The organism is Pseudomonas sp. P4_C1 (assembly GCF_056402155.1).
The window spans coordinates 225,654-283,324 of sequence record NZ_JBFUHY010000004.1 but is presented as its reverse complement, the minus strand read 5'-3'; the positions used below and the strand labels follow the sequence as shown (position 1 = coordinate 283,324).

Sequence of the window (57,671 nt, the reverse complement as noted above, 5' to 3'; positions counted from 1 at the left end):
ATCCCGGATGACTGGCCCAAGGATCTGCCGGCGGAAAAACGCCGCGGCGTGCGTCGCCGTGCGCCGTGGGATTTCGAACGCGATTCGGCGCTCAAAAGCCTGTGCCAGCAATTCTCGACCCAGGATCTCAAAGGCTTTGGCTGCGAAAACCTGACCCTGGCCATCGGTGCCGCCGGTTGCCTGCTGGCCTACGCCAAGGAAACCCAGCGCACCGCCCTGCCCCATTTGCGCAGCCTGCGTCATGAGCGCCTGGACGACACCGTGGTGCTCGATGGCGCCAGCCGTCGCAACCTGGAGCTCGACACCAACCTGGCCGGGGGCCGCGACAACACCCTGCAATCGGTGGTGGACCGTTGCCAGACCGCCATGGGCAGCCGCCTGCTGACCCGCTGGTTGAATCGCCCGTTGCGCGACTTGACGGTGCTGCTGGCGCGTCAGACTTCGATCACTTGCCTGCTCGACGGTTACCGTTTCGAAAGACTGCAACCGCAGCTCAAGGAAATCGGTGACATCGAGCGGATTCTTGCGCGGATCGGCCTGCGCAATGCCCGCCCGCGCGACCTCGCCCGTTTGCGTGACGCCCTCGGCGCACTGCCCGAGCTGCAAGTGGCAATGACGGAACTCGAAGCCCCGCACCTCCAGCAACTCGCCACCATCACCAGCACCTACCCGGAACTGGCAGCACTCCTGGAAAAGGCCATCATCGACAACCCGCCCGCGGTCATTCGTGACGGTGGCGTGCTGAAAACCGGCTACGACAGCGAACTCGACGAACTGCAGTCGCTGAGCGAAAACGCCGGGCAATTCCTGATCGACCTTGAGGCACGGGAGAAGGCCCGCACCGGTCTGTCGCACCTGAAGGTCGGTTACAACCGCATCCACGGTTATTTCATCGAGCTGCCAAGCAAACAGGCGGAATCGGCACCGGCCGACTATATTCGCCGCCAGACGCTCAAAGGCGCCGAGCGCTTCATTACCCCGGAACTCAAGGCGTTCGAAGACAAGGCATTATCGGCCAAGAGCCGTGCCCTGGCGCGCGAGAAGATGCTTTACGAAGCGCTGCTCGAAGACCTGATCGCCCAGCTGCCACCCTTGCAGGACACCGCCGGCGCCCTGGCCGAGCTGGACGTCTTGAGCAACCTGGCCGAGCGTGCGCTGAACCTCGACCTGAACTGCCCGCGATTCGTCAGCGAACCGTGCATGCGCATCAGCCAGGGTCGTCACCCGGTGGTCGAACAAGTGCTGACCACGCCGTTCGTGGCCAACGACCTGAGCCTGGACGACAATACCCGCATGCTGGTGATCACCGGTCCGAACATGGGCGGTAAATCCACCTACATGCGTCAGACCGCCTTGATCGTGCTGCTGGCGCACATCGGCAGCTTCGTGCCGGCAGCCAGTTGCGAATTGTCGCTGGTCGACCGCATCTTCACCCGGATCGGCTCCAGCGATGACCTGGCCGGCGGGCGTTCGACCTTCATGGTGGAAATGAGCGAAACCGCAAACATTCTGCACAACGCCACCGAGCGCAGCCTGGTGCTGATGGACGAAGTCGGGCGCGGCACCAGCACCTTCGACGGCCTGTCCCTGGCATGGGCGGCAGCCGAACGCCTGGCGCATCTGCGTGCCTACACGCTGTTCGCCACCCACTACTTTGAACTGACCGTCCTGCCGGAAGCCCAGCCGCTGGTGGCAAACGTGCACCTCAATGCCACCGAGCACAATGAACGCATCGTGTTCCTGCACCACGTGCTGCCCGGACCTGCCAGCCAGAGTTATGGCCTGGCCGTTGCGCAGCTGGCGGGCGTGCCGAGTGAAGTCATCACCCGCGCCCGTGAGCATTTGAGCCGCCTGGAGGACACCGCCCTGCCCCATGAAACACCTGCACCGGCCAAAGGCAAACCGGCTGCGCCGCAGCAAAGCGACCTGTTTGCCAGCTTGCCGCACCCGGTACTGGATGACCTGGCCAAGCTCGATCTGGACGACATGACACCACGTCGTGCTCTCGAAATGCTCTATACACTAAAGACACGGATCTAACGCAGCGGCTTGCAAGCTGTTAGAATCTCGCGCGGTTTGGGATGCTGCTGGCTAATAGCCTGGCCAGCAGACTATCGCTCCCGAACCTGGCGACCCCTACGAAAAGGGGCGCAGCAAGCCGCGCCTGAGGAGAAAATTAGAAATGACCTTCGTCGTCACCGACAACTGCATCAAGTGCAAGTACACCGACTGCGTAGAAGTCTGTCCGGTGGACTGCTTTTACGAAGGCCCGAATTTCCTGGTGATCCACCCGGATGAGTGCATCGATTGCGCGCTGTGCGAACCTGAATGCCCTGCTGTTGCCATCTTCTCCGAAGATGAAGTTCCGGCCGGCATGGAAAACTTTATTCAGCTGAACGCTGAGTTGGCCGATATCTGGCCTAACATCACTGAACGTAAAGATCCGCTGCCAGATTCCGCTGAATGGGATGGCAAGCCAGGCAAGATCGAACACCTCGAACGCTGATTACCCCCGCGTTCCCGAAAAAGGCCCCACAAGGGCCTTTTTGCTTTTCTGCAGGCAAAAAAAGGGGCGGTTTGACCCGCCCACATTTTTCCCTATTCCCTGTGTTCCTTTTCATCGTCCTGATGAATCGCGTCCTGCGATGTCCATTTCCTTCATCCATGAAGGACGTGTCTGTCCGTCGACACAACCTGAATATTAGAGTTTTCCCCTCGGAGATCAACCGCCCCTTGGCGCGAATTCCAACTGTCACACATCATTAATAATAATAAATATCTATATGAATCAAAAAGATAGAGACAAACAGCGTTCAACATAGACGACTGCCAGAGTGTAAAAATAACGAACACTTACGCAAGAGTAAGCCAAGGCTTACAGCACGAAACCAAAATCCCAGGGGGGATTCGATCCCCAGGCCAGACAATAAAAAACCCCGAGCCGGTCGGGGTTTTTTATGCCATCGCAGTGAGCGCCTTATTGGAACAGCGACTCGCTCGACAGACCATTTTTTTCAAGGATCTCGCGCAGCCGCTTCAAGCCTTCGACCTGAATCTGCCTGACCCGCTCACGGGTCAGGCCGATTTCCAGGCCTACGTCTTCAAGGGTGCTGCTTTCATGACCGCGCAGGCCGAAGCGGCGTACTACCACTTCGCGTTGCTTGTCGGTCAGCTCCGAGAGCCATTGATCGATGCTCTGGGACAGGTCGTCGTCCTGCAACAGTTCGCATGGATCGGTTGGACGGTCGTCAGTCAGGGTATCAAGCAGGGTTTTATCCGAGTCCGGACCCAGCGAGACGTCGACCGAGGAAACCCGCTCGTTCAGGCCGAGCATACGCTTGACCTCTCCTACCGGCTTTTCCAGCAGGTTGGCGATTTCTTCGGGTGAGGGTTCATGGTCGAGTTTTTGCGTCAACTCCCGCGCGGCCCGCAGGTACACATTCAGCTCTTTGACCACATGGATCGGCAACCGGATGGTCCGGGTCTGATTCATGATTGCGCGTTCGATGGTCTGGCGAATCCACCAGGTCGCGTAGGTCGAGAAGCGGAAACCGCGTTCCGGATCGAACTTCTCCACCGCCCGGATCAAGCCGAGGTTGCCCTCTTCGATCAGGTCCAGCAGCGACAACCCACGATTGACGTAGCGTCGGGCGATTTTCACCACCAGCCGCAGGTTACTTTCAATCATGCGTTTGCGCCCGGCCGGATCGCCACTTTGCGACAGGCGCGCAAAATGAACTTCTTCTTCGGGTGACAGCAGGGGAGAGAAACCAATTTCATTGAGATACAGCTGCGTGGCATCTAGTGCCCGCGTGTAGTCAATGTACTTGTGTTGTTTCAACGATGCGGAGTGTTTGGATTTGGCACGAACGGAAGGTGGAGCCGCCCCTTCATCATTCGACATCGAATCCATATCGATGCTGCTCTCCATAAGGAGAACCTCATCGTCGATGTCAAACTCCGGCACTTCTTTACTGAGAGCCATTGTTATAGTCCTTTGGTGAGTTCGACCTCAAGCTCAAGCGGCGCCTTTCTCCCTGGCAACGCTGGAGCCTGTTCCCCTCTACGCGACGGAACAGGCTGGTAAGCGATCAACGACGTGGCAGGAATTGCAGCGGATCTACAGGTTTACCCTGGCGGCGAATCTCAAAATGCAGTTTCACCCGGTCTGTACCCGTTGACCCCATTTCGGCAATTGTCTGTCCGACCTTGACCTGCTGCCCCTCCCGAACCAAAAGCCTGCGGTTATGTCCGTAGGCACTGACGTAGGTTTCACTGTGTTTGATGATCACTAATTCGCCGTAGCCCCTTAAGCCACTCCCGGCATACACCACCGTCCCATCAGACGCAGCTAAAACAGGCTGTCCCAAATCTCCGGCGATATCAATTCCTTTATTCAAACTACCGTTTGAAGAGAATTTCCCGATAAGAATGCCATTAGATGGCCATCCCCAGCCGGTCGGGGCTGGCCCGGGAGGGGGCAATGGAGCCGGTTCAGGCTTGTTCGCGACGGACGGTACAATCGTTGTCGTGCTGGTGGTCGCACCGTTTACCGGACGACGGATGACCGTGGTTTTACTCGACGACGAAGGTGTTGAACTGGACGAACTGACCACCGTCGTCGACGTTGAATCGGTGCGACCATCAAAGCGAATCGTCTGACCCGGATGAATGGTGTAGGGCGCAGGAATGTTATTGCGTGCCGCCAGAGCCTTATAGTCCCAACCGTAACGAAAGGCGATGGAGAACAGGGTGTCCTTGGGCCGAACGACGTATTGTCCGGTGGTCACGACCGGGCGCTGAGGCGCGGCATTGTTGCGTTCCAAGACACGAACATCGCTGGATTTGTTGCTGGAACAACCGACCAGCAAGGTGCTCAAGACAAGGCCAGTCACCAGGCGCTGAAAGCTCGTTTTACTCATTCGCTGCGCAATGACTGTGAGACTCACCCGCCGCTCCCTCTGTGGTGGCTGAAAATGTGAAATGCCGGAGTCCGGCAATGAACTGTCGCAAGTATAACGGGCCGTGCACGCTGTACCTTTAATGTAGCGAATCGGTGTCGCGCACACGTTTGCTGCCTGACGATGAATCCCGTTTAACCGCACGATGCCGCTGTAAGACAAAGGCAATCGCAGAGAATTCAGCGTGCCGAAACAAATGCTCAGGCCAGTGGCCCATTGAGCAATGGCACGAAGCGCACAGCCCCCAGAACATGCCTGGAAAAACCCTGTTCCTCGCGAATGATCAGCATCAATTGCTGAACTTCCCCGGACCCGACAGGGATCACCATTCGGCCTCCCGGTGCCAACTGGTCAAGCAATGCCTGGGGCACATCGGTCGCCACTGCAGTGACGATAATCCCGTTGTACGGCGCCAGTGCCGGCCAGCCCTCCCAGCCATCGCCCCAGCGGAACACCACGTTGCGCAGGTTCAGTTCGACCAGACGTTCCTTCGCACGATCCTGCAAAACCTTGATGCGCTCGACCGAGAACACACGCTCGACGAGTTGCGACAGCACCGCCGTCTGATAACCCGAGCCCGTGCCGATCTCCAGCACCTTGTCGAGGGGACCTGCCTCCAGCAGCAGCTCGCTCATGCGCGCCACCATATACGGCTGGGAGATAGTCTGGTTATTGCCGATCGGCAGCGCTGTGTCTTCATAAGCACGATGCGCCAGCGCTTCGTCGACGAACAGGTGGCGCGGGGTCCGGCGAATGACCTCCAGCACCCTGGCGTTGGAGATGCCTTCTTCGTACAGACGCTGGATCAGCCGCTCCCGGGTTCGCTGGGAAGTCATGCCAATGCCGCGACGCAGCATATCGTCTTGTTCGCGACCCATCAGCGCAGACCCTCCAGCCAGCCGTCCAGACTTCTGAAGGCATCATTGAAGGTGCGATCCAGTTGCAACGGCGTGATCGAAACATAACCCTGCATCACCGCATGGAAATCGGTACCCGGGCCACCGTCCTCGGCATCCCCGGCCGCCGCGATCCAGTAACCGGACTTGCCCCGCGGATCCACCACTTTCATCGGTGCCGCGGCACGGGCGCGATGACCCAGGCGGGTCAGCTGGATACCGCGGATATGGTCCAGCGGCAAATTGGGAATGTTCACGTTCAGTACCGTACGCGGTGGCAGAACCAGGTCAGCATGGGCTTCGACCAGTTTGCGCGCGAAATAGGCAGCTGTGGGAAGGTTCTCTACCTGACGTGAGACCAGAGAAAAAGCAAACGAAGGGTGTTTCAGGAAACGCCCCTCAAGGGCCGCCGCCACCGTACCGGAATACAGGACATCGTCCCCCAGGTTCGCGCCCAGGTTGATACCGGAAACCACCATGTCCGCTTCGCGCTCCAGCAGGCCGTTGAGGCCCAGGTGCACGCAATCGGTGGGTGTGCCGTTGAGGCTGATAAAGCCGTTGGCCAGGGTTTGCGGGTGCAACGGACGGTCCAGCGTCAGCGAACTGCTGGCGCCGCTTTTGTCCTGGTCCGGGGCGATAACCACGCATTCGGTGTAATCCGCCAGCGCAGCATAAAGCGCGGCGAGACCGGGTGCGGTTACCCCATCGTCGTTAGAAATCAGAATACGCATGGGCTGTCCGTCTGCCCCACCGGCACCAGATCAACAAGCTCACGCACCAATACGGTGGCGAAGCATCCGGCCGGCAGGATGAATTCCAGTTGGAGAATGTCCAGCGAGGGATAATGCCACGTCAGCCCGCCAATGGGCAGCCGCAGGATGCGACGTTCGTGGCTCATACCGGCGTTGATCAACCAGTCACGCAAATCCGCTTCGCGTGCGGCGATGGCCTGCTCCAGTTCATGGACAACGCCCGTGGCCGGCGAGTCACCTTCGCCCCACTGCGGACCGGTCGGGTGCAGATCGAGAATCGCCAGGCGCGGGTCGCTGCACTCAGCCTCACCTGCCGGGAAAAAGCTGCGGCTGTCGGTGAACGCCAGCAGATCTCCCACCTGGGCACGCTGCCAGGTGCCATCGGCGACACGTGCGGCCAGCACCTGATTGAACAGAAAACTGCGCGCCGTGGAGAGCAGACGCGAGCGCACGTTGCGCTGCTCCGGCAAGGCCTTGCGCGCGGCCCAGGCGCGAGCATCGACGACGTTACCGCCGTCATGACCGAAACGCTGAGCGCCGAAATAATTGGGGATGCCTTGTTTGGCGATCAGTTGCAGACGCTCTTCAAGCGCAGCCTTGTCGCCGGCGAATTGCGTCAGGCGCAATGTAAAACCGTTGGCCGAGTGGGCGCCGCGTTGCAGTTTGCGCTTGTGGCGGGTGGTCTTGAGGATCTTCAGCGTATCGTTTTCCGCGGCCGACAGATCAGGGTCTGCCTTGCCCGGCAATTGCACGCTGAACCACTGGCGAGTCAACGCCTGACGATCCTTGAGCCCGGCATAGCTGACTGTGCGCAATGGCACACCTGCTGCCTTGGCAATCCGCCGTGCCGCTTCTTCTGTGTTCAGACCGCGCTTTTCCACCCAGATCCACAAGTGTTCGCCTTCGCCACTCAGGGGGATGTCGAGGACTTCGTCGACCTGGAAATCTTCCGCGATCGCTTTCAGGACCGCCGTGCCGAGGGCTTCACCGTAAGCCCGCGGGCCGAGCAATTGCAGTTCGTTCATGCGCGCAGCAACAAGGCAACGGAGTGCACGGCAATGCCTTCTTCGCGACCGACAAAGCCGAGCTTTTCGGTGGTGGTAGCTTTCACGTTCACTTGATCCAACTCTACTTGAAGATCCGCGGCAATCAGCGCGCGCATCGATTCGATATGCGGGGCCATTTTCGGCGCCTGGGCGACGATGGTGTTATCGACGTTGCCGACTTTCCAGCCTTTGGCATGGACCAGTGCGACGACGTGACGCAACAGCGCACGGCTGTCGGCGCCCTTGAATTGCGGGTCGGTATCCGGGAAATGCTTGCCGATGTCGCCCAGCGCCGCGGCGCCGAGCAAGGCATCGCTCAAGGCGTGCAAGAGGACGTCACCGTCAGAGTGAGCGAGCAACCCGAAGCTGTGTGCAATGCGCACGCCGCCCAGAGTGATGAAATCGCCTTCAGCGAAACGGTGCACATCATAGCCGTGGCCAATACGCATAAAAAAACGCCCCGATTTTTGTCAGGGCGTGATTCTACCTGCATTAGGCACCTAGAGCATGCGCGTGATGCCGTAAGTGCTCATCGATGAAACTGGCGATGAAGAAATAGCTGTGGTCATAGCCCGGTTGCAGACGCAACGTCAGCGCATGACCCGCCAGTTTAGTCGCCTGTTGCAAGGCGTCCGGCTTGAGTTGGTTGGCGAGGAAATCGTCGCGATCGCCTTGGTCGACCAGCAGCGGCAGCTTTTCATCGGCCTCGGCAATCAACGCGCAAGCATCCCATTCGCGCCATTTCGAACGGTCTTCTCCCAGATAGCGGGAGAAAGCTTTCTGCCCCCACGGGCAATCCATCGGATTGTTGATGGGCGAGAACGCCGATACCGACAAATAGCGCCCCGGATTGCGCAAGGCACAGACCAGCGCACCGTGGCCACCCATGGAATGGCCGCTGATACCGCGTTTGTCCGACGCCGGGAAATGGGCCTCGACCAATGCCGGCAATTCCTGCACGACATAGTCATGCATCCGATAGTGTCGCGACCACGGTTCCTGGGTGGCATTCAGATAAAACCCGGCGCCGAGGCCGAAGTCCCAGGCGCCATCCGGGTCGCCCGGCACATCAGGACCGCGCGGGCTGGTGTCCGGTGCGACGATGATCAGCCCCAGTTCGGCGGCCATGCGCATGGCGCCGGCCTTTTGCATGAAGTTCTCGTCGGTGCAGGTCAGGCCGGACAACCAGTACAACACCGGCAGCTTGCCACCCTGCTCCGCCTGCGGTGGCAGGTAGACGGCGAACACCATGTCGCAGCCGAGCACTTCCGAGCGATGGCGATAGCGCTTGTGCCAGCCGCCAAAACTTTTCTGGCAGGAGATATTTTCCAGGCTCATGACAGACCTCAGAAATGAATGACGGAGCGGATGCTTTTTCCTTCATGCATCAGGTCAAACGCCTTGTTGATATCTTCCAGGCCCATGGTGTGGGTGATGAAGGTATCCAGCGGAATCTCACCGGTCTCGGCCATTTCCACATAGCTCGGCAACTCGGTACGGCCGCGCACGCCGCCGAACGCCGAACCGCGCCAGACGCGGCCGGTGACCAGCTGGAATGGACGGGTCGAGATTTCCTGCCCGGCACCGGCAACGCCGATGATGACCGACTCGCCCCAGCCCTTGTGGCAGCACTCCAGCGCCGCGCGCATCAGCTGCACATTGCCGATGCACTCGAAGGAAAAATCGACGCCGCCATCGGTCATGTCGACGATGACTTCCTGGATCGGACGATCGAAGTCTTTCGGGTTCACGCAGTCGGTTGCACCCAACTGTTTGGCGATTTCGAATTTCGCCGGGTTGATGTCGATGGCGATGATGCGAGCTGCCTTGGCTTTTACGGCGCCGATGACAGCCGACAGACCGATGCCGCCGAGGCCGAAAATGGCCACGGTATCACCCGGTTTCACCTTGGCAGTGTTGAGCACCGCACCGATGCCGGTGGTGACGCCGCAGCCGAGCAGGCAGACTTTTTCCAGTGGCGCTTCTTTAGGAATCTTGGCGACGGATATTTCTGGCAGCACGGTGTACTCGGAAAAAGTCGAGGTGCCCATGTAATGGAAAATCGTTTCGCCCTTGTAGGAAAAACGCGAAGTGCCATCCGGCATCAGGCCTTTACCCTGGGTCGCGCGAATCGCCTGGCAGAGGTTGGTTTTGCCCGACAGACAGAATTTGCACTTGCCGCATTCCGGGGTGTACAGCGGGATCACATGGTCGCCCACCGCAAGGGAAGTCACTCCCTCGCCAATCGCTTCCACGATCGCACCGCCTTCATGGCCGAGGATCGACGGGAAGATGCCTTCCGGATCAGCGCCAGACAGTGTGTAGGCATCGGTGTGGCAGACACCGGAGGCCACCACGCGCAGCAATACTTCACCGGCCTTGGGCATGGCGACATCGACTTCAACGATTTCGAGGGGCTTCTTGGCCTCGAAGGCAACGGCGGCGCGCGACTTGATCATGGTGACTCTCCAGTGAAGAAAACGAGACAGGGAGTGTAATACAGCGCCTTACAGTGAATAATCCGGACAAAAGCAAAACATTATTGCTGCACAGGGATAATCATCCATGTCCGAAAACCGCTGGGAAGGAATCGACGAATTTGTCGCGGTGGCCGAATGCAGCCAGTTTACCGCTGCCGCGGAACGCCTCGGGGTTTCTTCCTCCCATATCAGTCGACAAATCGTACGCCTCGAAGAGCGCCTGCAAACCCGCTTGCTCTATCGCAGTACCCGCCGGGTCACGCTGACCGAAGCCGGACAAACCTTCCTGCAACATTGCCAACGCTTGCAGGATGGACGTGAAGAGGCGTTGCGCGCAGTCGGCGACTTGACCAGCGAGCCCAAAGGCATGCTGCGCATGACCTGCGCCGTGGCTTACGGTGAGCGCTTCATCGTGCCGCTGGTGACCCGCTTCATGGGGCTATATCCGCAACTGCGTATCGACATCGAACTGACCAATCGCCAGCTTGACTTGGTGCACGAAGGCCTCGATCTGGCGATCCGTCTCGGGCGTTTGCAAGATTCGCGACTGGTCGCCACCCGCCTCGCGCCACGGCGTATGTTTCTCTGCGCATCGCCGTCCTACCTTGAGCGCTACGGTCGCCCGCACAGTCTGTCGGAACTGAGCCGCCACAACTGCCTCATCGGCAGCTCGGACTTATGGCAACTGGAGCAGAACGGGCGGGAATTTTCCCAACGGGTGCAGGGAAACTGGCGCTGCAACAGTGGGCAAGCGGTGCTGGATGCCGCGCTACAAGGCGTAGGGCTGTGTCAGTTGCCGGACTATTACGTGCTGGAGCATTTGAATAGCGGCGCGTTGATTTCGTTGCTGGAGGCACATCAACCACCGAACACGGCGGTTTGGGCGCTGTATCCGCAGCAGCGGCATTTGTCGCCGAAGGTGCGCAAGTTGGTGGATTTTTTGAAGGAGGGGTTGGCTGAAAGGCCGGAGTATCGAAGCTAGGAAGGTGCCGGTGTGTCAGCAGGATGGCGGTTGTCAGTACTACCGTAATCGCGAGCAAGCTCGCTCCCACAGGGTTTGCTGGCGTTCACAAGATTTGTGTTCGTCCCCGCCCAATGTGGGAGGGAGCTTGCTCGCGATTGGGGGCAGCACAAAACCAAAGTCAATCAGTGACGATTGGCCCAACGCTGTCTCAACCATTCAAGGTCTTCAGGACGCGTGACCTTGAGGTTGTCGGACCGCCCTTCGATCAGGCGTGGGGCCGAACCGGCCCACTCCATCGCCGAAGCTTCGTCAGTGATAACGGCATCGGCCACCAGACTGTCCGCCAAAGCCCGATGCAACGCCCCAAGGCGAAACATCTGCGGCGTGTAGGCCTGCCAGATCACACTGCGATCCACGGTTTCGACCACGCGACCGTGCTTGTCGACTCGCTTGAGCGTATCCCGAGCCGGAACCGCCAGCAGTCCGCCGACAGGATCGTCAGCCAGTTCAGCCAGCAGCTTGTCCAGATCGTCACGACTGAGGTTCGGCCGTGCGGCATCGTGAACCAGTACCCAATCCTCGTCATCAGCGCCCTGCGCATGCAGGTGCAGCAGCGCATTGAGCACCGACCCGGAACGCTCGGTGCCACCCTCGACCCGGGCAATACGCGGATCACTGGCACACGCCAGGTTCGGCCAATAAGGATCGTCAACAGCAACACTGACCACCAGACCTTTGAGGCATGGATGATCAAGGAAACAGCCAAGGCTGTGTTCGAGAATAGTGCGCCCGCCCAGTTGCAAGTATTGCTTGGGACGGTCCGCAGCCATACGGGCACCGACGCCCGCGGCAGGAATCACGGCCCAGAAGGCCGGTAACGAATTAATCATTGGGCCAACTGGTAAAGGGTTTCACCGTCCTTGACCATGCCCAATTCATGGCGAGCCCGTTCTTCAACGGTCTCCATGCCCTTTTTCAATTCACTGACTTCGGCGTCCATCACCCGGTTGCGCTCCAGCAATGCCTGGTTCTCAGCTTGCTGATCGGCAATCTGCTGAGTCAACTCGGCCACTTGCGCCAGGCTGCCATTACCCACCCACAAGCGGTACTGCAGGCCAGCCAGCAGCAGGAGCAAGACGAGGAACAACCAATTGGGACTGCGCATCGAATATCAGGTATCCAGTGAAAAAAGACAGCCATGCCAAACGTGAAGCTTCTGATAGCACGAAGCCTGGAAGAACCAGGCTTGTGCATATAAGGCATCAGATTAGTGGCAAAAACGTCGCTGTAGCGATTTTTCCGACACAATCCGGTGTCTTTTTTTATATCAACCGCGGAACTCGCTGCGACCGTTGTACTTGGCTTTGCCGTTCAACTGCTCTTCGATACGCAGCAGTTGGTTGTACTTGGAAACGCGGTCGGAACGGCACAGGGAACCGGTCTTGATCTGGCCAGCCGAGGTGCCCACGGCCAGGTCGGCAATGGTCGAATCTTCGGTTTCGCCGGAGCGGTGCGAGATCACGGCAGTGTAACCGGCGGCCTTCGCCATCTGGATGGCTTCCAGGGTTTCGGTCAGGGTGCCGATCTGGTTGAACTTGATCAGGATCGAGTTGGCGATCTTTTTGTCGATGCCTTCTTTCAGGATCTTGGTGTTGGTGACGAACAGGTCATCGCCTACCAGTTGGGTCTTCTCGCCGATCTTGTCGGTGAGGATCTTCCAGCCGGCCCAGTCGGACTCGTCCAGGCCATCTTCGATGGAGATGATCGGGTAACGCTCGGTCAGACCTTTGAGGTAATCAGCGAAACCTTCGGCGGTGAACACCTGACCTTCGCCGGACAGGTTGTACTTGCCGTCTTCGTAGAATTCGCTGGCGGCGCAGTCCAGAGCCAGGGTCACGTCGGTGCCCAGCTTGTAACCGGCGTTGGCCACGGCTTCGGAGATCACTTTCAGTGCATCTTCGTTGGACGCCAGGTTCGGTGCGAAACCACCTTCGTCACCGACGGCAGTGCTCAGGCCACGGGCCTTCAACACAGCTTTGAGGTGATGGAAAATTTCGGTGCCCATGCGCAGGCCTTCCGAGAAAGACTTGGCGCCAACCGGCTGAACCATGAATTCCTGAATGTCGACGTTGTTATCGGCGTGCTCGCCACCGTTGATGATGTTCATCATCGGAACCGGCATCGAGTAGACACCCGGGGTGCCGTTCAGGTTGGCGATGTGAGCGTACAGCGGCAGGTCCTGGTCCTGTGCTGCTGCCTTGGCCGCAGCCAGGGAAACGGCGAGGATCGCGTTGGCGCCCAGGGAACCTTTGTTTTCAGTACCGTCGAGCTTGATCATTGCCAGATCGAGCGCTTTCTGGTCGCTTGGGTCCATGCCTTTCAACAGGTCGCGGATCGGACCGTTGATGTTGGCTACTGCCTTCAGAACGCCTTTGCCCAGGTAACGGCTCTTGTCGCCATCACGCAGCTCGAGCGCTTCACGCGAGCCAGTGGAAGCACCGGACGGCGCGCAGGCACTGCCGATGATGCCGTTGTCGAGAAGCACGTCCGCTTCCACGGTGGGATTGCCACGGGAGTCGAGAACTTCACGACCTTTGATGTCGACGATTTTAGCCATTGTTGTAAACACTCCAAAGTTGACGAAAACGACGCAGCTGTAGGAAATCTTTGATCGTCGGCAAGCGAGGTGCAGCGGGCAGTCTTGCAGACGACAAGGCTCAGGCCCGAGGGCCTGGGCGTTAAATCGTGCGGTACTTTACCGGAGAATTGAGGATTACGCGGTTTCTACCGTCGGAAAACTCTTCACCAGTTCGTCCAGGGCTTTGAGCTGGGCCAGGAATGGCTCCAGTTTGTCCAGGCGCAAGGCGCAAGGACCATCGCATTTGGCGTTGTCCGGATCCGGGTGGGCTTCCAGGAACAGGCCGGCCAGGGACTGGCTCATGCCGGCTTTTGCCAGATCGAGGACCTGGGCGCGACGACCACCGGCGGAATCGGAACGACCGCCAGGCATTTGCAGCGCATGGGTCACGTCGAAGAACACCGGGTATTCAAACTGCTTCATGATGCCGAAGCCGAGCATGTCGACGACCAGGTTGTTGTAGCCGAAGCTCGAACCACGCTCGCAGAGGATCAACTGATCGTTACCGGCTTCTACGCATTTGTTCAGGATGTGTTTCATCTCCTGAGGCGCGAGGAACTGGGCTTTCTTGATGTTGATCACTGCACCGGTCTTGGCCATCGCGACCACGAGGTCGGTCTGGCGTGACAGGAAAGCTGGCAACTGGATGATGTCGCAGACTTCAGCGACGACCGCGGCCTGGTCAGGCTCGTGGACGTCGGTGATGATCGGCACGCCGAAGGCTTGCTTGATGTCCTGGAAGATGCGCATGCCCTCTTCCAGGCCAGGACCACGATAGGAGGTCACAGAAGACCGATTGGCCTTGTCGAAACTGGCCTTGAACACGTAAGGGATACCGAGCTTTTCGGTGACCTTCACATACTCTTCGCAAACCTGCATGGCCATGTCGCGGCTTTCCAGCACGTTCATGCCGCCGAACAGCACCATGGGTTTGTCGTTGGCGATCTCGATGTCGCCGACGCGGATGATCTTCTGTGCCATCGGGGTTACGCCTTCTTCTGGTGTTGAGTCAACGCTGCCTTGACGAAACCGCTGAACAGCGGGTGACCGTCACGTGGCGTCGAGGTGAACTCCGGGTGGAACTGGCAAGCGACGAACCATGGGTGATCCGGTGCTTCAACCACTTCAACCAGTGCGCCATCACCGGAACGACCGGAGATTTTCAAACCGGCTTCCATGATTTGCGGCAGCAGGTTGTTGTTCACTTCGTAGCGATGACGATGACGCTCGACAATCACGTCCTTGCCGTAGCAGCCGTGGACCAGCGAGCCCGGCTCCAGCAGGCAATCCTGCGCGCCCAGGCGCATGGTGCCGCCCAGATCCGAGGTTTCGGTACGGGTTTCAACAGCGCCGGTGGCATCTTCCCACTCGGTGATCAGACCCACGACCGGGTGACCGCTTGCACGATCGAACTCGGTGGAGTTGGCGTCTTTCCAGCCCATCACGTTACGTGCGAACTCGATGACGGCCACTTGCATGCCCAGGCAGATACCCAGGTACGGAACCTTGTTTTCGCGAGCGTATTGCACGGCGGTGATCTTGCCTTCAACGCCACGCAGACCGAAGCCGCCTGGCACCAGGATGGCGTCGACGCCTTCCAGCAACGCAGTGCCCTGGTTCTCGATGTCTTCGGAATCGATGTAGCGCAGGTTGACCTTGGTACGGTTGCTGATGCCGGCGTGACTCATCGCTTCGATCAGCGACTTGTAGGCGTCCAGCAGCTCCATGTACTTGCCGACCATCGCAATGGTGACTTCGTGCTCAGGATTGAGCTTGGCGTCGACCACGGCTTCCCACTCGGACAGATCGGCACCGCCGCATTGCAGGCCGAAACGCTCGACGACAAAATCGTCCAGGCCCTGGGAGTGCAGGATGCCCGGGATCTTGTAGATGGTGTCGGCGTCTTCCAGGCCGATCACCGCACGCTCTTCAACGTTGGTGAACTGCGCGATCTTGCGACGCGAGGAAATATCGATCGGGTGATCGGAGCGGCAGACCAGCACGTCGGGTTGCAGGCCGATGGAACGCAGCTCCTTCACCGAGTGCTGGGTTGGCTTGGTCTTGGTTTCGCCGGCAGTGGCGATGTACGGCACCAGTGTCAGGTGCATCAGCATCGCGCGCTTGGCGCCGACTTCGAAACGCAGTTGGCGGATCGCCTCGAGGAACGGTTGCGACTCGATGTCACCCACGGTGCCGCCGATCTCGACCATAGCCACGTCAGCGTCGCCCGCACCCTTGATGATGCGGCGCTTGATTTCGTCGGTGATGTGCGGGATCACCTGGATGGTTGCACCCAGGTAGTCACCACGGCGCTCTTTGCGCAGGACGTGTTCGTAGACACGGCCGGTGGTGAAGTTGTTGTTCTGGGTCATGGTCGTGCGGATGAACCGCTCGTAGTGGCCCAGGTCCAGGTCGGTCTCCGCGCCGTCGTGAGTGACGAACACTTCACCGTGCTGGAACGGGCTCATGGTGCCCGGGTCGACGTTGATGTACGGGTCCAGCTTCAGCATGGTGACCTTAAGTCCCCGCGCCTCCAGGATGGCCGCCAATGATGCCGATGCAATGCCTTTCCCCAATGAAGAAACAACACCGCCCGTGACGAATATGTAGCGCGTCATGAAAAACCCTAGAAGTCTGCGTTAAAGCGGTCCGAGCCGCCGGGGAAAGCGAAGGAAGGCCGAAGCCCCCGATCACCTGCATTAATCACAGCGCACCTTTCAAAAAAACCGCCGCGTTGGGACAGACCGGAAAATGAAACACCGGTTCGTTGCTCGCTACACATTTTTTGGAATCGCCCAGCAAAGACTGCTTGGTAATCGGCAACTCCTGCAATTCAGGCGAATCCACAGAAGTTGTATCAAGAAGGGAGCGTAGTCTACCGGAAAGCCCCTTTCAGCTCAAACCTTGATCTTCGTTCAGTGGCTGCCAATGCAAATGCCAGTCGCCGATCGCACCACCATCGAGCCCCTTGAGGTTCGCTACCGCCAGCAGTTGCCCGTCTTTGTAGAGCAGCGGCAATCTGCCGCGTACGAAGGACGGTACACCGCTTTCATTGAGCAAACGTTTCAGGTCCCGATGGCCGCGGCCTGGCAAAGCCATGACCTCTCCCCCTTCACGATAGCGGATCTGTAACGGGCCATCGGGGATTTGGCCGGTGACACTCAGTACACCGTTATCCGGCAATATCAGCGGTGATACTGGACTTTGCCACGTTCCAGCAGAGGGCATAGTGCGCAGCCAGCAACCGGACAGCCACCAGATGCGCCCGCCTGCACGGTGCAGTTCGCCATCAGCCAGCCGCCACACCGGACAGGCATCGCCGTTGGCGTCGCGCAAATTCTCCCAACCCGACCAATGGTCAGTATCCGGCAAGCGAGTCAGCGGATCGAGCCAATGACTCAAGGCATTGCGCTGCCGGGCAACAGACAATTGCGCAAGCGGCGCCAGTTCAAGGGATCGCAAGCCCAGCCAGGCAAACTCACTGGCAGAGCTGGCCTCACGCAAATCCATGTCCGCCAGCTCTTCGAGCAGCCCCTGCGCTTCAGTAAAATGCGCCGCGCTGCGGGCCATGGTCGCCACCGCTTGTGGCCAGCGCTGGATCAGCACGGGCAAGACTTGATGCCTAAGGTAATTGCGCGAGTACTGCCGATCCTGGTTCGAGGGATCTTCGATCCAGCTCAAGCCATGCGCATTGGCATAAGCCTCCAGTTCAGCCCGCGTGACATCAAGCAATGGCCGCAGCAAATACCCCTTGCCCAACGGGCGATGACGCGGCATCCCGGACAATCCGCGCACGCCCGCTCCGCGCAACAGGCGAAACAACAGGGTTTCCGCCTGATCGTCGCGGTGCTGGGCTGTCAGCAGCACTTCGTTGCCCTGAACGGTTTCAGTGAAGGCGTGATACCGCGCCTCCCGAGCTGCACGTTCAAGGCTGGCACCCGGTTGCACCTGCACGTGAACCACTTGCAGCGGCACGCCCAGCGCAGCGCACACAGCACGACAATGTTCCGGCCACGCATCGGCCACAGCTTGAAGGCCGTGATGAACATGGATGGCGCTCAGCGCCGGCAGGGATTCGGTTTTTGCGAGTTGTGCGAGAAGGTGCAGCAGGACGGTGGAGTCCAGGCCGCCGGAGAAGGCGATGTGCCAATGGGCCGCATTGCGCCATGGTTTCAGATTCAGCAAAAGCCTGGAAGGCAAATCAATCGCGGGCCGATCCATATCTTTCCCTTTGCACAAATCAAATGTGGGAGCGAGCTTGCTCGCGATAGCGGCCTAACACTCAACATATTCGTCGACTGTTATACCCTCATCGCGAGCAAGCTCGCTCCCACAGTGTTTTGCATCATTGGCCGAAGCGAGGTCAGATCAGAGACCGTAGCTCATCAGACGCTCATAACGACGGGCCAGCAGCGCGTCGTTATCGAACTTCTTCAGCATCGCCAGTTGCGAGCTCAGCTCGGCGCGGATCGATGCGGCGGCAGCGGCTGGGTCGCGGTGCGCACCACCCAATGGCTCGCCGATCACTTTATCCACGATACCCAAGCCTTTCAGGCGCTCAGCGGTGATGCCCATGGCTTCAGCGGCGTCCGGCGCTTTCTCGGCGGTTTTCCACAGAATCGACGCGCAACCTTCCGGCGAGATCACCGCGTAGGTCGAGTACTGCAGCATGTTCAACTGGTCGCAGACACCGATCGCCAGTGCACCACCGGAACCACCTTCACCGATCACGGTGGCGATGATTGGGGTTTTCAGGCGGGCCATGACACGCAGGTTCCAGGCGATCGCTTCGCTCTGGTTACGCTCTTCGGCGTCGATGCCAGGGTAGGCGCCCGGGGTGTCGATGAAGGTCAGGATCGGCATTTTGAAACGCTCGGCCATTTCCATCAGGCGGCAAGCCTTGCGGTAGCCTTCCGGACGTGGCATGCCGAAGTTGCGGCGAACTTTCTCGCGCACTTCACGGCCCTTCTGGTGACCGATGATCATCACCGGCTGGTCGTCCAGACGGGCAATACCGCCAACGATGGCAGCGTCGTCGGAGAAGTGACGGTCACCGTGCAACTCGTCGAACTCGGTGAAGATGTGTTCAATGTAGTCCAGGGTATACGGACGTTTCGGGTGACGCGCCAGACGTGCGATCTGCCAGCTGGTCAGCTTGCCGAAAATGTCTTCGGTCAGCGTTTTGCTCTTGTCCTGCAGGCGGGAGATCTCATCGCCGATATTCAGCGAATTGTCATTACCGACCAAGCGCAACTCTTCGATCTTGGCTTGCAGGTCGGCGATCGGCTGTTCGAAATCTAGAAAATTCGGGTTCATAGGCGTCCGTCTTGGGTCGAGTCCCAAGGGATCTTGGGCCGGCCGGTTGTCTATTCGCGCCCTACCTTAAGGGACAGGCGCGTTGAGGTCGAGATTAAAAATTCAGGTTGCGGGCAGGCGTTCTGAGATCACCTGCCGGTCAACGGTATTGGAGGAAGACGTTGTCTCGCCCGAACTGGTCACGCAGGGCTTGAATCAACGCATCCGCCGGATCGATCCGCCAGCCTTCGCCAAACTGCAACAAGGCCTTCGCATCAGGGCTGGTGTAATCCATGGTGATCGGGCACGCACCGCGGTGACGCTTCAACAGTTCACCCAGCCAGCGTAGCTGATCGCCCTTGAGGTCCTTGGCATGCAACTTCAGGCGCAGGCTTTCGGCCAGGTTGGTGCGCGCATCTTCCATGCTCATCACCCGCTTGACCCGCAACTTCAGGCCACCGGAGAAGTCGTCATTGCTGACCTCGCCTTCGACCACCACCATCGCGTCGGTCTGCAACAGCGACTGCGCGGAATGGAACGCCTCGGAAAACAGCGAGGCCTCGATCCGCCCTGAGCGGTCGTCGAGGGTGATGAACCCCATCTTGTCACCCTTCTTGTTCTTCATCACCCGCAAGGCGATGATCATCCCGGCGACCGTCTGGGTATCGCGCGCCGGTTTCAGGTCGATGATGCGCTGACGGGCGAAGCGACGGATTTCACCCTCGTATTCGTCAATCGGGTGACCGGTCAGGTACAGGCCGAGGGTATCTTTCTCCCCTTTCAGGCGCTCCTTGAGGGTCAGCTCCTTGGCCTTGCGGTGATTGGCGTAGACGTCGGCGTCCTCTTCGACAAACAGACCGCCAAACAGGTCGGAGTGACCGCTGTCCTGGGTGCGTGCAGTTTGTTCGGCCGCCTTGATCGCTTCCTCCATGGCCGTCAGCAGCACCGCGCGATTGCGGTCGATGTTGGCCTGGTAGGCTTTCTGCTCATCGTGGAAATACGGCCCGAGGCGATCCAGCGCGCCGCTGCGGATCAAGCCGTCGAGGGTGCGCTTGTTGATGCGCTTGAGGTCAACCCGGGCGCAGAAATCGAACAGGTCCTTGAACGGACCGGCCAGACGCGCTTCGGTGATCGCCTCGACCGGGCCCTCACCCACGCCCTTGATGGCACCGAGGCCGTAAATGATCCGGCCTTCGTCGTTCACCGTGAACTTGAACTCGGACGTGTTCACGTCCGGCGCGTCGAGACGCAGCTTCATGGTCCGCACTTCTTCGATCAAGGTCACGACCTTGTCGGTGTTGTGCATATCCGCAGAGAGTACCGCAGCCATGAACGGTGCCGGGTAATGGGCTTTCAGCCACGCGGTCTGATACGACACCAGGCCATAAGCAGCGGAGTGGGATTTGTTGAAGCCGTAACCGGCGAATTTTTCTACCAGGTCGAAAATGTTACCGGCGAGGTCCGCATCGATGTTGTTGGTGGCACAACCTTCAATGAAGCCACCGCGCTGCTTGGCCATTTCCTCGGGTTTTTTCTTACCCATGGCTCGACGCAGCATGTCCGCACCACCGAGGGTGTAACCGGCCATGACCTGGGCAATCTGCATCACCTGTTCCTGATACAGGATGATGCCGTAAGTCGGCGCCAGTACTGGCTTGAGGCCTTCGTACTGGTAGTCCGAGTGCGGATACGCCAGCTCGGCGCGACCATGCTTACGGTTGATGAAGTCATCCACCATGCCTGACTGCAGCGGGCCTGGACGGAACAGCGCCACCAGTGCGATCAAGTCTTCCAGGCAGTCGGGCTTGAGCTTTTTGATCAGCTCCTTCATGCCCCGGGATTCAAGCTGGAACACCGCCGTGGTTTCGGCTTTTTGCAGCAAGGTGTAAGTCTGCTTGTCATCCAGCGGGATGAACGCGATATCCAGCGGCGGTTCGTTGACCTTGGCGCGGTCACGATTGATGGTTTTTAGCGCCCAGTCGATGATCGTCAGGGTCCGCAGACCGAGGAAGTCGAACTTCACCAGGCCGGCCGCCTCGACGTCATCCTTGTCGAACTGGGTTACCAGACCGTCACCGGCCTCGTCGCAATAGATCGGCGAGAAGTCAGTCAGCTTGGTTGGCGCGATAACTACACCACCGGCGTGCTTGCCGACGTTACGCACAACGCCTTCGAGCTTGCGGGCCATCTCCCAGATTTCCGCGGCTTCTTCATCGACCTTGATGAAGTCGCGCAGGATCTCTTCCTGCTCGTAGGCCTTTTCCAGGGTCATGCCGACTTCGAACGGAATCATCTTCGACAGGCGATCCGCCAGGCCGTAGGACTTGCCCTGCACCCGCGCCACGTCGCGGACCACAGCCTTGGCGGCCATGGAACCGAAGGTGATGATCTGGCTTACCGCATTGCGGCCGTACTTCTCGGCCACGTAGTCGATCACCCGGTCACGACCGTCCATGCAGAAGTCGACGTCGAAGTCGGGCATGGAAACCCGTTCCGGGTTAAGGAAACGTTCGAACAGCAGGTCGTATTCCAGCGGGTCGAGGTCGGTGATCTTCTGCACATAGGCCACCAGCGACCCGGCACCCGATCCACGGCCAGGACCCACCGGTACGCCGTTGTTCTTGGCCCACTGGATAAAGTCCATCACGATCAGGAAGTACCCGGGGAACCCCATCTGGATAATGATATCCAGCTCGAAATTCAGCCGGTCGACATAGACCTGGCGTTTGGCCTCGTAGTCTTCGGTGGTGTCCTTGGGCAGCAGAACGCTTAGCCGCTCTTCCAGGCCGTCGAAGGACACCTTGCGGAAGTACTCGTCGATGGTCATGCCATCGGGGATCGGGAAGTTGGGCAGGAAGTGCGTGCCCAGCTTCACTTCGATGTTGCAGCGCTTGGCGATCTCGACGGTGTTTTCCAGCGCCTCGGGAATGTCGCTGAACAGCTCGGCCATTTCATCGGCGCTTTTGAGGTACTGCTGATCGCTGTAATTCTTCGAACGCCGCGGATCGTCGAGGGCGCGGCCTTCACCGATGCAAACGCGGGTTTCGTGGGCGGCGAAGTCTTCCTGCTTGATGAAGCGCACGTCATTGGTCGCCACCAGCGGCGCACCGAGCTTCTCGGCCAGCGCCACCGCGCCGTGCAGCTGTTCTTCATCGTTCGGGCGGTTGGTGCGCTGGATTTCCAGGTAGAAACGATCCGGAAACACGTCCATCCATTCGCGGGCAAGGGTTTCGGCCTCGGCGGGATTGCCGCTGAGCATGGCCTGGCCGATCTCGCCTTCTTTGGCCGCCGACAGCATGATCAAGCCCGCATTGGCTTCAGCGACCCATTCGCGCTCGATGATGATCGCGCCATTGCGCTGACCATCGATAAAGCCGCGGGAAATCAGTTCGGTGAGGTTGCGATAGCCTTCGGCGTTCATCACCAGCAGGCTGATCCGGCTCAGCGGGTTGTCCGGATCCTTGTTCGACAGCCACAGGTCGGCGCCGCAGATCGGCTTGATCCCGGCACCCATGGCGTTTTTATAGAATTTGACCAGGGAACACATGTTGTTCTGGTCAGTGACCGCTACGGCAGGCATGTTCATGCCGACCAGGGTCTTGACCAGCGGCTTGATCCGCACCAGACCGTCGACCAGGGAGTATTCAGTGTGCAGGCGTAGGTGAACGAATGAAGCCGGCATAGTGATCCTGTCTATAAACATGAAGACAACAAGGCCCGGATTGTACCGGGCCTTGGTAAAAAAAATCAGCCTCGCGACTAACTCTCGATGAGACCTTCTCGCGCCTCATAGGCCAGCCGCACCGGGGCAAATGAACGCCGGTGAATCGGGGTCGGGCCGAGACGGGCGAGCGCTTCCAGATGAACGGGCGTCGGGTAGCCTTTATGCCCACCAATGCCGTAACCCGGGTAAATCAATTCGAACGCCGCCATTTCACGATCACGGCTGACCTTGGCCAAAATCGATGCGGCGGCGATGGCTGGAACCTTGCTATCGCCCTTGACCACGGCTTCGGAGCGCATCGGCAGCTTTGGGCAACGATTACCATCGATCATCGCCAGCTTCGGCTGGATGTGCAGCCCGGCAACCGCGCGCTGCATGGCCAGCATGGTGGCGTGCAGGATATTCAGTTCGTCGATTTCTTCGACTTCGGCGCGAGCGATACACCAGCTCAGGGCTTTTTCGCAGATTTCGTCGTAGAGCTTTTCGCGGCGGGCTTCGGTGAGTTTCTTCGAGTCGTTCAGGCCGAGGATCGGGCGGTTCGGATCAAGGATCACCGCCGCCGTAACCACCGCGCCACAGAGCGGGCCGCGACCGACTTCATCGACGCCGGCAACCAACTCTTCGACTTCGGCGACCAAGGTAAAATCCAGCCCCATCTGCATGTTCGTTTTACTCATTTGTCTTGGCCGATCAGGTTCAGCACTGCGTCCGCAGCCTGGTTGGAGGCATCCAGACGCAGGGTCCGGTGAATCTCATCAAAGCCACGGGTCTGCTCTTCCCCGCCCTCGATCAGCGGTGACAAGGTCTGGGCCAGCGCTTCGACCGTTGCATCGTCCTGCAACAACTCGGGCACCAACAGACGCTGAGCCAGCAAGTTCGGCAATGAAATGTAGGGGCTTTTCACCATGCGCTTGAGAATCCAGAACGTCAGCGGTGCCAGACGGTAGGCAACCACCATCGGCCGCTTGTACAGCAATGCTTCAAGTGTTGCGGTTCCGGAGGCAATCAGCACGGCGTCGCAGGCTGCCAGGGCCAGATGGGACTTGCCATCGAGCAAGGTCAGCGGCAGATCACGACCGGCCAGCAACTCCTCCAGCTGAGCCCGACGCTGCGCACTGGCGCAAGGCATGACAAACCGCACGCCCGGGCGCAACGTACGCAAGCGCTGGGCCGTATCGAGGAACAACGCGCCGAGTCGGCCAACTTCACCACCGCGGCTGCCCGGCATCAACGCCACCAGCGGCCCGTCAGGCAAACCAAGTTCGGCCCGCGCTGCGCTGCGATCGGCTTCGAGTGGAATGGCGTCGGCCAGGGTATGGCCGACGAACCGCACCGGTACGCCCTTCTCTTCGTAGAATCTGGCTTCGAACGGGAACAGCGTGAGCATCAGGTCGCAGCCTTCGCGAATCTTCAGCACCCGCTTCTGCCGCCAGGCCCAGACCGACGGGCTGACGTAATGCACGGTCTTGATCCCGGCCTGGCGCAGCTTGAGTTCGATATTGAGGTTGAAGTCTGGCGCGTCGATACCGATGAACACATCAGGTTTCGCTTCGATCAGGTCGGCGACCAGCTTCTTGCGCCGTGCCAGCAACTCGCGTAACCGGCCCAGCACTTCCACCAGGCCCATGACGGACAGACGTTCCATCGGGAAATACGGGGTCAGGCCTTCGGCCTGCATCAGCGGACCACCCACACCGATGAATTCGACAGCCGGGTGACGAGCCTTGAGCGCGCGCATGAGGCCCGCGCCCAGAATGTCGCCGGAAGCCTCGCCCGCTACCAGCGCAATACGCAGATTGGCCATGATTAGCGGGTGATGCCGCGGGTCGAAGACTGGATGGAGTCGCGGAACACCGCTACTTCCGGGAACTGCGCAGAAGGCTCGGACAGTTCGACGAGCGCCTGCTCCACGGTCAGGCCCTGGCGGTAAACTACCTTATAGGCGCGACGCAGGGCGTGAATCGCATCTTCGCTGAAACCGCGACGACGCATGCCTTCAAAGTTCATGCTGCGGGCTTCGGCAGGGTTACCGAACACCGTGACATACGCAGGAACATCCTTGCCGATGGCAGTACCCATGCCTGAAAAGCTGTGGGCGCCAATGTGGCAATACTGGTGAACCAGGGTAAAACCGGAAAGGATCGCCCAGTCTTCCACATGCACATGGCCCGCCAGTGCGGTGTTGTTCACCAGGATGCAGTGGTTGCCGATAACGCTGTCGTGGCCGATGTGGGCATACGCCATGATCAGGTTGTGATCGCCCAGGGTCGTTTCCGAACGGTCCTGGATGGTGCCACGGTGAATCGTCACGCCTTCGCGGATGACGTTGTGATCACCAATCACCAGACGGGTTTCCTCGCCCTTGTACTTCAGGTCAGGTGTGTCTTCGCCCACCGAGGAAAACTGGTAGATGCGATTGTGCTTACCGATTCGCGTCGGGCCCTTGAGGATCACGTGCGGCCCGATGACTGTCCCCTCGCCGATTTCCACACCTGCGCCGACGATCGACCACGGGCCGACCTCGACGCCGTCAGCCAGAACGGCTGTCGGATCGATGATTGCACGAGGGTCAATCAAACTCATAGCTTGCGTTCCGCGCAGATGATTTCAGCGGAGCAGACAGGCTTGCCATCGACCGAAGCCTGGCATTCGAACTTCCAGATCTGACGCTTGCAGCTGATGAACTTGGCTTCAAGGATCAACTGATCGCCTGGCAGAACCGGCTGGCGGAAGCGCAGCTTGTCGGAACCGACGAAGTAATAAAGAGTGCCGTCGGCCGGTTTCACGTCGAGCATTTTGAAACCAAGGATCCCGGCAGCCTGAGCCATTGCTTCGATGATCAATACGCCAGGCATGATTGGATGCGCAGGGAAGTGACCGTTGAAGAACGGTTCGTTGATGCTGACATTCTTGTAGGCGCGAATGCGCTTGCCTTCAACATCCAGCTCCACTACCCGGTCCACCAGCAGGAACGGGTAACGGTGAGGCAGGTATTCGCGAATCTCGTTGATGTCCATCATTTCGGGGGGAAGCCTATGTAAAGATTGGGAGCGCGCGACTGACGCACGTTCCTCTAGCAAATCAAGGAGCCAGTCCACAGACTGTGTGGAAACTACTGCGCTCGACAATACTGCGTTAAAAACAGGCTCGGAATGCTCATTTACAGCCAGTAAAGTCGAGTGCGACTCCAACCGTTCCTCGCCTGTTTTTGCCTTGTCTTGTCTTCGCTCGCTACGTTTCCACGCAGTCTGTTTTGCGGCTGTGCACACTTGATATGGAAATGGTATCAGCCATCTGATGAAGCATTACCGTCAGGGGTCACTTCCCCTACTTGCTTTTCCAGCTGGCGCAGACGCCGCGCAATGTCATCGAGCTGACGAATGCGTGCCGCGCTTTTGCGCCACTCGGCTGCCGGCTGCATGGCCGTACCGGAAGAATAGGAACCCTTTTCGGTAATCGAGTGGGTCACCATGGTCATCCCGGTGATGAAAACGTTGTCGCAAATTTCGATATGCCCTACCAGCCCCACACCACCAGCGAGCATGCAATGCTTGCCAATTTTGGTGCTGCCGGAGATCCCGACACAGGCGGCCATGGCGGTGTGATCACCGACCTGAACGTTGTGAGCGATCTGGATCTGGTTGTCGAGCTTCACACCATTACCGATGATGGTATCGGCCAGCGCACCGCGATCTATAGCCGTGTTCACGCCGATTTCAACGTCATCGCCGATCAACACGCCACCGATCTGGGCGATTTTCTGCCAGATACCTTTTTCATTGGCAAAACCGAAACCTTCGCCGCCGAGCACCGCTCCGGATTGAATGACGACCCGTTTGCCGACGCGAACGTCGTGATAAAGGGTCACACGCGGCGCGAGCCAGCCACCCTCACCCACCACGCTGCGAGCACCGATGAAGCAATGCGCGCCGACAGTCGTACCGGCTGCAATCTGCGCACCGCTTTCGATCACCACAAAAGCACCGATACTCGCCGCAGGATCGACTACCGCATCCGCAGCGATCACCGCCGTGGGATGTATGCCGGCAGCGGACTTGGGCTTGGGATCGAACAGGTGGGAAACACGTGCGTAGGCCGCATACGGATCCGGCACCACCAGCACATCCCCGCAATGACCTTCGGCGTCAGCGGCTTTCAGCAACAAGGCTGCAGCCTGACTACCTGCCAGGTACTTACGGTATTGGGGGTTTGCGAGAAAGCTCAACTGAGCTGGGCCAGCCTCCTGCAAGGTGGCTAGCCCAGTAATTGCTTTCTCGGGATCGCCATGTAGCGTGGCGCCGAGGAACTCGGCCAGCTGGCCGAGCTTAATGGTCACGGTCATGGATTACTTCAGCTGATTCATGCGCTCGATAACCTGGCGAGTGATGTCGTACTGAGGCTTGACATCAATCACTGCGCCACGCTCGAAGACCAGGTCAAAAGCACCTTTCTTGATGACTTCTTCCACAGCGCTGTCCAGTTTCGGCTTGAGCTGCTTCAGCATTTCACGGTCGGCAACGGCCTTGGCTTCGTTCAGCTCCTTGGACTGGAACTGGAAGTCACGGGCCTTTTGCTTGAATTCAAGCTCCAGACGCTCGCGCTCACCCTGCTGCATTTTGTCGCCACCGGCCATCAGGCGGTCCTGAATGCCCTTGGCGCTGCTTTCCAGGGTCTTGAGCTTGGTCAGTTGAGGACCGAACTTCTTCTCGGCATCCACGGCGTATTTCTTGGCCGCATCGGACTCCAGCAAAGCCATCTGATAGTTCAGAACAGCAATTTTCATGTCGGCGAATGCCGGACCAGCGACCAGTACGCTGGCCAGGAGAACCAATTGAGTCAACTTACGCACGATGCACTCCTACAAAATTCATTGTCGTTATCTTGGGTCAGACGCTTAGAACGTCTGGCCGAGGGAAAATTGGAACACTTGAGTCTCAGCGTTATCCGGTTTCTTGACCGGCATGGCCAATGCGAAACTCAGAGGACCCAGTGCGGTGACCCAGGTCACACCCACACCGACAGAACTGGCCAAGTTGCTCAAGCTGATGTCGTTGCACTGCGTGTTGGACTTCGACGCAGGGTTGGTATTTGTCGTCTGCTCGCACTTGGAGTCGAACACATTACCCACATCCCAGAATACCGAGGTACGCAGGGATCGTTGATCCTTGACGAAAGGCATAGGGAACAGTACTTCCACACCGCCCTGGATCAGGACGTTACCACCAAACGGCAGTGGATCATCGTCCGGATCAGCCAGCGTTCCGGTATTACCCGTTACACCCACGCCACGACTCGGCGTACTACGAGGACCCAGAGTGCTGTCCTTGAAGCCACGAACCGAATTAAAACCACCAGCATAGTAGTTTTCATAGAATGGCAAGCCATCGGTCGAGCCGTAACCGTCGCCATAACCCAATTCGGTGTGCAGGCGCATGGTGTAATTTTCGCTCAGTGGCTGGAACAACTGGCCACGGTAATCGAGTTTGTAGAACGACAGGTCGCTACCCGGTATGGTGGCTTCCGCCGTCAAGCTTTGAGAATGACCACGGGTCGCCAATACGCCTTTGTTCAAGGTAGATTCGGACCAGCCGGCCGAAGCCTTGAAGTTCAGGTACTGATCACCTTCACGGTTAACGAAGTCGAAAATCTCGTCGACGGTGAATTCACCGGTCTTGATCTTATCCTGCTGCGCATTCAGGCCAAAGGTCAGACGCGAAGTCTCGCTGATCGGGTAACCGACGCTGACACCTGCACCCAAGCTGTCTACGGCGTAGCTCGCTACGTTGACATCGAGGTCTTTGTAGTCAGTGGTGCGGTAGAAGGCGTTGTAACCCAGGCTCACGCCATCAGCCGTCCAGTAGGGGTCAACAAAACCAAAGTTGTAACGCGTCTGGTATTGGCTTTTGGTCAAGCCGATGCTGACCTTGTTACCGGTACCCAGGAAGTTGTTCTGGGTGATCGAGCCACCAAGGATCAGACCGGCACTCTGGGCGAAACCGACGCTGGCGGTAATCGAACCGGAGGCTTGCTCTTCAACGCTGTAGTTGACGTCCACCTGGTCATCGACACCCGGCACGGCCGGGGTCTCAACGTTGACTTCCTTGAAGAAGCCCAGACGTTCCAGACGGGTCTTGGACTGGTCGATCAGGTAGGTCGAAGCCCAGCCGCCTTCCATCTGGCGCATTTCACGACGCAGCACTTCGTCTTCGGACTTGGTGTTGCCGCGGAAGTTGATGCGGTTCACGTAGGCACGCTTACCCGGATCGACCGCGAACAGGATGTCTACGGTGTGATCTTCTTCGTGCGGCTGAGGCACGCCGTTGACGTTGGCGAAGGTATAACCCTCGTTACCCAGACGGCGGGTGATCAGTTCAGAGGTGGTGGTCATCAGCTTGCGCGAGAACACCTGGCCTTTTTGCACCAGCAGCAGGGACTTGACCTGGTCTTCAGGGACTTTCAGGTCACCGCTGAGCTTGACGTCACGAACGGTGTACTTGTCGCCTTCGTTGACGTTGACCGTGATGTAGACGTGCTTCTTGTCCGGTGTAATGGAGACCTGGGTCGAAGCGATATCCATGTTGATATAGCCACGGTCCAGGTAGTAGGAACGCAGACGCTCCAGGTCACCGGACAGTTTTTCACGGGCGTACTTGTCGTCGTTCTTGAAGAACGACAACCAGTTGGTGGTTTTGAGTTCGAACAGGTCGATCAGGTCTTCATCGGGGAAAACCGTGTTGCCCACCACGTTGATGTGCTGGATAGCGGCAACCGTACCTTCGTTGATGTTGACCTTCAGGCCGACGCGGTTACGCGGTTGCGGCACCACTTCGGTGTCGACGGTAGCCGAGTAGCGACCCTGGGCGACGTACTGGCGCTGCAATTCGTTACGCACACCTTCAAGGGTGGCACGCTGGAAGATCTCGCCTTCGGCCAGACCGGATTGCTTGAGGCCTTTCATCAGGTCTTCAGTAGAGATCGCCTTGTTACCTTCGATCTCGATACTGGCAACAGACGGGCGCTCGACTACCGTGATGACCAGGACGTTGCCATCGCGGCCCAGCTGGATATCTTGAAAGAAACCGGTTTTGAACAACGCACGAGTGGATTCCACCAGGCGACGATCATCCGCCTGTTCACCGACGTTCAACGGCAAAGCACCAAAGACGCTCCCCGCGGAGACCCGCTGGAGGCCATTGACGCGAATATCAGAGATAGTGAAGGACTCGGCGTGAACTTCGGCGATCATCAATACGGTGAGAACCGCAGTTAGCAGCAGACGTTTCATGAAGTCCTTTCTTATTCCAACTGGCAATAAACAAACTGCCGCAAAATGCGGCAGATTCGCAATTCAGCGAAGCGTTACAATCGACCCAGATCATTGACCAGAGCAAGCAACATCACCCCGATCACCAAACTGATACCGATCTGTACCCCCCAACCTTGCACCCGATCCGACAAGGGACGACCACGCGCCCACTCGATCAGATAAAACAACAAATGTCCCCCATCCAGTACCGGAATGGGCAACAAATTCAGAACGCCCAGGCTAATACTCAGATAAGCAAGGAAATTCAGGAAATCAGCAACACCCGACTGGGCCGAAGCGCCCGCCACTTTAGCAATGGTTATCGGTCCACTCAAGTTTTTTACCGAGAGCTCGCCGAACAACATTTTCTTCAGTGAATCAAGGGTCAGCACGCTCATGGTCCAGGTGCGTCGAGCCCCCTCGCCAATCGCTGCCAATGGCCCGTAACTGACCTCGCGGATCATTTCCGGTGGCCAATCGACCGCCTTCACCCCAGCCCCCAGGTAACCGCTGGGTGACTTGCTCTCGCCGCGAGCGGCCAGCGTCACAGGGACGTCGATTTGAGCACCGTCGCGCTCAACCCGCAGCATGATTTTGGTGTCAGGATGCATACGGACGGTATCGACGACCTGCTGCCAGTCATCCAGCGTACGACCATCAAGCGCCAGCAACCGGTCACCCGCCTTCAGGCCGGCAGCCTGAGCTGGCCCCTTTGGATCGAGCTCAGCCAGGACAGGCGGCAATGCCGGGCGCCACGGGCGAATCCCCAACGAGTGGATAGGGTCCGGCTCGTCAGCCCCTTTGAGCCATTTGTTCAGCGCAAGTTCACGAGGGGAATCAGCCGTGGAGCCCTGTTCGCGAACCATTATCTGCAACGAGCCGCTTTCACCCAGGCGACGAACCAATTGCAGATTCACCTCCGCCCAGCCTGAAGTCGCCTCACCATCAATGGCCACGATTTCCTGGCCTGGGCTCAAACCCGCCTTGGCCGCAATACTGCCGGACTCGACAGCCCCGATGACTGGACGCACCTGCTCGCTGCCGAGCATTGCCAAACCCCAGAAGAACACCAATGCCAGCAGGAAATTGGCTATCGGCCCTGCAGCTACGATGGCAATGCGCTGACGAACGGACTTGCGATTGAAGGTCTGGCCGAGCTGATCGAGGGGCACTTCACCCTCGCGCTCGTCGAGCATTTTGACGTAGCCGCCCAACGGAATCGCGGCGATGACGAATTCGGTGCCTTGCTTGTCGTGCCAGCGCAGCAATGGCATGCCGAAGCCTACGGAGAAGCGCAGCACTTTGACCCCACAACGACGCGCGACCCAAAAATGGCCGAACTCGTGGAAGGTAACCAGCACACCCAGAGCGACCAGGGTGCCGACAATCATATAGAGCGCGCTCATCTACTTTCTCCGCAATCCGATCCGCTGCTGCCTGGGTCAACTATCCGCAGCATTTACCGCCCGTGACGACTCAACCATTGTCCGGCCAGCAATCGCGCCTTCGCGTCTGCCGTGAACACTGCCTCGAGATCGCCCACTGCCACTACAGGCTCCAGATTCAATACTTCTTCGATGATACTCGCGATTTCCGGGTAACGAACCCGCTCGTCGAGAAATGCCGCCACCGCCACTTCGTTCGCCGCATTGAGCATCGCCGGCGCGCTGTTACCCGCCTCGGCTGCCTGACGGGCCAGACGCAGACAAGGGAAACGCTCTTCATCGGGCGCCTGGAAGTCCAGCCGTGCAATGGCAAACAGATCCAGCGGTGCCACACCCGAGTCAATCCGCTCCGGCCAGGCCAGGGCATTGGCGATGGGCGTGCGCATGTCCGGATTACCCAACTGCGCCAGGACAGAACCGTCGACATAGTCGACCAGCGAATGAATCACACTTTGCGGGTGAATCACCACTTCGACCTGAGATGGCTTGGCATCGAACAGCCAGCAGGCTTCGATCAACTCAAGCCCCTTGTTCATCATGCTGGCCGAGTCAACGGAGATTTTTCGCCCCATGGACCAGTTCGGGTGCGCACAAGCCTGATCGGGAGAAACATGCGCCAGTTCAGCTATTGGCGTCTGCCGGAACGGACCGCCGGAAGCTGTCAGCAGAATCCGACGCACACCGACCGCCTCAAGGCCACGGGCATAATCCAGCGGCATGCACTGAAAAATCGCGTTGTGCTCGCTATCGATCGGCAGCAACACCGAACCGCTCTTGCGCACCGCCTGCATAAACAGCGCGCCGGACATGACCAGTGCTTCTTTATTGGCCAGGAGGATCTTCTTGCCAGCCTCGACCGCCGCCAGTGTCGGGCGCAATCCCGCTGCACCGACGATGGCCGCCATGACCGTATCGACTTCCGGATCGGAAGCGACCTGACACAAACCTTCCTCACCCACCAGAACTCGAGTCGAAAGACCTGCCGCGCGCAAATCATCCTGCAGGGTGCGGGCAGCCGCGACCTCAGGCACCACAGCATATCGCGGGACATGGCGCACACAGAGCGCCAGCAATTCACTCAAGCGGGTGAAGCCACTCAAGGCAAAGACCTGATAACGGTCAGGATGGCGAGCGATGACGTCGAGCGTACTCAGGCCAATCGAGCCGGTCGCACCCAGCACGGTAATCTGTTGCGAGCGGCTCATGGGGCCGCCATCCACAGCAGCACGGCAAATACCGGAATCGCTGCAGTCAGGCTGTCGATACGATCCAGCACGCCGCCGTGCCCCGGAAGCAGATTGCTGCTGTCCTTGATCCCTGACTGGCGCTTGAACATGCTCTCAGTGAGGTCGCCCACCACCGAAATGAACACGATCAGCGCGGCACCGATCAGCCCTTTGAGCAGCTCGGCCACCGTCCAGTCGCGCACCAGGGCAACCATTGCGGTAATCACCAGGCTCAACGCCAGACCACCGTACACGCCTTCCCAGCTCTTGCCCGGACTGACCTGCGGTGCGAGCTTGCGCTTGCCGAAAGCACGACCAGAGAAGTAGGCGCCAACATCGGCCCCCCAGACCAACACCATCACCGCCATGATCAGCCAGTTACCCAGCGGGTATTGTTTGATCTGCACCAGACCTTGCCAGGCCGGCAGGAGAATCAACAGGCCGATCACCAACCTGGTCGCCGCATTGGACCAATGCTCACTCGAATGCGGATAGGTCAGCACCAGATACGTCGCCACCACCCACCACAACACCGAAGCACCCAATACCCAAGGCGCGAGGCCGGGCAGGATGTACATGAGGAACAGCATCAATGCGACCACAACGGCATAGCCGACGCGGAACACCTGACCGGCAAAACCCGCCAGGCGCGCCCACTCCCAGGCACCAAGGGTTACGACCAGACCGATGAACAGTGCAAAACCGGAACCTTCAAGCAGGAAAAACCCGCACAGGGCAATCGGCAGCAGGATCAGCGCGGTGATGATTCGTTGTTTAAGCATTAAACCCGGGCTCCAGCCTCGACCTGCTCGCTCGTTTTACCGAAGCGGCGCTGGCGGGAAGCGAAATCGGCCAGCGCATTGCGCATGGCATCGTGTTTGAAGTCCGGCCAGAACAGGTCGGAAAAATACAACTCGGCATAGGCCAGTTGCCAGAGCAGGAAGTTGCTGATGCGGTGCTCGCCACCGGTACGGATACACAGGTCCGGCAACGGCAGGTCGCCCGTGACCAGGCAGGTCTGCAGCAGATCAGGCGTGATGTCTTCGGGACGCAAGTGCCCGGCCTGAACTTCTCGCGCCAGTCGCTGCGCAGCTTGCGCGATATCCCACTGACCGCCGTAATTGGCGGCGATCTGCAGGATAAAGCGATTGGCGCCGACCGTCATGGCCTCGGCTTCACGCATGGCAGCCTGCAGCTCCGGATGAAAACGCGAGCGGTCACCAATGATGCGCAGGCTGATGTTGTTGTCGTTGAGGCGCTTGGCCTCACGACGCAGTGCCCTGAAGAACAGATCCATCAAGGCGCTGACCTCATCGGCCGGACGCTGCCAGTTCTCGCTGGAAAAGGCGAACAGGGTCAATACTTCGACCTTGGCCTCGGCACAAACCTCAATGACCGCACGTACCGCATCCACACCCGCTTTATGCCCGGCGACACCCGGCATAAAGCGCTTCTTCGCCCAGCGATTGTTACCATCCATGATAATCGCGACATGGCGCGGCACCGCGGACGGTGCAGTCTGCTTGGTCTTTTCCATGAAAACGCGACCCTTATACGGCCATCAGGTCTTTTTCTTTCTCTGCCAGCTTCGCGTCGATTTCGGCCACGAACTTCTTGGTCAGATCATCGATCTCGCCAGTGGCGCGACGCTCTTCGTCTTCGCTGATTTCTTTTTCCTTGACCAGATCCTTGAGCTGGCTGTTGGCATCACGACGGATGTTGCGCACGGCAACACGGGCATCTTCAGCAACGTCGCGAGCCTGCTTGGTGAAACCACGACGGGTTTCTTCAGTCAGTGCAGGCATGCTGATCAGCAGCAGCTCGCCGAGGTTGGTCGGGTTCAAGTTCAGACCAGCACTGCCGATCGCCTTGTCGACAGCACCCAGCATGTTGCGCTCGAAAGCGACGACTTGCAGGGTACGGGCGTCCTTGACGGTGATGTTGGCCACTTGCTTGATCGGGGTGTCGGCGCCGTAGTACGGCACCATCACGCCTTCCAGGATGCTCGGGTGCGCCTGGCCGGTACGAATACGACCAAAATTGTGCGCCAGCGATTCCACGGACTTCTGCATGCGCTCTTTAGCGTCTTTCTTGATTTCGTTGATCATTGTTGGCCTTCCTCGATCAGGGTTCCTTCAGCGCCACCATGCACGATGTTCAGCAGGGCGCCGGGCTTGTTCATGTTAAATACGCGTAGCGGCATCTTGTGGTCGCGGCACAGGCAAATGGCCGTCAGATCCATCACACCCAGCTTGCGATCCAGCACTTCATCGTAGGTCAGATGATCGAACTTCTCGGCATGCGGGTCTTTGAACGGGTCAGCGGTGTAGACGCCATCGACCTTGGTCGCCTTGAGCACGACATCGGCATCGATTTCGATTGCACGCAGGCAGGCAGCCGAATCCGTCGTAAAGAACGGGTTACCCGTACCGGCCGCGAAAATCACCACTTCCTTGGAATTCAAGTGGCGCATGGCCTTGCGGCGATCGTAGTGATCGGTCACGCCTACCATGGAAATGGCCGACATCACGATGGCCGAGATATTGGCACGTTCCAGCGCGTCGCGCATTGCCAGGGCGTTCATCACAGTGGCCAGCATGCCCATGTGGTCGCCGGTAACCCGATCCATGCCCGCCGCGCTGAGCGCCGCGCCGCGGAACAGGTTGCCACCACCGATGACCAGACCGACCTGAACACCGATGCCGACCAGTTGGCCAACTTCCAATGCCATGCGATCCAGAACTTTCGGGTCGATCCCGAACTCTTCCGAGCCCATCAGGGCCTCGCCGCTAAGCTTGAGTAGAATGCGTTTATAGCGAGCCTGATAACCACTGCCCTGCTGAGCCATTGCGAATCTCTCCTGCGGCGTATTTTAAAAATTCTTTGCGAGCTGTTTACAGCTGGCGTTCAATCTAGCTTGGCGCTGCTTCAGCGCCATCGGAACATGGCTTTGTAAGCCAGTTCCAAAAGGAAACCAAATAAAAATTGGCGCCCCATCTGAAAAGAGGCTGCGCGCGTGAGCGGGCAGCCTCTTCTGGGCGACAGTTAAAAAACCGTCTTATTGCTTGGCGGCAGCCAGCTGGGCAGCAACTTCTTCTGCGAAGTTGTCCACTGGCTTCTCGATGCCTTCGCCTACTTTGAAGTAAGTGAAGGAAACGATTTCAGCGCCGGCTTTCTTGGCCAGGTCGCCGACCTTGATTTCAGGGTTCTTGACGAAAGCCTGCTCAACCAGGCTGGCTTCGGCCAGGAACTTGCTGATACGGCCTTTGACCATGTTTTCAACGATGTTTTCCGGCTTGCCGGCGATCTTGTCAGCGTTCAGCGTCAGGAACACGCCTTTCTCGCGCTCGATCGCTTCAGCGGAAACTTCCGATGGCAGCAGGAATTCAGGATTGGTAGCCGCTACGTGCATAGCGATGTCCTTGGCCAGCTCAACACTGCCGCCTTTCAGGACAACTGCAACACCGATCTTGTTGCCGTGCAGGTAGCCACCGACAACGTCACCTTCAACGCGTGCCAGACGACGGATATTGACGTTTTCGCCAACCTTGCCGACCAGTACCAGGCGAGCAGTTTCTTGAGCTTCGATCAGCGGAGCAACATCAGTCAACTTGTCGGCGAACGCTTTTTCAACGCTTGCTGCAACAAATTCCTTGAAGTCGTCCTGCAGGGCCAGGAAGTCGGTCTGCGAGTTCACTTCCAGCAGAACGGCGGATTTACCGTCTTCCTTCAGAGCGATAGCACCTTCAGCGGCAACGTTGCCGGCTTTCTTGGCAGCCTTGATGGCGCCCGAAGCGCGCATGTCATCAATGGCTTTCTCGATGTCGCCGCCAGCCTTGGTCAAGGCCTTTTTGCAGTCCATCATGCCTTCGCCGGTACGCTCGCGCAGTTCTTTGACCAACGCTGCAGTAATCTCTGCCATTTCAAATTCCTCTTGGATAGGTTTTCAACCATTCCACCCGATCGAACGGGCGATCAATTCTTCCCGAACCACCCTTGTTAGCTGCCGCACGTTACAGATAGAGCAGTGGGCGCCGACAAATGGTTTTCGAGGTGGCAAAAAGGGGGCCAAGCCCCCTTTTTGCTTACTGAGTCAACGCCAGGGCGTCAATTACTCAGCTGCAGCCTGAGTTTCTTCAGCTGCGAACTCAACGGTGCCGCCGGCAACGTTGTTGCGACCGCGGATGACAGCGTCAGCCATCGAACCCATGTACAGCTGGATAGCGCGGATTGCGTCATCGTTGCCTGGGATGATGTAGTCAACGCCTTCCGGGCTGCTGTTGGTATCGACTACGCCGATAACCGGGATGCCCAGCTTGTTGGCTTCGGTGATCGCGATGCGCTCGTGATCAACGTCGATAACGAACAGAGCGTCTGGCAGACCGCCCATGTCCTTGATACCACCCAGGGAACGATCCAGCTTTTCCAGGTCACGGGAGCGCATCAGCGCTTCTTTCTTGGTCAGCTTGGCGAAAGTACCGTCTTCGGCTTGAACTTCAAGGTCACGCAGACGCTTGATGGAAGCACGGATGGTTTTGAAGTTGGTTAGCATGCCGCCCAACCAGCGGTGATCGACGTACGGCGAACCGCAACGTGCTGCTTCTTCAGCAACGATCTTGCCAGCGGAACGCTTGGTGCCGACGAACAGAATCTTGTTTTTGCCCTGGGCCAGACGCTCTACGAAAGTCAGAGCTTCGTTGAACATTGGCAGGGTTTTTTCAAGGTTGATGATGTGGATCTTGTTACGCGCGCCGAAAATGTACTTGCCCATTTTCGGGTTCCAGTAACGGGTCTGGTGACCGAAGTGCACACCGGCCTTCAGCATATCGCGCATGTTGACTTGGGACATGATAGTTCCTTAATAAGTCGGGTTTGGCCTCCACGTATCCCAATGACCAACCAGCAGCATCAGCTGAAGGCACCCAGGTCATCGTGTCGACACGTGTGTGGATTTAGGCTTTTCGGGACATCCCCGGAAAGCGGCGCATTTTATATCACAAGGCAGGGCAAAACGGAACCCGGATTCTGAAATCCTGGCGGGCGCTTTGCTCCGTCCCTTGGAATCCGCCAAGAATGCACCATTCTATAGAGAGAAGCGATGCACACAGGCGCAGATTTGCGCTGATCGTCTGGTAGAATCGCATTTTTCAGGGCTGCGAAGATCGATCGCGCAATGCCCTTTCCGTTTAGAAAGCGCCGGCTGGCGCAGAGAGAGCCTGTATGACCGTCACCCTCAAAACCCCCGAGGACATTGCCAAAATGCGTATCGCCGGCAAACTGGCCGCCGATGTGCTGGAAATGATTGCCGAATATGTCAAGCCGGGCGTTACCACCGACCAACTGAACCAGATCTGCCACGACTACATCGTCAATGAGCAGAAAGCCATCCCTGCCCCGCTCAACTACAAGGGCTATCCGAAGTCGATCTGCACGTCGATCAACCACGTAGTCTGCCACGGCATCCCGAACGACAAGCCGCTCAAGGATGGCGACACCCTGAACATCGACGTCACCGTCATCAAGGACGGCTACCACGGCGACACCAGCCGCATGTTCCACGTCGGCACCGTGCCGGTCTGGGCCGAGCGCCTGTCCCAGGTGACCCAGGAATGCATGTACAAAGCGATTGAAATCGTCAAACCCGGCTGCCGCCTGGGCGACATCGGCGAAATCATCCAGAAGCACGCTGAAAAGAACGGATTCTCGGTGGTTCGCGAATTCTGCGGCCACGGTATCGGCAAGGTGTTCCACGAAGAGCCGCAGATTCTGCACTACGGCCGCGCTGGCACCGGCATGGAACTCAAGGCCGGCATGACCTTCACCATCGAGCCGATGATCAACCAGGGCCGTGCCGACACCAAGGTACTGGGCGACGGCTGGACCGCGATCACCAAGGACCGCAAGCTCTCGGCACAGTGGGAGCACACCCTGCTGGTGACCGAAACCGGTTACGAGATCTTCACCCTGCGCAGCGATGACACCATCCCTCGCGTTTCGCCCTGATCCCGTTACCGTACATCGCCTATAGAAAGGAAAGCCAATCGATGCCGCAGGTGGATCCCGAACTCTTCGACCGTGGCCAGTTCCAGGCTGAACTGGCCCTGAAGGCAAGCCCGATCGCGGCCTTCAAGAAGGCGATCCGCCAGGCCCGCGAGGTGCTTGACGCGCGCTTTCGCAGCGGCCGCGACATTCGCCGGCTGATCGAGGATCGCGCCTGGTTCGTCGACAACATCCTGCAAAAGGCCTGGGAGCAGTTCAGCTGGAGCGAGGACGCCGACATCGCGCTGGTCGCGGTCGGCGGTTACGGCCGTGGTGAACTGCATCCTTACTCCGATATCGATTTGCTGATCCTGCTGGACAGCGCCGACCACGAAGTTTTCCGCGATTCCATCGAGCGTTTTCTGACGCTGTTGTGGGACATCGGCCTGGAGGTTGGTCAGAGCGTTCGCTCTATCGAGGAGTGCGCCGTCGAGGCCCGCGCCGATCTGACGGTCGTCACCAACCTGATGGAAAGCCGCACCATCGCCGGCCCCGAGCATTTGCGCCTGCGCATGCTGGACGTCACCAGCACCGCGCACATGTGGCCGAGCAAGGACTTCTTCCTGGCCAAGCGCGCCGAACAAAAGGCCCGCCACCACAAGTACAACGACACCGAATACAACCTGGAACCCAACGTCAAAGGCTCGCCCGGCGGCCTGCGGGATATCCAGACGATCCTGTGGGTGGCCCGTCGCGAGTACGGCACCCTGAACCTGCGGGCACTGGCTGGCGAAGGCTTTCTGGTCGAAAGCGAAAACGCCCTGCTCGCCTCTTCCCAGGAGTTCCTGTGGAAGGTTCGCTATGCCCTGCACATGCTCGCCGGCCGCTCCGAAGACCGCCTGCTGTTCGATCACCAGCGCACCATTGCCGGGCTGCTGGGCTTCAAAGGCGACGACGCCAAGCAAGCCATCGAAAACTTCATGCAGCAGTATTACCGGGTGGTGATGAGCATCGCCCAGCTCAGCGACCTGATCATCCAGCACTTCGAGGAAGTCATCCTCGCACCGCAAGACCAAGCGCCACCGCAGCCGATCAACTCGCGCTTCCAGCTGCATGACGGCTACATCGAAGCACGCAACGACAACGTCTTTCGCCGCACGCCGTTCGCCATGCTCGAAATCTTCGTGCTGATGGCCCAGCAGCCGGAAATCAAGGGCGTGCGCGCCGACACCATTCGCCTGCTGCGGGAGAACCGTCACCTGATCGACGACGACTTCCGCAACGATATTCGCAACACCAGCCTGTTTATCGAATTGTTCAAATGCAAGATCGGTATCCACCGCAACCTGCGGCGAATGAACCGTTACGGCATCCTTGGGCGTTATCTACCCGAATTCGGTTTTATCGTCGGGCAGATGCAGCATGACCTCTTCCACATCTATACGGTCGACGCGCACACCCTGAACCTGATCAAACACCTGCGTAAGTTGCAGTACACCCAGGTGTCGGAAAAATTCCCGCTGGCCAGCAAGCTCATGGGCAAGCTGCCCAAACCCGAGCTGATCTACATGGCCGGCCTGTACCACGACATCGGCAAAGGCCGGCATGGCGATCACTCGGACATCGGCGCCGTGGATGCCGAGGCCTTTTGCCAGCGCCACCATCTGCCAGTGTGGGACAGCCGCCTGATCGTGTGGCTGGTGCAAAACCACCTGGTGATGTCGACCACAGCCCAGCGCAAGGACCTGTCCGACCCACAGGTGATCCACGACTTCGCGCAGATCGTCGGCGACGAAACCCGCCTCAACTATCTGTATGTGCTGACCGTCGCCGACATCAACGCCACCAACCCGACCCTGTGGAACTCCTGGCGCGCCAGCCTGCTGCGTCAGCTCTATACCGAGACCAAGCGCGCCCTGCGTCGTGGCCTGGAGAACCCGGTGGACCGCGAAGAACAGATCCGCCAGACCCAGAGCGCCGCCCTGGATATCCTGGTGCGCGGCGGCACCGACCCGGACGATGTCGAACAACTGTGGGCGCAGTTGGGTGATGACTATTTCCTGCGCCACACCGCCGGCGACGTGGCCTGGCACAGCGACGCGATCCTCCAGCAACCAGCTGACGGAGGGCCACTGGTTCTCATCAAGGAAACCACCCAGCGCGAATTTGAAGGTGGCACGCAAATCTTCATCTATGCCCCCGACCAGCACGACTTCTTTGCCGTGACCGTGGCGGCGATGGACCAGCTCAACCTGAACATTCACGACGCCCGGATCATCACCTCCAGCAGCCAGTTCACCCTCGACACCTACATCGTGCTCGACGCCGACGGCGACTCGATCGGCGATAACCCGGCGCGGATCAAGCAAATCCGCGACGGCCTGACCGAAGCCCTGCGCAACCCGGACGACTACCCGACCATCATCCAGCGCCGGGTTCCCCGTCAGCTCAAGCATTTCGCCTTTGCGCCACAGGTGACGATCCACAACGACGCCCAGCGCCAGGTGACGGTACTGGAGCTCACGGCGCCCGACCGCCCGGGCCTGCTGGCGCGGATTGGCACGATTTTCCTGGAGTTCGATCTGTCGCTGCAAAACGCCAAGATCGCCACCCTCGGCGAGCGCGTGGAAGACGTGTTCTTCATCACCGACGCCAACAACCAGCCGCTGTCCGACCCACTGCTGTGCAGCCGCCTGCAGGATGCGATCGTCGAACAACTGAGCGTCAACCAGGAACCCGATATCAAACTGTCGCGCATCAGCATCTGAACCAACAACGCGAGCCAGCTCCTACAGGAAACAGGGCTTGCCCGTTCCCACACCGAACGAGATACATCGATGAACAACGCTCTGTCCCAGCTCCAGCCCTACCCGTTCGAGAAACTCCGCGCCCTGCTTGGCAGCGTGACGCCGAACCCGGACAAACGTCCGATCGCGCTGTCCATCGGCGAGCCGAAACACCGTTCGCCAAGCTTTGTCGCCGAGGCCCTGGCCAGCAACCTGGATCAGATGGCGGTGTACCCGACCACCCTCGGTATTCCGGCCCTGCGCGAAGCCATCGCGGCATGGTGCGAACGTCGCTTCGACGTCCCCAAAGGCTGGATCGACCCGGCGCGCAACGTACTGCCGGTCAACGGCACCCGCGAAGCGCTGTTCGCCTTCACCCAGACCGTGGTCAACCGTGGCGATGACGCGCTGGTGGTCAGCCCGAACCCGTTCTACCAGATCTACGAAGGCGCGGCGTTCCTCGCCGGGGCCAAGCCGCATTACCTGCCGTGCCTGGACGAGAACGGCTTCAACCCGGATTTCGACGCCGTGTCGCCGGATATCTGGCAACGCTGCCAGATCCTGTTCCTGTGCTCGCCAGGCAACCCGACTGGCGCACTGATCCCGGTCGAGACCCTGAAAAAACTGATTGCCCTGGCTGACGAACATGACTTCGTTATCGCAGCGGACGAGTGCTACAGCGAACTGTACTTCGACGAGCAAACCCCGCCACCCGGCCTGCTCAGTGCCTGCGCGGAACTGGGTCGCAAGGACTTCAAGCGTTGCGTGGTGTTCCACAGCCTGTCCAAGCGTTCGAACCTGCCGGGACTGCGTTCGGGCTTTGTCGCCGGTGACGCCGACATCCTCAAGGGCTTCCTGCTCTATCGCACCTACCACGGCTGCGCGATGCCGGTTCAAACACAACTGGCCAGTGTTGCCGCGTGGAATGACGAGGTGCATGTGCGCGCCAACCGTGCGCTGTATCGCGAAAAATATGACGCTGTGCTGGACATCCTCGGCCCGGTGATGGACGTGGAGCGCCCGGATGGCGGCTTCTATCTGTGGCCGAATGTGGAAGGCGATGATGAGGCATTCTGCCGTGATCTGTTTATCGAGGAACACGTGACCGTGGTGCCGGGTTCTTATCTGTCCCGTGAGGTGGATAGCGTCAACCCGGGCGCAGGCCGTGTGCGGATGGCGCTGGTCGCGCCGCTGGCGGAGTGCGTCGAAGCAGCGGAACGGATTCGCGCTTTCATTACCGCAAAACGATAAACAACCAAGTCCCGCCCTGTGCAATGCGGCGGCGGGACATCAATTCATTATCCAGTTACAACAACGCTGACCCTGAAACATTCAAGTGCATTATCTTAATATCCACAACCTATTGCTCTGAGGGATCAATATAACGTTACAAACAACATGGAAGTTACTTATGCACACTCCTCACTTTGTCCGAATGAAAAAGCCGCTAAATGAGCAAGACTCTCGCGCCGCGGCTGTCAAGGAAAACGCCAGGAACGTCGCCAGCACCTTGCCCGGACGGCACCAAAAACGCTCGGTTGGTTACCACAGCACGTTCTGGGAAAATGGAAAAAACATTACTATTTCGTTCATGCCAGGATTGCGCGACGAGATGAAGTATGACGCTGAACGAATCATTCGCGAGTGGGAACCTTATGTCGGCCTGGCTTTCGAAGTCGTTGAATCTGGCGGTGAAATACGGATTGACATGAAGGGCGAAGACAGCTGGTCCACACTCGGGACAGATGCATTGCTGCAGCCACCAGACGAACCCACGCTCCTCATTGGGATAGATGCCCCATACATGGTCTTTCGCCGTACAGTACTTCACGAGTTCGGCCACGCATTAGGTTTGCATCACGCCCACTTGCATCCCCAGGCAAATATCCCCTGGAACCGGGAAAAAGTATATGAGTACTACACCAACGTTATTGGGTGGAGCAGAGAAGTCATTGATCACAATATATTTGATTTAGAAACCGGTGCCGACACCTTCCTGGGAAACTATGACAAATATTCCATCATGCACTACAGCGTAGAAAATTCCCTCACCGATGGAGACTGGCACGTTGGCCGCTATACAGAGTTAAGTGAGCAAGACAAGATCAACATAAACAACATCTATCCACTGCTGTAAGCCCGGCCTATATCGCTTATTTCAGGTTTCCCGGCGTGGCCTCATTTGAACTTCAGATTTCCCGAAATTTTCCGAACACGTCATCTCCTATTAGGTGATGACGTGCTGCGAGAGGTGTTGGGGAACTGGATCCAAGTGAAGCCAAGCTGGGAGCAATGAAGTAATGATGCACACTCTTTTGATCGTTTTCATTGCTGTGTTGCAGCGAGTATCGAAGAGTCATCGATATGGCTAGAGCTAAAAATCGTGCTTTAAAAACATTTAGTTGTTAATGAGTTCTGCCAAAAAGTGGTGATTTCAGTTTGTCGTATAGCTCAGAGAGTGTGTCGAGTATAGTTTTGTGAGGGTAGATTTTGCGAATCATCTCCATGTCGCTTTCACTTAGCTTGGAATTTTCAGGGTGTGACCAGTTGTTCAGGGTAAGGTTGCTATCGATGTCGTAATGCATGACTGACAAGGGGTCGTAATCGCCATAGATGTAATATGTGGAGCGAGGTAACGGCAGGACCTGTGAATCAACTCGATCACGCTCCCAGTCGAAATTTTCTTTATACCACGCGTAGACTTTTTCCAGATCCCAAGGGATATCTGCATCGGGATGTTGATGTTCATGATGGAGGCCGAGTGCGTGACCAAATTCATGTAATACAGTGGTTTCGAAATCATCATTCTCTAAAGCTGTTCCTATTTTCATAGTGGGTTTGTCTGGGGGGCAGGTCAGTGCATCTGTACCTAAAAGGGAGTAAGAGCCAATGGTTTGGTTTGGCTCGATTTTTATGCGAATGTCACCCACTGCTCCGGCAATAAATTCGAATTTTAAATTGACATGCGCCAACCATTTGTTTGCAATGTTTTTTACTGTATCTATGGTTTTCTGGTTCTCGTCGTACATGGCTATTTTCAGGGTGCGCCCAGGCTTCCAGAAAGTAGTATGCACGGCGACGCTTCTCTTGGTGCGTCCGGAAGTATTGGATTTGACATTATCACTTCGTTCATTGATCGCGGCCTCGTAAGAGGCGACTGGATCAATGCTTCTAACAATGCTGCAAGCTCCATTTTTCATTGGGGTGGCGTCCATGTCTTTGTCGGTTGTAGTTTTTTGAAAAGGGGGTGTTGGTTTTATTTGCTTGCAAATTATTGGAGCAGTAAGGATTTTGGATATATTTTTCGCATCAGTCGCCGATCATTCTGGCTGAGGCTGGTGTTCTTCTCTACGCTCCAATTGCCCGTGGTCAGTTCATTCGGGATTTGATAGTGCATTATTGATTTTTTGTCATAGGGCGTTGTGCGGGTAGTGAAGGTTTCCAGTATTTTGAATAAGTTGTGATCGACTTCTTCTTTCGACCAGTTATATCTTGTGAGGTAATAGTGGTAGACGAACGGCCTGTTCCAGGGAATGTCGGCTTTGGGGTGCTGGTGTTCATGTTCCATTCCCAGTGCATGGCCAAACTCATGCAAAACGGTGCTTTCGAACGCAGGGTGTGTTAGCTCCGTGCCGATGTTCATTGTGTTCTCGCCTGGACCTCGCAGTGTTGCATCGGTACCGATTGCTGAATAGTTCAAGGGGGCTTCCATGCTGATTCTGATATCCCCCACCGCATCGTCTGCGAACTCCAGCGTCAAATTGATAGAGGGTTGCCATTGTTTGATGGCTGCTATGGCCGCCTGACGGTGTGCGTTGGAGGGTGGGGCAAGAAAAGCAATCTTGAGCGTTCGATGACTTGCCCAGAATTTACTGTGAGATGCGACGCCGCGTTTTTTTCTGCTTCCTATAGAGTCGGTATTGTCGTTGCCAGGGTTTTCACTGATGGCCGCTTCGTAAGAGGCGTGTATATCAAAACTATTGATAACTTTGCATGGCTCTGAATATGGCATTATCGCTCTCCTTCTCGATGTTTTAACCTGGTCAATAGATTGCTTTCGAACTGGAGATTATTTAAATTAAAGTTGCACTGTAAAGTTGCTGCTTGTTAGATGTTGTTGCCGGTGGCGGCCGGTACTGCGTTGCACGGTACAGGCCTTGTCAGTGTCAGTTGCGGCGAGTTATGAAGTTGCGAATACGTTCTGCCGCTTCAAGACATTCGGATAGCGGGGCAACGAGTGCCATGCGTACTCGACCCGCGCCTGGATTTAAACCATCAACATCGCGGGACAAATAAGAACCCGGCACCACGGTCACGTGCTCCTGCTCGAACAGGTCGGGGCAGAAGGCGGCGGCGCCTGCGCGGCAAGGGTGAAGTGACCCGGGTGCCGACAGCGCGATCCTGTTGGTTGCTGACCGTGGGCGGTGTGCGCGGGGCCGTGACTGGGCCCACCGCCTTCGTCGGATCGCCGCCCGGTACCGACACCCTCCCACAGGGTTTTGCGTTTTAACTCAAGGGTCATGGCATAATCCATCACCTTTTAAATCCAGCACCTGCAAAGGGGGCAATTCCTTGACCGTTTCAAGCAAAACGTTGCACCTTTTCGGCATCAAAGCCTGGGATGCCGCATAAAAATCAATCAAGGCCTTTATAATCAAGGCCTTGAGCTACAAATAGACCACAAAAAGCAGCATCTTTTGCGACTCTTTGGAACCCAATAAACATTGGTCCAAACGGTTGCGTTTTGGGGAAGAATTCCCCGCAGCAAATCCCGTCTCCGGCGTCCTGCCGATCGATCAAACCTCCCTGCACCACCACGACTGCGCATACAGGCAGCCGTCGATTTCCTCCAGGCCGCTCAGCGTAAAAGCGTTGGTCGCCATTCCCGAAAGCCTGGCATCTAGTAATGGTGGAAGCGACACAGCATCAAGCGGCATACCTGCCGGCCGGATCTCGGCGATGTCGCTGGTCCGGTTCAGCTGCTCGCACATCTGATTCCTGATGTTGATGTCGGCGCGAATGCCGACCGTTTGCCGGATCGCCTTCCAATCCCTAGCGACACCCTTCTCTCTCATGCGCGTAATAAGGAAGTACATTACCTGCTCGATACTGGACAAATAAACAGTATCGCAATCACTCACGCCGCGTTCAACGTTCCGCTGACAGGCGACACGCCTTCAGGGTACGTCCTTGAAGAAGATGTGATGACCGAGCTTCAGCGTCTGCTTCGCTCCCGCGGTCCACGCTGGAGCCTTCGGCATAGTGGTCGCGTAGTAGTGCGTGGCGCCGCCGGTGGGATCTGGCACCTTGCCGGCGATCACCTGGTCAGCGGCGATCTGCGCTTGAGCAAACTCGCGAAACGGGATCGGCTTCGCGCCACTCAGGTAGCCGTAGTTCGGATCGTTCCTGTTCCAGCAGCTGAACTGGTACGGTTTCTGGCACACGCCGACATAGCCCTCACCCCACCACGACTTGGCCTTGCCGTCGTTCACGCGGTTTCGGATGGTCCAGGCTACCGCGATCTGGCCAGCCAGGCTTTCGCCGCGGGCTTCACCCCATAGCGTACGCGCGAGAATGTCTCGGCCCTTTTCTGTTTCAGTCATTACTTTCTCCAGGCAAAAAAACGCCGGCAACTGGGCCGGCGTTCGGGAGGATCTGCAGCAACTGCTGCTGGGTAAGCTTGGCCATGGTTTCTCCAGGGCGTAAAAAAGCCCGCACGGGGCGGGCGTTCGATGTTTCCGAAATAGCAGCGTTAGCGAATGGCTCCGAGGATTCTTCTGAGATCGTCAACCTTCACGGCCACCTCACGCTCCGGGTTTTCAACTTTCAGGTATATCGTTTCATTGTCAGAAGACACTCTGACCGCCATCTCTGCCGGATTATTTTGATTGATGACGTTATAGCTATCGTCGGTCAGCGGAATCAGGAACTTCATCTCTTAAATCCCCTTCATGGGTTACGTCAGTCTGCGTCTAGTCTACTAAGACGCCTAACCTGTGGTGATTTTGGACACGCTGTAGCCGGTGGCCTTCACAGGCAGACCGCTTGGCGGGATGTATCCGGGCACAGTCATTCCGCTGCCATCCTGGGTGACCTTGCGGTTAGCATCTGCCAGCGGCGTGGTGACTTTTGCTGATCCGGCGGCAGTCATCGCAACGATGTAGCCCGGTACGCCGCCGTTGTAGTAACGCTGCGCCAGATCAGCGGAAGCCGACAGGTTCGGCGAGAAAATGTACCCACCGCGCCAGTTGCCATACTCCCCGCTCGCCAATGCCAGCGGCTTGCCTGGCTCGATAATTTGGTGATAGGCCTTTTTGGTGTTGGCTTGGTGGAAGATCATGCCGCTAAGTCCGCTAGCTGGCAGGAAGCCAGGCGCCGCAATACCGTAGGTGCGGTCCATCCATAGGGTCAGGTTGCGATCACTAGCGCCGCGTAGGGTGACGCCCCACGCGTTCGGATAAGTGGCTGGGTTCCCTGAGTATTGCGCCACGGTTGGAGTAAGGGTAACGCGCCCGTTATCTTGGCCGTTGAAGAAGTGAATCGTCTGGTCATGGCCAGGGTCGTAGCACTGCAACCCAAAGTAGTTACCCACAACGATGTCTTCCAGCGCGGTGATTTCTCCGTGCACCTCAAACGACCCTGGCCGAATGCGCAACATGAGGTCTTCGCGCAGGATGTAGCGCCGCGCTGTGGTCATGGTGTTGTGCCCCATGATGCGGTTTGCCCACACAATGGAGATTTCATCAGCTTGACCGTTACCGGTTACCAACACTCCGCCGTCGGCGTACACCGCTCGACTGATCTGCTCGGCGGTCGGGATTGACGTGCTGTTGATCGGGTGGTTCCCGCCTGTGGACTGCACGGTGCCGCCACCATCCCCACCATTGACGGCAGTCACTTGGTAGGGGCCAATCCAGTCAGTGAAGCGTGACGCCAGCACGGTCCAGGCACCACCCAGTGTCAGGGTGCCGCTCAGTTGTTCGGCAATCTCTCCGATGTCGTTCAACAAGTTCGGCCCGTAGCGCCCGATCTTGATACGGAACAACTTGGTTGCCGAGTACTGCCAGACCACTGTCAGCTCATCCGCCGTCGCCGAGTACAGCAGGCCTTTGGCTTTGTACGCGACCGGCTTCTCAGCGGGGCGATAGCAGGCTGGGTCGATGATCCAGCTGTAGGCCGGGTAGGCCGGGTTGTTGAGTACAATCGGCGTACCATCGATCTCGGCCAGCACGGCTTTGTCGTAGGTGATAGCGACCGTAATGCCGCCTTGGGCCTGCGCGGTTTGCCGGTAGTAGCGTGTGACCAGCGTGCCTTCACCGGGAACTTCCTGCCAGGGGTCGGTACGGGCGACCAAGGAAGTGGCCACACCAGTGGTGTTGTAGGTCGCAGCATCCGCAATTTCAAAGATCATGCCGTAGTTCGGGCCGCCGCCGAATGCTGTCGTGCCGTTGGCCACATAAGCCAGGCGGACCAGCTTGCCGTCTTCCATGCCGGAGATCTTTACGTCCAAGATGGCCCGATTTAGGCGAGACTCTGCCGCACTGACGGACCCGGCACGGCTGTAACTGGCGAGAGGGAAGTCCACATCACTGTTGACCTTGAGCGAATCCAGCACCCGCCGGGCTTGCATCGGCATATAACAGGCAGGGTCAATGATCCAACTGTAATTTGGTGAGCCCGGCACGTTTAGTACAACTTCTGTTCCGAGGGTCTCAGCAAAGACCGCCTTATCGTAGGTTATCGACAGCAACACACTGTCGATAGTCGTTGTGCGATAAATGCGAGTCACGATTGTGCCGCTTACTGCCACCTCCTCCCAGGTAGTCGTACGACCAACAATCTGGGTGGCAACGCCTGTGGTGCTATAGGTGCTTACGTCGGCAATCTCAAAGATCATCCCGTAGTCAGGGGCCCCGAATGCAGTTGTGCCATTACCGTACCAAGCAAGCCGCGCAAATTTTCCCGCAGCAATGCCAATGACCTGAGCATCCAGGATTGCGCGCCTGACAGAATCGCGATCAACACTTACAGCGCCAGCCCGGGTTGCAGACTTCAATGGGAAGGCCTTGCCAGCGTTTAAAGTCAGCGTGTTCACTGCGGCGCTCGACGTGCGACCAACTTCGACGGCTGCGCCCGCGTCGTTCCGATAGCGGATCTCAAAGTATTCACCGGTGACAGGCACCGTGAAAAAACGGTTGCTAACACCTGTTCCGCTGGTCGCAGTCAGGCCGTCCGCCACCGTCATGAAGGTACCCATGCTTGCCAGAAATTCGGCATAGATTTTCTTCAGAGTCGGCTTTGTCACGCCGTTGATCACGACGAAATCGACATCGGAAAGAAACAATTCGTTGGCACCGACAACGAGTTGCTCAAACAGTTGGAGGTCAGTAGCCCCGCTCATATCGCATCCTCAATAAATGCAAAAGCCCGCACAGGGCGGGCTCGAAAGTAGGTGGGTAAAGTGGGGTTACAGGGCGCCAGGCCAGTTCTTCGTGTACCAGGCTTCAAGCTGCTCTCGTAGCTCGGTATTCATGACCGTAAGGTCCATGCCGGCCAGCAGACTGGTGAACTCGGCCTCATCAACGATCGGGATCTCGAATAGTTCAGCCGGAACCGAAAAGCGCCAGTGGTCCACGCCGACCAGTTCCGGTCCGCTGTAGATGTCGGTGAAGCGAACCCTGGTCGGTGTCAGCCCCATGGGGCTTTTGATCGGGCACATGAACCAATCGATGTACCCGACTCCCCATTTGAACCAGCCCATGAACAGCCTGGCCTGCTTGGCATCCAACACCCAAGACAGCGTCACCATGGCGGGAAAGCTTCGGAACCTGACACGCTGAATCGCTCTACCGCTCACCAGTTGAGTTCGGACAATCGGGCTGACCGGCTTTAATCCATATCCTTCGCGCAAGGGCAACGGCAGGTTGTCGGGGTATGTGAGCATTAGCTCGTCGTCCTTTTATCGGGGGCACCCATATCAAGCGGGCGCCGTAGCGCTGTCGTAAGTGTAAACGCGGGCGTCGTAGGGCATGCCCTTCATTGCCACGTTGCCGTTGGATGGAGATGAGCTGTTGACCAGGACCGGGTACGCCCACTTGCTTTCCGGGCCGACCAGCAACTRAGGCAGCTCCAGGGTCATGCTGGTGTCCGGCACGAAGTCAAGGTCGGCGATCTGCATGTGGTATTCGTCAATCGCAGTGACCGGGAAGGGCCCAGAGAGAGAGCCATCGGGACGACTGATGCCAACCCGGTAGGCCTCGGCCGCTGACCAGTCGATAGGTTCGGTCGATTCCAACAGGAAGCCGCCGCTGACCGCCGTGACGCTGCGCAGCTGCGCGCTTTGGCACAACCCGGGAGTGTCGCTGGCCACCGCACAGAAACTCAGGTAGCCCGAGTTCATGCCGGCGAGTTCGGTTTCCCAGGTGTAAGTGTCCTGGCGGAACAGCTGGTGACCGCGACGACGCATACCGAAGCGGTAGGCGCGATCACGGTCACAGACACCCGGCAGCTTGATCTTCTCGACCTTCAACCCAGCATCACCCGGCCAGCGACACGGTACTGGCTCCCAGGCCCATGTCAGGCTTGAGAAATACTCCACGTCGACACCGTCGAAGTCGTTGATCGAGGGCAGCGGGCCTTCGATCTTCAACCCCTTGGTCATGTTCTGCGGTGAGTAGGTCTGCGTTTTTGGGCCGTAGGTGATGTCGAACGCCGCTCGCGGCTCGTCCCGCACCAGACTGACCAGGCCATTCTTGATGGTCAGCTCGGCATGGCCGCAGGCCAGCGCATTGTTGAGCCGGTCCTTGGCTGTGCTGGTCTCGTCGATCACTTCGTCGTAATACTGGCCGGCGGCCTCGAAGATCGTGTGGTAGCGCCCCCACTCGGGCAGATCAATGTCCGCGTCGGTGTAGCCCAGCGACTTCAGTACATGCAGGCACCACGGCACGATCCCGCGCGTCAGTGTCGGTGCAGTCCAGGCGCCACCCGTGTAGACCGGCAGCACGCGGCAGCCGATCAGGTTGACTTGGCTTTCCGATTGCGCGGACAGCCTGTCGCCGCCGCGAATCTGCAGGGCAATTGTGGTCATTCCCGGGTAGCTGGTAGGTCGGGTTTGGCGCAGCCCACGCAGGCTGTACCAGGTCATGTCGTCATTGACCTCAGACGAGTTTTCGCCGCCAACCTTGGGCAGGCGTTTAATCCTGGCCTCGGGTCGCATCGGGTACGGCAGTGCATGCCGGAAGGTGAACCCCATCGTGTCGCGCGAGTCGCCCCATATCGTCTGCGGAAGAACCGTCCAGGATCCGGCAACATCCATGTCGCGGTACTCAAAGACATGCCCGGTCGGAACTGCGTAGGTGTCGCCTTTGCGGCCGAGACCAATGATTCCGTTTTGAGCCAGCACCGTGTACTCGATGTGCGTGACCAGCTCGCCTTTCGGACTACAGGCGATCGGGCCTCGGTAGCCGCCTTCGAGGTTGGAAGGGTCGAGCGTGATCAGGCCGTTGACGGTTTCGTTGAACACAAACCCGGGCCAGCTTTCATCGACTGAGCCAGAAGACGTCAGCCGGTCCACCAGCATCAGATCGGCACTAAAGGCAGTGATGCGATAGCGCAGGCCGCGAGGACCGATCGTGGAAAAACTGGCGCCGATGGCCAGACCGCTGACCGGTGACCCGCCGTCATAGTTCAAGGTAATTTCGGCCAATTGCTCAGGCGTTCCGGCGCTGGCGGCGGTGCCGGTGGTGTTAACCGGGCTGGAGCCCAACACGTCGGCGCCACCGGACGACACCATAGCTAGGCCCGAGAAAGTGCCGATTTCGGTTATCAGAATCTTGCCCGACGAGGCGCTGGCCAGGAATGGCGCGGAGCCCTTCGCGGTGTTGATCGCCGAAACCAGGCCGGACAGGTCAGCGGTGGCCGTGCTCAACGCAACTGAATACGGAGTGGTACCGAGCGTAACGGTAAAAGTCAGCGGCGTGACATCAAAGTCGTAACGCGCCGGGATGCTCGAGCCGAGAATGGTCGAGGCGGTTCCGGTAGATGGCGGAACGGCCGGCGCATATGGCGTGTAGGAGTTGACGACGTACAGCCCGGCATTGTCGCCACTGATTTCGATCAGCTGACCCGGGAATGGGCCGAGCATTTCCAGCGGACCTCGAACGATGTCACGGCCTGAGCCGCCATCGACCACGTTGTACAGGTACGGCGACAGCACGCGAATCACCAGCCCCGTCGACCAGTCGGTCGGGAATGAGCCGGCGCCAGTCGGGATGGCGATCGTCACGCCATTGAACTGATAGGCCGCCGCACTCGATGATGGGGTCAGCGGATTGGCAATGGTCAGGTCCAAGCCTGCCGAGCCACTGGAACTGGAGCCCACCTCTGGTGCGTTGTACCAGAGCATCGACGCAGGGTGACCGATGACGTCGGCGCCCGGCGGGAAGATGGTGTAGCTGGCATCCGCTCCGAGCGAAATAATCGGCGTCTCACCCACCGAAATATCACTGGGCTCAACCCACACGCTGCCCGTCGTGATGTACAGCAGCATTTCCACCCACTGCTCACGCGGGCCGGCGAAATAGGTGCGCGGCTCAGCCAAGTAGGACGGGTACAACTTCTGCAAACCGGCCAGGGTTCGGATTGGATCGCCCAGCTTGACCTTGTTGCCCTTGGCGCTGGCTTCGTCGAGCGGGTTGCCCTGAGCTACGCCAGAATTATTCGGCATGCCGGGCATCTTTGGCGCCAGAACTTTGCTGACGACCACCGCCGCCGCAATGGCGAGCAGGCCCCAGCCGACTGCCGCCAGACCCTTCGGCTCGCGCCAAATTTGGACGCGATCGGACGGTTTGAATTTGACCTTGTGCCAGAGTGTCGGGCAAATCAGTTCGTCATTGATCGCCACGCTGATTGGCTGCTCGGGCGAGCGCTGATATTCCGCTGTCTGCTGTTGAATCCACGCCTCGATCGTCATCCGCTGATGAGTGGTGAAGGTCGCCATCGGCTGGCAGCCGGCAAGCTTGTTCGCAAAAAATTCGATCATCGGTAATACACCACTCGTTGATAGGCCGACTCGAAGTCGCGCACGGGGCGAATGCGTGGGCCGCCCGGGTTGGTGTCGAGCACCTTCAGTTGCCCGTCCAGATGAACGACCACGCCGACGTGCGCCATCAGCTCGCCCTTGAAGACTGCCGCGATGGCTCCAGGCTCTGGCGAGCATTCTTCCAGGCCGATCTTGAGTTCTCGGTAAGCCAGGGTGTTCGCGCGCAGCTTGTCCCGCCCTACGCCACCCAGCGAGGGCAGCAACGGCAGGCCGAACACCTTATGTCGCACAGCAATGGCCAGCCCGTAGCAGTCGTAGGCCAGCGGTCCGCGCGCGCCGTCTTTGTAGGGGGCTGACAGGTATCGACTGAGCGGGCTCATATGTAGAGCAACCCAGGGGCGACACTGGTGGTCAGTTGCTCGCGCGGGAACGCTGTGCCGAGCAGGTCGAACAGGCCGCAGGTCAGGGTCGCAGTGACTCCTTCGTACCGCCGACTCAGCAGCGACATGCGGTAGTGCTCAGCCGGATAGGTCAGGTCGTTCTCCAAGTAGCGCCGGCAGGTCAGCACCACGCGAGCACTCGCCGCCTTGGCCTTCTCAATCTGGATCTGCACCTCGCCTGACGTGTTGTCCAGGGCGATGATCAAGTTCTGGAAGGCGCTGTTATCCTGATTGGGCAGGCCCTGCTCATAGGCCATGGCGGTAAAGACGAGCGTCCGCGAATCTTCGGTACCGCAGACGCGATCCTCGTAGCCGTCACAGATCAGAATCGGGGCAGGCCAGATGTCACAGGTCGCCTCAATGGTATTGATCGGCAACGACCCACCCGAGGCGTAGCAGATGTTGATCGGGTTGCTCATACGTTACTCCACTGCTCAGCTGCCTTGAGATGTCCAGCCGTACTTTTGCTGGCCGGCTTGGTGAATATCGCCCTCGGCCTGAATGTCAGAGATGTAGATATCAATAACGTCCTGACGATTGATCTGGCGGCGATTGACCTTGCCGGCTCGGCTGGCATCCTCGATCAGGTTAATGACGGGGGCCTCTGACGGGCCATTATTGCTGCGCCCCTGACTCACCCTCTCGAGCGTGCGGTCCAACTTGGCGCTGGTTTTAGCGGTGGTTACCCGCTCACCCTTCTTGAGGTTCCAAGTACCATCCGCCGGGACGGAATCGATACCGTCGTGCGCCTGGCCGTCCAGAGCTGAGCCCACGGCAACCATCATCACTCCCGCCGCAGCTGTCGCAGCGATGGCTGCACCAGGCGCAACGGCTGGCCCAACGAATGGAATGCCGATCATTGCGGTGAATGCATTGAGTCCGGCCATAGCAACTTGAGCCGCCGCGTAGGAAAGCAGCGCATGCCCAACGGATTGAATGAAGCTGGCAGCCAACCCTTTGGCGTCAAGCTTGCCGGTTTCGGCCCAATCCGTAATTGCATCGGTGAGGTCGTGGAACGTCTCTGCGCCAACATCCTGCATGGTGCTGTAAAGGTCCATGCTGGCTTCGGCTTGAGTGGCTACGCCGCTGATGAACCCCGTCACCCCGTCGTTCTGAAGACTGTCCACCCTGCTGTAATAGTCCTCTTGCAGGAGCACCCGCTCGGCCAGAGCTTCCCGGAGCATTTCGGTTTCGGTGTCGTACAAGCTTTGGGTGATATCGCCGGCGTTCAATTGCTTCTGAAGATCGGCCACCTGCCGGTTGTAATCTTGCTGAAGCGCCAGATCCTGCCTCATCCGATCCCGGGTTTGTTCCCCCATGGCGGCGCCAGCAAGATCCATATCGAAACCTGTACGCACGGTATCGTTTTCCGCGCGAAGATTTGCTGCAAAAGCCGCTGACTTGGCCGACTCCTCGTTGGCAAGCTTGAGCTTCTGGAGCACATCGAGCTCCGCAGCCAGACCCTCCAACCTCTTCTGCTGAGTTGCGTTGATGCCAACCAACTTGCCGGAAGCTAATTCAAACCTGAGCTTGTCTGCCTCCGTGGCTTTCTTCTGCGCATCGACAGAAGTATTGATCAGCGCGATCTGGCGCTGGTAGTCGGTGACAGCATCCTCACCTCGCTTGGTCAGTGCTGTCGCGGCGGTGGCTGCGGCTGTAGCGGCCTGCTTCGAAGCCGCTGCGCTTTTCTTCTCTGCTTCAATAGCCGCTTCGCTCGCGTCCAAGGTTTTCGCCTTGGCTACCAGCAAATCGCCCTCGCCCGCTTTCAGGCCGGTGACAAGACCTGCCCCTATGCGGGCCGCAAGCTTATCGGCGTTCGTCTTTTTGCCCGAGAGCAATATCTGCTCGTCGAGTGTCTTGGCCAAGTCCTTGAATGCCTTCGACTGTTCAACCACCACAGGCGCGGTAAGGATTCCGTTCAGCACATTGATCTGTGCGCCGAAGGCCTCGACTTTCTGGCGTGCTGTATCAAGCTCGCCCTGAGCGGTGACCAGCGATTCGTTCCACTCACGCTGACGAGCGTCATTCGGATGATCGCGCAGCAATCGCTGGTACTGCGAAACCGCGCTCTCTGCGTCTATGGCGCGTAGCTGCGCGTCCATCAGATCCTGATTGATGTCTTGTAGGGCGGCCGCAGCTTGATTCTTGGTGAATCCATCGAACGACTTATTCAGGAAGTCGATCTTGTTGGTGAGTGCCGTGGCCGATTCGTCTGCGTCATCACCACTCAGCGCGAAGTAGGCCAGTGCGCTGGCCGCGAGCAGGACCACTCCTGCTGGACCACCAAGCAGCGCCATGGCTGCCGAAGCACCCCGAGCGGCTACGCCTATCCCTACAAGTCCGGCAGCAGTTGCCGGAGCTACACCGGCCATACGGGCCAGCGCCAGTTGGTAGCGAACAGCCTCGACCTGAGCGGCGGCGAAAGCTATCGCGGTGCCGGCGGCGCTTGCAGCAAGACGGGTGGTTAAAACCACAGCCAAGGCGGTCGCGGCCTGAGCTGTTAAGCCCAGAGCTGTGCGGGCTGCCGGAGAGCCGAGGGCGCTATTCACTTCCTCAATCGCAGCGCGAGCACTGCTAAGACCGCCCTCCCCGGTAAGTAAACTAGCAACGGTGTTGCGTAGCGCATCCAGCGAACCACCGAAGGTGTCACGAGCGGCAGCCGCCGCCCCGCTATACGACTCTTCCAGAGCATTCAGGATGATGCCCTGGGCGCCAGCCACGTCACCCACGGATTCAAGCGACTCGGCGAGCTTCTTTTGATCTTCGGTAAATCTGAAACCTTGCTTGCTCAGCGAACTCAGGCCGTCTGTTGGAACGTCCAGTGCGCGACCAATAGTTTCGGCAGCCTGCTGCACGGTGGTGCCTGTGCGGGCAGCCATATCGGAAGCAGCCTGTAGCGCCCGCGTGAACTGAGTGCCCACAACGCCAGTGAAGGCAAGAAGCGCTGTCTGCGCCTGGTTGATATCACCACCGGAAAAGGTGGTGGCTTTCTCCATGGCGTCTGCCATTTCGTTCAGCTGATCGCGACTGAAGCCCGCCGATTCCCCGGTGGACTTCAGCACGGCGGCAAGTTGCGCCTGTTCTTTTTCAGCATCACGAGTCTCGGTGATGAAGCTGGTCAGAACAGCGCCCACCGAAAAACCGGCGACAGCACCTGCAACCACTTCGCCCAGAGCGGTCCAGGCAAGCGAGGCCATGTTCGCGGAGTCGGCAATTCCTTTGCCTGACTTCCGAGCCGCCACCTCGGCTTTATCAAGAGGCCCAGTAAAACCACCGATGCGCGCGATCAGATCGAGCGTCAGCGTGCCAAGTGAATTAGCCATCTATAACTCCAAGCGACACCGACCTTTCGGAATGGCGACATGACCTATGTTTATGCCCAGCTTTCCATCGCCTGCTCGAGCGAGATTTCCGGCTCTGAGTCATGCGGCATAAAGTCGTAGAGGGTGTAGCCGCCATTCTTGCTGTGCACATTTGCATACAGGACAGCCAGAGTGGCCACCCCTCGCTCAATGCGCATTCCCCAATTGAGTGGGCCGCGCTTGTCGCGGTATCTCACCCAGCTACGGAACTCGGAAAGACTCAGACGCTCTTTGGCTTCCGCGATCGTGGCGCCGATCGAGATCGCGATTTCGTGCCAGAGCTCGTCGGTGTCGGAGAGCTCGTCGTCTTTCCCAGCTGGTTTACCTGGCC

51 protein-coding genes and 1 pseudogene (2 of these 52 cut by a window edge) are annotated in these 57,671 nt (G+C 58.4%); 7 read left to right on the top strand and 45 right to left on the bottom strand.

The genetic code is table 11. The features are described from left to right. Positions 1-2,040: the 3' portion of a DNA mismatch repair protein MutS gene (mutS, locus tag AC1DU9_RS04885; protein WP_477809868.1), read on the top strand. Its footprint begins 528 nt before the window's first position; 2,040 of the gene's 2,568 nt are visible here — the last part of the coding sequence; the start codon falls outside the window, past its left edge; it ends in the stop codon at positions 2,038-2,040. Positions 2,041-2,182: 142 nt separating this feature from the next. Next, entirely contained in the window at positions 2,183-2,506 is a 324-nt protein-coding gene (gene fdxA, locus AC1DU9_RS04880; protein WP_223458414.1) for a ferredoxin FdxA, read from the top strand. 471 nt (positions 2,507-2,977) lie between these two features. On the opposite strand, the gene rpoS is transcribed toward fdxA, so the two are convergent. The 8 genes from rpoS to AC1DU9_RS04840 form a co-directional block, all read right to left on the bottom strand. After that, positions 2,978-3,985, bottom strand: a complete 1,008-nt coding sequence (gene rpoS / locus AC1DU9_RS04875) for an RNA polymerase sigma factor RpoS (protein WP_108216679.1) — start codon at positions 3,983-3,985, stop codon at positions 2,978-2,980. Positions 3,986-4,091: 106 nt separating this feature from the next. Beyond that, on the bottom strand, positions 4,092-4,949 hold the full coding sequence (locus AC1DU9_RS04870) for a peptidoglycan DD-metalloendopeptidase family protein (RefSeq protein ID WP_223458412.1): 858 nt from the start codon (positions 4,947-4,949) through the stop codon (positions 4,092-4,094). A gap of 212 nt (positions 4,950-5,161) precedes the next feature. Beyond that, complete coding sequence (locus AC1DU9_RS04865; RefSeq protein ID WP_177323574.1) at positions 5,162-5,797, bottom strand: protein-L-isoaspartate(D-aspartate) O-methyltransferase; 636 nt, start codon at positions 5,795-5,797, stop codon at positions 5,162-5,164. A gap of 41 nt (positions 5,798-5,838) precedes the next feature. Further along, complete coding sequence (surE, locus tag AC1DU9_RS04860) at positions 5,839-6,588, bottom strand: 5'/3'-nucleotidase SurE (protein WP_477809818.1); 750 nt, start codon at positions 6,586-6,588, stop codon at positions 5,839-5,841. Further along, entirely contained in the window at positions 6,576-7,634 is a 1,059-nt protein-coding gene (gene truD, locus AC1DU9_RS04855) for a tRNA pseudouridine(13) synthase TruD (protein WP_223458408.1), read from the bottom strand. The genes surE and truD overlap by 13 nt, the downstream gene beginning before the upstream one ends. Next, positions 7,631-8,104 carry a 2-C-methyl-D-erythritol 2,4-cyclodiphosphate synthase gene (gene ispF, locus AC1DU9_RS04850; RefSeq protein ID WP_007970721.1) on the bottom strand — a complete coding sequence of 158 codons (474 nt, stop codon included), beginning with the start codon at positions 8,102-8,104 and terminating at the stop codon, positions 7,631-7,633. The genes truD and ispF overlap by 4 nt, the downstream gene beginning before the upstream one ends. Before the next feature lie 43 nt (positions 8,105-8,147). Then, on the bottom strand, positions 8,148-8,993 hold the full coding sequence (gene fghA, locus AC1DU9_RS04845; RefSeq protein WP_223458406.1) for an S-formylglutathione hydrolase: 846 nt from the start codon (positions 8,991-8,993) through the stop codon (positions 8,148-8,150). An 8-nt stretch (positions 8,994-9,001) separates the two neighbouring features. Further along, the gene (locus AC1DU9_RS04840; RefSeq protein ID WP_223458404.1) at positions 9,002-10,114 is read right to left on the bottom strand and encodes an S-(hydroxymethyl)glutathione dehydrogenase/class III alcohol dehydrogenase; all 1,113 of its coding nucleotides are present in this window, start codon (positions 10,112-10,114) and stop codon (positions 9,002-9,004) included. A 106-nt stretch (positions 10,115-10,220) separates the two neighbouring features. Between AC1DU9_RS04840 and AC1DU9_RS04835 the strand changes: the two genes are divergently transcribed. Further along, positions 10,221-11,117, top strand: coding sequence for a LysR family transcriptional regulator (locus AC1DU9_RS04835; protein ID WP_111281389.1), 897 nt, complete (start codon positions 10,221-10,223; stop codon positions 11,115-11,117). A 164-nt stretch (positions 11,118-11,281) separates the two neighbouring features. Here the strand turns inward: AC1DU9_RS04835 and ispD are convergent, their stop codons facing one another. The 23 genes from ispD to rpsB form a co-directional block, all read right to left on the bottom strand. After that, a complete protein-coding gene (ispD, locus tag AC1DU9_RS04830) occupies positions 11,282-11,989 on the bottom strand; it encodes a 2-C-methyl-D-erythritol 4-phosphate cytidylyltransferase (RefSeq protein WP_223458402.1) in 708 nt (235 codons plus the stop codon). Beyond that, a complete protein-coding gene (gene ftsB, locus AC1DU9_RS04825; RefSeq protein WP_007996937.1) occupies positions 11,986-12,264 on the bottom strand; it encodes a cell division protein FtsB in 279 nt (92 codons plus the stop codon). The genes ispD and ftsB overlap by 4 nt, the downstream gene beginning before the upstream one ends. Before the next feature lie 162 nt (positions 12,265-12,426). After that, positions 12,427-13,716, bottom strand: coding sequence for a phosphopyruvate hydratase (eno, locus tag AC1DU9_RS04820; RefSeq protein ID WP_056720952.1), 1,290 nt, complete (start codon positions 13,714-13,716; stop codon positions 12,427-12,429). 156 nt (positions 13,717-13,872) lie between these two features. Further along, positions 13,873-14,718, bottom strand: a complete 846-nt coding sequence (gene kdsA / locus AC1DU9_RS04815; RefSeq protein ID WP_056720954.1) for a 3-deoxy-8-phosphooctulonate synthase — start codon at positions 14,716-14,718, stop codon at positions 13,873-13,875. 5 nt (positions 14,719-14,723) lie between these two features. Continuing rightward, positions 14,724-16,355, bottom strand: coding sequence for a CTP synthase (locus tag AC1DU9_RS04810; protein WP_095943886.1), 1,632 nt, complete (start codon positions 16,353-16,355; stop codon positions 14,724-14,726). 274 nt (positions 16,356-16,629) lie between these two features. After that, positions 16,630-17,958 (bottom strand): tRNA lysidine(34) synthetase TilS, encoded by a 1,329-nt coding sequence (gene tilS / locus AC1DU9_RS04805; RefSeq protein ID WP_223458400.1) that lies wholly within the window; start codon positions 17,956-17,958, stop codon positions 16,630-16,632. 147 nt (positions 17,959-18,105) lie between these two features. Beyond that, the gene (locus AC1DU9_RS04800; protein ID WP_007990250.1) at positions 18,106-19,053 is read right to left on the bottom strand and encodes an acetyl-CoA carboxylase carboxyltransferase subunit alpha; all 948 of its coding nucleotides are present in this window, start codon (positions 19,051-19,053) and stop codon (positions 18,106-18,108) included. 139 nt (positions 19,054-19,192) lie between these two features. Next, on the bottom strand, positions 19,193-22,714 hold the full coding sequence (dnaE, locus tag AC1DU9_RS04795) for a DNA polymerase III subunit alpha (RefSeq protein ID WP_477809817.1): 3,522 nt from the start codon (positions 22,712-22,714) through the stop codon (positions 19,193-19,195). A gap of 77 nt (positions 22,715-22,791) precedes the next feature. Next, complete coding sequence (gene rnhB / locus AC1DU9_RS04790; RefSeq protein ID WP_008019543.1) at positions 22,792-23,418, bottom strand: ribonuclease HII; 627 nt, start codon at positions 23,416-23,418, stop codon at positions 22,792-22,794. Positions 23,419-23,429: 11 nt separating this feature from the next. Beyond that, complete coding sequence (gene lpxB / locus AC1DU9_RS04785) at positions 23,430-24,560, bottom strand: lipid-A-disaccharide synthase (protein WP_223458396.1); 1,131 nt, start codon at positions 24,558-24,560, stop codon at positions 23,430-23,432. Between the two features lie 2 nt (positions 24,561-24,562). Continuing rightward, complete coding sequence (gene lpxA, locus AC1DU9_RS04780; RefSeq protein WP_223458394.1) at positions 24,563-25,339, bottom strand: acyl-ACP--UDP-N-acetylglucosamine O-acyltransferase; 777 nt, start codon at positions 25,337-25,339, stop codon at positions 24,563-24,565. After that, complete coding sequence (fabZ, locus tag AC1DU9_RS04775) at positions 25,336-25,776, bottom strand: 3-hydroxyacyl-ACP dehydratase FabZ (RefSeq protein WP_007978374.1); 441 nt, start codon at positions 25,774-25,776, stop codon at positions 25,336-25,338. Before fabZ ends, lpxA begins: the two co-directional genes overlap by 4 nt. 266 nt (positions 25,777-26,042) lie before the next feature. Then, entirely contained in the window at positions 26,043-27,098 is a 1,056-nt protein-coding gene (lpxD, locus tag AC1DU9_RS04770) for a UDP-3-O-(3-hydroxymyristoyl)glucosamine N-acyltransferase (RefSeq protein ID WP_223458391.1), read from the bottom strand. Between the two features lie 3 nt (positions 27,099-27,101). Beyond that, positions 27,102-27,605: an OmpH/Skp family outer membrane protein gene (locus AC1DU9_RS04765; RefSeq protein WP_007990260.1), complete on the bottom strand. Its 504-nt coding sequence runs from the start codon at positions 27,603-27,605 to the stop codon at positions 27,102-27,104. A 45-nt stretch (positions 27,606-27,650) separates the two neighbouring features. Beyond that, positions 27,651-30,041, bottom strand: coding sequence for an outer membrane protein assembly factor BamA (bamA, locus tag AC1DU9_RS04760; protein ID WP_223458390.1), 2,391 nt, complete (start codon positions 30,039-30,041; stop codon positions 27,651-27,653). Between the two features lie 74 nt (positions 30,042-30,115). Continuing rightward, positions 30,116-31,468: a sigma E protease regulator RseP gene (gene rseP / locus AC1DU9_RS04755; RefSeq protein ID WP_223458388.1), complete on the bottom strand. Its 1,353-nt coding sequence runs from the start codon at positions 31,466-31,468 to the stop codon at positions 30,116-30,118. 53 nt (positions 31,469-31,521) lie between these two features. Then, complete coding sequence (ispC, locus tag AC1DU9_RS04750; RefSeq protein ID WP_223458385.1) at positions 31,522-32,712, bottom strand: 1-deoxy-D-xylulose-5-phosphate reductoisomerase; 1,191 nt, start codon at positions 32,710-32,712, stop codon at positions 31,522-31,524. Then, entirely contained in the window at positions 32,709-33,515 is an 807-nt protein-coding gene (locus AC1DU9_RS04745) for a phosphatidate cytidylyltransferase (protein WP_223458383.1), read from the bottom strand. Before AC1DU9_RS04745 ends, ispC begins: the two co-directional genes overlap by 4 nt. After that, the gene (gene uppS, locus AC1DU9_RS04740; RefSeq protein ID WP_223458380.1) at positions 33,515-34,270 is read right to left on the bottom strand and encodes a polyprenyl diphosphate synthase; all 756 of its coding nucleotides are present in this window, start codon (positions 34,268-34,270) and stop codon (positions 33,515-33,517) included. The genes AC1DU9_RS04745 and uppS overlap by 1 nt, the downstream gene beginning before the upstream one ends. A gap of 13 nt (positions 34,271-34,283) precedes the next feature. Further along, positions 34,284-34,841 carry a ribosome recycling factor gene (gene frr, locus AC1DU9_RS04735; RefSeq protein ID WP_108216657.1) on the bottom strand — a complete coding sequence of 186 codons (558 nt, stop codon included), beginning with the start codon at positions 34,839-34,841 and terminating at the stop codon, positions 34,284-34,286. Then, positions 34,838-35,581 (bottom strand): UMP kinase, encoded by a 744-nt coding sequence (gene pyrH, locus AC1DU9_RS04730; RefSeq protein WP_003189161.1) that lies wholly within the window; start codon positions 35,579-35,581, stop codon positions 34,838-34,840. The genes frr and pyrH overlap by 4 nt, the downstream gene beginning before the upstream one ends. A 210-nt stretch (positions 35,582-35,791) precedes the next feature. Next, the gene (gene tsf / locus AC1DU9_RS04725) at positions 35,792-36,655 is read right to left on the bottom strand and encodes a translation elongation factor Ts (protein WP_223458378.1); all 864 of its coding nucleotides are present in this window, start codon (positions 36,653-36,655) and stop codon (positions 35,792-35,794) included. A gap of 189 nt (positions 36,656-36,844) precedes the next feature. Further along, on the bottom strand, positions 36,845-37,582 hold the full coding sequence (gene rpsB, locus AC1DU9_RS04720; protein WP_003222119.1) for a 30S ribosomal protein S2: 738 nt from the start codon (positions 37,580-37,582) through the stop codon (positions 36,845-36,847). A 371-nt stretch (positions 37,583-37,953) separates the two neighbouring features. Here rpsB and map point away from each other — a divergent pair, with 371 nt between their 5' ends. The 4 genes from map to AC1DU9_RS04700 all read left to right on the top strand — a co-directional run bounded on the left by map (position 37,954) and on the right by AC1DU9_RS04700 (position 43,635). Then, a complete protein-coding gene (gene map / locus AC1DU9_RS04715; RefSeq protein ID WP_223458376.1) occupies positions 37,954-38,736 on the top strand; it encodes a type I methionyl aminopeptidase in 783 nt (260 codons plus the stop codon). A gap of 41 nt (positions 38,737-38,777) precedes the next feature. Beyond that, a complete protein-coding gene (locus tag AC1DU9_RS04710) occupies positions 38,778-41,480 on the top strand; it encodes a [protein-PII] uridylyltransferase (RefSeq protein ID WP_223458374.1) in 2,703 nt (900 codons plus the stop codon). 69 nt (positions 41,481-41,549) lie between these two features. Further along, complete coding sequence (gene dapC / locus AC1DU9_RS04705) at positions 41,550-42,749, top strand: succinyldiaminopimelate transaminase (protein ID WP_223458372.1); 1,200 nt, start codon at positions 41,550-41,552, stop codon at positions 42,747-42,749. Between the two features lie 160 nt (positions 42,750-42,909). Next, positions 42,910-43,635 carry a M12 family metallopeptidase gene (locus AC1DU9_RS04700; RefSeq protein ID WP_223458370.1) on the top strand — a complete coding sequence of 242 codons (726 nt, stop codon included), beginning with the start codon at positions 42,910-42,912 and terminating at the stop codon, positions 43,633-43,635. A gap of 268 nt (positions 43,636-43,903) precedes the next feature. Here the strand turns inward: AC1DU9_RS04700 and AC1DU9_RS04695 are convergent, their stop codons facing one another. The 14 genes and pseudogenes from AC1DU9_RS04695 to AC1DU9_RS04630 all read right to left on the bottom strand — a co-directional run. After that, a complete protein-coding gene (locus AC1DU9_RS04695; protein WP_223458368.1) occupies positions 43,904-44,713 on the bottom strand; it encodes a M12 family metallopeptidase in 810 nt (269 codons plus the stop codon). Positions 44,714-44,769: 56 nt separating this feature from the next. Then, the gene (locus tag AC1DU9_RS04690; protein WP_223458366.1) at positions 44,770-45,510 is read right to left on the bottom strand and encodes a M12 family metallopeptidase; all 741 of its coding nucleotides are present in this window, start codon (positions 45,508-45,510) and stop codon (positions 44,770-44,772) included. Between the two features lie 154 nt (positions 45,511-45,664). Beyond that, positions 45,665-45,844, bottom strand: a pseudogene (locus tag AC1DU9_RS04685) (succinyldiaminopimelate transaminase); the annotation flags it as partial. 450 nt (positions 45,845-46,294) lie between these two features. Beyond that, the gene (locus AC1DU9_RS04680; protein WP_477809816.1) at positions 46,295-46,594 is read right to left on the bottom strand and encodes a hypothetical protein; all 300 of its coding nucleotides are present in this window, start codon (positions 46,592-46,594) and stop codon (positions 46,295-46,297) included. Between the two features lie 81 nt (positions 46,595-46,675). Then, positions 46,676-47,101 (bottom strand): cell wall hydrolase, encoded by a 426-nt coding sequence (locus AC1DU9_RS04675; RefSeq protein ID WP_477809815.1) that lies wholly within the window; start codon positions 47,099-47,101, stop codon positions 46,676-46,678. A gap of 149 nt (positions 47,102-47,250) precedes the next feature. Next, complete coding sequence (locus tag AC1DU9_RS04670; protein WP_477809814.1) at positions 47,251-47,433, bottom strand: hypothetical protein; 183 nt, start codon at positions 47,431-47,433, stop codon at positions 47,251-47,253. 54 nt (positions 47,434-47,487) lie between these two features. Continuing rightward, on the bottom strand, positions 47,488-49,899 hold the full coding sequence (locus AC1DU9_RS04665) for a hypothetical protein (protein ID WP_477809813.1): 2,412 nt from the start codon (positions 49,897-49,899) through the stop codon (positions 47,488-47,490). Between the two features lie 66 nt (positions 49,900-49,965). Beyond that, positions 49,966-50,307, bottom strand: coding sequence for a hypothetical protein (locus AC1DU9_RS04660; protein ID WP_477809812.1), 342 nt, complete (start codon positions 50,305-50,307; stop codon positions 49,966-49,968). Positions 50,308-50,475: 168 nt separating this feature from the next. Continuing rightward, complete coding sequence (locus tag AC1DU9_RS04655) at positions 50,476-53,538, bottom strand: host specificity factor TipJ family phage tail protein (protein WP_477809811.1); 3,063 nt, start codon at positions 53,536-53,538, stop codon at positions 50,476-50,478. Continuing rightward, complete coding sequence (locus tag AC1DU9_RS04650) at positions 53,535-53,918, bottom strand: hypothetical protein (protein ID WP_477809810.1); 384 nt, start codon at positions 53,916-53,918, stop codon at positions 53,535-53,537. The genes AC1DU9_RS04655 and AC1DU9_RS04650 overlap by 4 nt, the downstream gene beginning before the upstream one ends. After that, positions 53,915-54,397 (bottom strand): DUF1833 family protein, encoded by a 483-nt coding sequence (locus AC1DU9_RS04645; RefSeq protein ID WP_477809809.1) that lies wholly within the window; start codon positions 54,395-54,397, stop codon positions 53,915-53,917. The genes AC1DU9_RS04650 and AC1DU9_RS04645 overlap by 4 nt, the downstream gene beginning before the upstream one ends. A 15-nt stretch (positions 54,398-54,412) precedes the next feature. Next, the gene (locus AC1DU9_RS04640; protein ID WP_477809808.1) at positions 54,413-57,301 is read right to left on the bottom strand and encodes a phage tail tape measure protein; all 2,889 of its coding nucleotides are present in this window, start codon (positions 57,299-57,301) and stop codon (positions 54,413-54,415) included. A gap of 50 nt (positions 57,302-57,351) precedes the next feature. Continuing rightward, a complete protein-coding gene (locus AC1DU9_RS04635) occupies positions 57,352-57,564 on the bottom strand; it encodes a phage tail assembly protein T (RefSeq protein ID WP_477809867.1) in 213 nt (70 codons plus the stop codon). Further along, positions 57,561-57,671 carry the 3' end of a phage tail assembly chaperone family protein, TAC gene (locus AC1DU9_RS04630; RefSeq protein WP_477809807.1) on the bottom strand. 315 nt of this gene lie beyond the right edge of the window, so the window shows 111 of its 426 coding nt (coding positions 316-426); its start codon lies beyond the right edge, outside the window; its stop codon occupies positions 57,561-57,563. The genes AC1DU9_RS04635 and AC1DU9_RS04630 overlap by 4 nt, the downstream gene beginning before the upstream one ends.

Excerpts from the sequence above, each read along its gene's own strand:
- fdxA (WP_223458414.1), top strand. The coding sequence starts at position 2,183 with ATGACCTTCGTCGTCACCGACAACTGCATCAAGTGCAAGTACACCGAC.
- rpoS (WP_108216679.1), bottom strand. The coding sequence starts at position 3,985 with ATGGCTCTCAGTAAAGAAGTGCCGGAGTTTGACATCGACGATGAGGTT.
- AC1DU9_RS04865 (WP_177323574.1), bottom strand. The coding sequence starts at position 5,797 with ATGACTTCCCAGCGAACCCGGGAGCGGCTGATCCAGCGTCTGTACGAA.
- surE (WP_477809818.1), bottom strand. The coding sequence starts at position 6,588 with ATGCGTATTCTGATTTCTAACGACGATGGGGTAACCGCACCCGGTCTC.
- truD (WP_223458408.1), bottom strand. The coding sequence starts at position 7,634 with ATGAACGAACTGCAATTGCTCGGCCCGCGGGCTTACGGTGAAGCCCTC.
- ispF (WP_007970721.1), bottom strand. The coding sequence starts at position 8,104 with ATGCGTATTGGCCACGGCTATGATGTGCACCGTTTCGCTGAAGGCGAT.
- fghA (WP_223458406.1), bottom strand. The coding sequence starts at position 8,993 with ATGAGCCTGGAAAATATCTCCTGCCAGAAAAGTTTTGGCGGCTGGCAC.
- AC1DU9_RS04840 (WP_223458404.1), bottom strand. The coding sequence starts at position 10,114 with ATGATCAAGTCGCGCGCCGCCGTTGCCTTCGAGGCCAAGAAGCCCCTC.
- AC1DU9_RS04835 (WP_111281389.1), top strand. The coding sequence starts at position 10,221 with ATGTCCGAAAACCGCTGGGAAGGAATCGACGAATTTGTCGCGGTGGCC.
- ispD (WP_223458402.1), bottom strand. The coding sequence starts at position 11,989 with ATGATTAATTCGTTACCGGCCTTCTGGGCCGTGATTCCTGCCGCGGGC.
- ftsB (WP_007996937.1), bottom strand. The coding sequence starts at position 12,264 with ATGCGCAGTCCCAATTGGTTGTTCCTCGTCTTGCTCCTGCTGCTGGCT.
- eno (WP_056720952.1), bottom strand. The coding sequence starts at position 13,716 with ATGGCTAAAATCGTCGACATCAAAGGTCGTGAAGTTCTCGACTCCCGT.
- kdsA (WP_056720954.1), bottom strand. The coding sequence starts at position 14,718 with ATGGCACAGAAGATCATCCGCGTCGGCGACATCGAGATCGCCAACGAC.
- AC1DU9_RS04810 (WP_095943886.1), bottom strand. The coding sequence starts at position 16,355 with ATGACGCGCTACATATTCGTCACGGGCGGTGTTGTTTCTTCATTGGGG.
- tilS (WP_223458400.1), bottom strand. The coding sequence starts at position 17,958 with ATGGATCGGCCCGCGATTGATTTGCCTTCCAGGCTTTTGCTGAATCTG.
- AC1DU9_RS04800 (WP_007990250.1), bottom strand. The coding sequence starts at position 19,053 with ATGAACCCGAATTTTCTAGATTTCGAACAGCCGATCGCCGACCTGCAA.
- dnaE (WP_477809817.1), bottom strand. The coding sequence starts at position 22,714 with ATGCCGGCTTCATTCGTTCACCTACGCCTGCACACTGAATACTCCCTG.
- rnhB (WP_008019543.1), bottom strand. The coding sequence starts at position 23,418 with ATGCAGATGGGGCTGGATTTTACCTTGGTCGCCGAAGTCGAAGAGTTG.
- lpxB (WP_223458396.1), bottom strand. The coding sequence starts at position 24,560 with ATGGCCAATCTGCGTATTGCGCTGGTAGCGGGCGAGGCTTCCGGCGAC.
- lpxA (WP_223458394.1), bottom strand. The coding sequence starts at position 25,339 with ATGAGTTTGATTGACCCTCGTGCAATCATCGATCCGACAGCCGTTCTG.
- fabZ (WP_007978374.1), bottom strand. The coding sequence starts at position 25,776 with ATGATGGACATCAACGAGATTCGCGAATACCTGCCTCACCGTTACCCG.
- lpxD (WP_223458391.1), bottom strand. The coding sequence starts at position 27,098 with ATGACCGTGACCATTAAGCTCGGCCAGCTGGCCGAGTTCCTCGGCGCC.
- bamA (WP_223458390.1), bottom strand. The coding sequence starts at position 30,041 with ATGAAACGTCTGCTGCTAACTGCGGTTCTCACCGTATTGATGATCGCC.
- rseP (WP_223458388.1), bottom strand. The coding sequence starts at position 31,468 with ATGAGCGCGCTCTATATGATTGTCGGCACCCTGGTCGCTCTGGGTGTG.
- ispC (WP_223458385.1), bottom strand. The coding sequence starts at position 32,712 with ATGAGCCGCTCGCAACAGATTACCGTGCTGGGTGCGACCGGCTCGATT.
- AC1DU9_RS04745 (WP_223458383.1), bottom strand. The coding sequence starts at position 33,515 with ATGCTTAAACAACGAATCATCACCGCGCTGATCCTGCTGCCGATTGCC.
- uppS (WP_223458380.1), bottom strand. The coding sequence starts at position 34,270 with ATGGAAAAGACCAAGCAGACTGCACCGTCCGCGGTGCCGCGCCATGTC.
- frr (WP_108216657.1), bottom strand. The coding sequence starts at position 34,841 with ATGATCAACGAAATCAAGAAAGACGCTAAAGAGCGCATGCAGAAGTCC.
- pyrH (WP_003189161.1), bottom strand. The coding sequence starts at position 35,581 with ATGGCTCAGCAGGGCAGTGGTTATCAGGCTCGCTATAAACGCATTCTA.
- tsf (WP_223458378.1), bottom strand. The coding sequence starts at position 36,655 with ATGGCAGAGATTACTGCAGCGTTGGTCAAAGAACTGCGCGAGCGTACC.
- rpsB (WP_003222119.1), bottom strand. The coding sequence starts at position 37,582 with ATGTCCCAAGTCAACATGCGCGATATGCTGAAGGCCGGTGTGCACTTC.
- map (WP_223458376.1), top strand. The coding sequence starts at position 37,954 with ATGACCGTCACCCTCAAAACCCCCGAGGACATTGCCAAAATGCGTATC.
- AC1DU9_RS04710 (WP_223458374.1), top strand. The coding sequence starts at position 38,778 with ATGCCGCAGGTGGATCCCGAACTCTTCGACCGTGGCCAGTTCCAGGCT.
- dapC (WP_223458372.1), top strand. The coding sequence starts at position 41,550 with ATGAACAACGCTCTGTCCCAGCTCCAGCCCTACCCGTTCGAGAAACTC.
- AC1DU9_RS04700 (WP_223458370.1), top strand. The coding sequence starts at position 42,910 with ATGCACACTCCTCACTTTGTCCGAATGAAAAAGCCGCTAAATGAGCAA.
- AC1DU9_RS04695 (WP_223458368.1), bottom strand. The coding sequence starts at position 44,713 with ATGGACGCCACCCCAATGAAAAATGGAGCTTGCAGCATTGTTAGAAGC.
- AC1DU9_RS04690 (WP_223458366.1), bottom strand. The coding sequence starts at position 45,510 with ATGCCATATTCAGAGCCATGCAAAGTTATCAATAGTTTTGATATACAC.
- AC1DU9_RS04680 (WP_477809816.1), bottom strand. The coding sequence starts at position 46,594 with ATGTACTTCCTTATTACGCGCATGAGAGAGAAGGGTGTCGCTAGGGAT.
- AC1DU9_RS04675 (WP_477809815.1), bottom strand. The coding sequence starts at position 47,101 with ATGACTGAAACAGAAAAGGGCCGAGACATTCTCGCGCGTACGCTATGG.
- AC1DU9_RS04670 (WP_477809814.1), bottom strand. The coding sequence starts at position 47,433 with ATGAAGTTCCTGATTCCGCTGACCGACGATAGCTATAACGTCATCAAT.
- AC1DU9_RS04665 (WP_477809813.1), bottom strand. The coding sequence starts at position 49,899 with ATGAGCGGGGCTACTGACCTCCAACTGTTTGAGCAACTCGTTGTCGGT.
- AC1DU9_RS04660 (WP_477809812.1), bottom strand. The coding sequence starts at position 50,307 with ATGGTGACGCTGTCTTGGGTGTTGGATGCCAAGCAGGCCAGGCTGTTC.
- AC1DU9_RS04650 (WP_477809810.1), bottom strand. The coding sequence starts at position 53,918 with ATGAGCCCGCTCAGTCGATACCTGTCAGCCCCCTACAAAGACGGCGCG.
- AC1DU9_RS04645 (WP_477809809.1), bottom strand. The coding sequence starts at position 54,397 with ATGAGCAACCCGATCAACATCTGCTACGCCTCGGGTGGGTCGTTGCCG.
- AC1DU9_RS04640 (WP_477809808.1), bottom strand. The coding sequence starts at position 57,301 with ATGGCTAATTCACTTGGCACGCTGACGCTCGATCTGATCGCGCGCATC.